We start from the raw sequence: 56952 nt of genomic DNA on the forward strand, positions 1-56952 counted from the left end.
TTGCGGTCGAAGGTGATCGGTGAGCGGTTGGCGGGCCGGGGCGGGATGGTGTCGCTGGGCCTGTCGCGGGCGGATGCGCAGGAGCGCATCGAGGCCTTTGCGGGGCGGGTGTCGGTGGCGGCGGTCAATGGTGCGTCGTCCACGGTGGTGGCGGGGGAGCCGGCCGCGCTGGAGGAGCTGGTGGCCGCCTGTGAGGCGGACGGTATCCGTGCCCGTCGGATCCCGGTGGACTATGCCTCGCACTCCCCGCAGGTGGAGTCGGTGCGGGAGGAGTTGCTGCGGGTGCTGGACGGGATCACCCCGACCGCGTCGCGGGTGCCGTTCTACTCCACGGTGGAGGCGGAGCCGGTGGACACCGCCGGGCTGGACGCCGGGTACTGGGTGCGGAACCTGCGGCAGGAGGTGCGGTTCGGGTCCGCGGTGGAGCGGTTGGTGGCGGATGGTTTCGGGTTGTTCGTGGAGTGCAGTGCTCATCCGGTGCTGGTGATGAGTGTGCAGGAGACGGCCGATCCGGGCGCGTCGGTGACCGCGGTGGGATCGCTGCGGCGCGACGACGGCGGCCCCGACCGCTTCCTGACCTCCCTCGCCGAAGCCTGGACCGCCGGCGCACGGGTCGACTGGACACCGCTGTTCCCCGGGGCACGCCCGGTGGAACTGCCCACCTACGCCTTCCAGCGCACCCGCTACTGGCTGGAGGCCCCCGAACGGGAGGCCCACCCCGCGGACGGCGCCGCCGGGCTCCCCGGCGGCGAGGTGGAGGCCCGGTTCTGGGCGGCGGTCGAACGCGCCGACCTGCCGGAGCTGGCCGACACCCTCGGGGTCGACGACGCCCCCCTGCACACCCTGGTGCCCGCCCTCGCCCGGTGGCGGCGCGACCAGCGGGAGGAAGGAATCATCGACTCCTGGCGGTACCAGACCGCGTGGCGCCCCGTGACGGCCGCCGCCGGGGTGCCGTCCGGCTCCTGGCTGCTGGTGGCCCCCGCCGGACTCGACGACGACCCGTGGATCGACGGTGCCGCCCAGGCACTGCGGGAGCGCGGCGCGGGCCTGGTCCGGCTCGACGTGGACGCCGACACCGAGGGCGCCGACCGGGACGCCCTCGCGGCCACCCTGCGCCGGGTGTGCGACGGCGTCACCGACCTCGCCGGGGTGCTGTCGCTGCTGCCGCTGGACGAGCGGACGCACAGCCACCACCCCGCCACCCCCCGCGGCTTCGGCGCCACCCGGACCCTGCTGCAGGCGCTGGGCGACGCGGAGATCACCGCGCCGCTGTGGTGCGCCACCCGGGGCGCGGTGTCGACCGGCCCGTCGGACCCGCTGACCGGCCCGGGCCAGTCCCTGGTGTGGGGGCTCGGCCGGGTGGCGGCCGAGGAGGTCCCGGAACGCTGGGGCGGCCTCGTCGACCTGCCGGCCGCGGTGGACCGGCGCTCCCGCGACCGCCTGGCGGACGTGCTCGCCGGACTGGACGAGGAGGACCAGGTGGCGGTGCGCCCCGCGGGCGTCTTCGCCAACCGGCTGGTACGCGCCGAGTGGAACGAGCCCGCCACCCCCGGCCCCTGGACACCCCGGGGCACCGTACTGATCACCGGCGGCACCGGCGCGCTCGGCGGCCACGTGGCCCGCTGGCTCGTCCGGCAGGGAGCCCGGCACCTGCTGCTGGTCAGCCGCCGCGGCCCGGACGCCCCCGGCGCCACCGAGCTGACCGCCGAACTCACCGCCCTCGGCGCCGAGGTGACCATCGCCGCCTGCGACATCTCCGAACGCGACGAGCTGGCCGCACTGCTCGCCACGGTGCCCGGCGACCGGCCGGTGGGCACCGTGGTGCACACCGCGGCCGTCCTCGACGACGCGGTGCTCGACTCGCTCACCCTCGACCAGCTCGACCGGGTGCTGCGCGTCAAGGTGCGCGGCGCCTGGAACCTGCACGAGCTGACCCGCGACCTCGACCTGTCCGCGTTCCTGCTGTTCTCCTCGTTCGCCGGCACCTTCGGCGTGCCGGGCCAGGCCAACTACGCGCCCGGCAACGCCTACCTCGACGCGCTGGCCCGGCACCGCCGCGCCCAGGGGCTCACCGCCACCTCCATCGCCTGGGGCCACTGGTCGGGCGGCGGCATCGCGTCCGGCGAGGCCGAGGCCCAGCTCCGCCGGCGGGGCGGCTCGGAGATCGAGCCGGAGACCGCGCTGCGCGCGCTGCGCCGCGTCCTCGACCACGACGAGACCTGCGTGGCGCTGGCGCTCATCGCCTGGGACGAGATCGCCGCCCGCGGGGGAGGCATCGACAACCGGCCGCGCCCGCAGCTGCGCGCCCTCACCGACGTACAGCGGCTGCTGCGCGCCGAACTCCCAAGCGCCGCCCGCCAGGGCGGCGCCGCGGCGGCCGGACCCGCCGGCTCGTTCGCCGAGGAGCTGACCGCGGCACCCGCCGCCGACCGCAGGCGGATCGTCCTGGACCTGGTGCGGGGCCACGTCGCCGCCGTGCTCGGCCACGACGGCCCGGACGCGGTGGAGCCCGGGAAGCCGTTCCGCGAACTGGGCTTCGACTCGCTCACCTCGGTGGAACTGCGCAACCGGGTGGCGGCCGGCACCGGACTGACCCTGCCCGCCACGGTGGTCTTCGACCACCCCACCCCCGCCGCGCTGGCCGACCGGCTGCGCGAACAGCTGGTCGGCGACTCCGACGCGACGGCCGGAGCGGAACCGGCGGGCCCGGCGGCCCGCAACGGCACCGAGACCGCCGGCCCGGTGCCCGACGGCGGCCCGGCCGACGCCGACGACCCGATCGTCATCGTCGGCATGGCCTGCCGGATGCCCGGCGGGGTGGAGACCCCCGAGCAACTGTGGGACCTGGTGGCGGAGGAGCGGGACGCCGTCGGACCGCTGCCCGGCGACCGCGGCTGGAACGTCGAGGCGCTGGAGGGCGCCGGCGTGGACGTGCCCGGCATGCGCTACGTCCGCCAGGGCGGTTTCCTGTCCCGGGCGGCCTCCTTCGACGCGGACTTCTTCGGCATCGGCGAGCCGGAGGCCATCGCGATGGACCCGCAGCACCGGCTGCTGCTGGAGATGTCCTGGGAGGCGTTCGAGCGCGCCGGGGTGTCCCCGCACACGCTGCGCGGCAGCCGGGTCGGCGTGTTCGCCGGCACCTTCTCGCAGGGCTACTGGACGGGTCTGCAGGAGGTCCCCGAGGAGGCCCGTTCGTTCCTCAGCGGCGGTATCTCGCCGGCCCTCGCCACCGGCCGCATCGCCTACACCTTCGGCTTCGAGGGACCGGTGCTCACCATCGACACCGGCTGCTCCTCGTCCTCGGTGGCGCTGCACCTGGCCGCCCAGGCGGTCCGGCAGGGCGAGTGCGTGATGGCCCTGGCCGGCGGCGCCTCGGTGCTGGCCAACCCGGCCGTCTCGCCCGACATGGGCGTGGGCGCCGCCCCCGACGGGCGGTGCAAGTCGTTCTCCGCGGCCGCCGACGGCACCGGCTGGGGCGAGGGCGCGGGCATGCTGCTCGTCGAGCGGCTGTCCACCGCCCGCGCCAACGGCCACCGGGTGCTCGCCGTCATCCGCGGCTCCGCGGTCAACCACAACGGCGTCAGCAACGGCCTGGGCGCACCCAACGGCTCCTCCCAGCAGCGCGTCATCCGGCAGGCGCTGGCCAACGCGGGACTGACCGCCCACCAGGTCGACGCGGTCGAGGGCCACGGCACCGGCACCCCGCTCGGCGACCCCATCGAGGCGCAGGCCCTGCTCGCCACCTACGGGGAGGGCCGGGACCCGGCACGTCCGCTCTGGCTCGGTTCGTACAAGTCGAACACCGGGCACCCGCAGGCGGCCTCCGGCGTCATCGGCGTCATCAAGACGGTGCTCGCCCTGCACCACGGCCTGCTGCCCAGGACGCTGCACTCGGAGGAGCCCTCGCCGCACATCGACCAGTCCTCCGGCACGGTGCGCCTGCTGACCGAGTCGGTGCCCTGGCCGGAGACCGGCGAACCGCGCCGGGCGGGCGTCTCCTCCTTCGGCGCGAGCGGCACCAAGGCCCACATCATCCTGGAGCAGGCGCCCGAGGCCCCGGCCCGGCCGGGCGCGGCCGAATCCGCCGCCCCGTCCGGCACGCTGGCGTTCCCGGTCTCCGGCCGGTCGGCGGAGGCCCTGCGCGCCCAGGCGGCCCGGCTGCGTGACCTGCTGGACGGCGACCCGGAGCCGGCGGTGGCGGACGTCGGCTGGTCGCTGGCCACCTCACGGGCGGTCTTCGAGCACCGTGCGGTGGTCCTGGCCGAGGGACGGCAGGGGCTCGTCGACGGCCTGACCGCGATCGCCGACGGGGTGCCGGACCGCACCGGGGCCACCGAGCCGGTGTCCCCCGCGGCGACCGACGGCGTCGTCGTCCAGGGCGTCGCCCCGGCGGCCGACGGACAGGCGGTGTTCGCCTTCCCGGCCGCCGCCCCGGGCACCGGAGCGGGCACCCCCGCGGTGCGCGAACTGTACGAGGGGTACCCGGCCTTCGCCGACGCCCTGGACGCCGTCTGCGCCCACCTGGACACCCGGCTGGAACACCCGGCGCGCGACTGGGCGCTGCACGGGGGCGCGGAGGCGTGGCCGCCCTCGCCGACGACCGCGCACGCGGCCTCGTTCGCCGTCGGCTCCGCCCTGTTCACCCTGCTGCACCGGTGGGGCGTGCCGCCGGCCGCGGTGATCGGCGCCGGCTCCGGCGTCCTGGCCGCCGCGCACGCCGCCGAGGTGCTCTCCACGGCGGACGCGGTGGAACTGCTCCTGGTCCTGGCCCGGACCGACGCGGCCGACGAGGCGGCGCTGCGCGCCTGCCTGGCGCGGACCGAGCTGCGTTCCCCGACGATCCCGGTGCTCTCCGCGGTGACCGGCGAGAACGTCACGACCGAGGCGCTCCGCGAGCCCGAGCACTGGGCGCGCGGCTGGACCGCCAAGGAACTGGCCCGGCCGGCCCGGGCCGGCCGGGGGCCGGTGCTGCTCGGCGCGTCCGGCTCCCCGGCGACGGACCGAGCCGCCGGGGCCATCCCGGTCCTGGACCCGGCGGGCAGCCGGGCCGGACTGCTCACGGCGCTGGCCCGACTGCACACGGACGGCGTGCCGGTGGACTGGCGGCAGACCCACGCGGGTACCGGCGGCAGCCTGGTGCCGCTGCCCACCTACCCGTTCCAGCGCCGCGAGTACTGGCTGCGCATGCCCGTCGAGGCGATCGTGCGCGGCGCGGTGGGCGGCTGACACCGCCACGGCCGGGCCGCTCCCGCCCCCGCTCGCGCGGTGCGGGGCGGCCCGGCCGGCGGACCGGGGACACGCCGCACCGGAGCGGGCCCGGCGGCGGGCCGGACCGTGCGGCGGCCGCCGGGCCCGACCCGGCCGCCCGACGGTCCGGCACCAGCGCCGGAAGGCCGCGGCCGGCGGATCACGACCGACGGACCACGACCGGAAGACCACGACGACCTGACAGCACACCGACGACAGCAGGTGGCGGGCACGGCGCCCACCACCACCCAGCGGAAGCGAAAGGGGTGCCACCCATGACCACGACACCACCGAACGCCCTCCTGCGCGGAGGCCCCGTTCACCTGGCGGACGAGGAGCGCACGCAGCACGTCACCGAGGAGCAGTCGTACCTGAAGCTCCTGATGGGCAACGCCTACGAACACTTCCGGGCGACCCAGGAGACGGTCACCTGGCGGGGCAGCACCCTGCGCGTCTTCGACTGGGAGCGGCGCACCTACGTGGCCGAGTGATCCGGGCCGCCCGCCCCGTCCGCACCGGGCGGGCGCCGCGGCGGCACCACACGCGCGGGCGGTGCCCCGGGGCCTCCCCCGGGGCACCGCCCGTCGCGCCGACGGCCCGGCCCGTCAGCCGGACTCCGGGCGCGCGCCCGCCGTCCCGGACTCGGCGCCGACGGCGCCCGCCTCCCGGTCCGCCCCGGAAGGCACTGCGGTTCCGTCCGCGGAGCCGCCGCCCGGCCGGCGCCGGCCCGGCCGCCACCAGGCGGCTTCGCCGAGCAGCGCCATCACCGCGGGCACCAGCACCATCCGGATCAGCGTGGCATCGATGATCACCGCGGTGGCCAGCCCAATGCCGATGATCTTGATGAGCGTCTCCGGAACGGAGACGAAGCTGAGGAAGACGCAGGCCATGATGACCGCCGCCGCCGTGATCACCCCGGCGGTGGAGGAGAGGCCGGCGATCACCGCCCGCCGCGGGTCCCCGGTCTTCCGGTACGACTCCCGGACGGCGGAGAGCAGGAAGACCTCGTAGTCCATGGAGAGGCCGAACAACACGGCGAACAGCAGCATCGGCACGGCGGACATGATGGGCACCGTCTTGTCGACGCCGATCAGTTCCAGCCCCCAGCCCCACTGGAACATCGCGGTGATGACCCCGAACGAGACGCCGATGGACAGCAGGGTCATCACGGCGGCCTTCAACGCGATCACCGGTGCCCGGAACATGCCGACCAGGAGCAGCGTGCCCGCGCCGACCACGGCGAGCACCACCCAGGGGAGCCGCTGGCCGACCACGTCCGCCATGTCGATCTGCAGCGCGGTGGAGCCGCCGACCAGCGCCTCGCCCCCGGAGCCCGCGAGGACGCCGGGCGCGATGTCGTCCCGGATCCGGTGGACGAGGTCGCTGACCTCCTTGTCCTGCGGCGCGTGCCGGGGCACGACGGTCAGCAGCGACGCCTCCCCGTCCGTGCTGCGCTTGGGCGGGGTGGCCTCGTCGACCTCCGGGTCCTTCTTCAGCGCGGCGGTCAGCTTCCCGGCCCGGTCCTCGTCGGCACCGGTGACGGTGATGACCAGCGGGGCGTTCCAGCCGGGCCCGAAGTTGTCGGCGATCAGGTCGTACGCCTGACGCTGGGTCAGGTCGGACGGCTGGATGCCGTCGTCGGGATTGCCGAGCCGCAGCGAGAACAGCGGAGCGGTGAGGGCCACCAGGACCGCGGTGGCCGAGCAGGCGTAGACGATCCGGTTGCGGTACACGTGCTCGCTCCACCGGCCGGCCCGGGTCCCGGCGCCGGTGTGCTCCGCCTCGCCGGGGGTCGCCGCCGCCCGGCGGGCCCCGCGCAGCCGGGGCAGCGGCAGCGCGTTCACCCGGTGGCCCAGCAGCCCCAGCAGGGCGGGGAGCAGGGTGAGCGCGGCGACCATCATCACGGCGACCGTGATGGCCCCGGCGATGCCCATGGCGCCGACGAACGGGATCCCGGCGAAGCTCAGTCCCAGGATGGCGACCACGACGGTGCCCCCGGCGAACACCACGGCGTGCCCGGCCACGGCGGAGGCGTGCCCGGCGGCGTCGGCCGGACTGTGGCCGTCGGCGAGATCGGCCCGGAACCGGCTCAGGATGAACAGCGCGTAGTCGATGCCCGCGCCGAGGCCGAGCATCACCGCGATGATCGGGGCGGAGGACGGGATGTCGATCACCGAGCCGACCAGCAGCACCAGCGCGGTGCCCGCGACGATGCCGATGGCGGCCACCACCAGCGGCAGCCCGGCGGCGACCAGCGAGCCGAAGGCGATGATGAGCACGATCAGCGCGGCGCCCAGGCCGACGAGTTCGGCGGCGCTGGTGGTGGGCTCGTTGCCCAGGTCGACCACCATGCCGCGGAACTCGACGTCGAGCCCGGTGGCGCGCACCGGCTCGGCGGCGTCGTCGAGCCGCTCGTAGTGCGACTTGTCGAGCTCGCCCAGCTCCTTGTCGTAGGCGACGCTCGTGGTGGCCGCCCGGCCGTTCTCACTCGGGAACGGTGGGTCCACCCCGCTGACGTCCGGTTGCTCGCGGACCTCGGCCAGCATCCGCTTGACCGCGGCGGAGCGTTCCGGGGTGTCCAGTTCGCCGTCCGGCGCGTGCCAGACGATCTGCGAGTCCACGGCCCCGAAGGAGGGGAAGTGGTCCCGTGCCTCGTCGGTGGCCTTCTGCGACTCCACCCCCGGCACCCGGAAGTCGTTCACGAACGTGCCGCCCGCCGCCTGCCCGAGAGCCAGGAGCGCTACTGCCGCCACCAGCCAGGCGGCGATCGTCCGCCAGGGCCGTAAAGCACATGTTCGACCAAGAGTTTCCAGTAGGCGTTCCATGTTTTGATAAAAGCTCAGCCCGCCGAAAACTGCAAGCGATGCAAAAATGCATGATCTGCGGGAAGTTGGGTATGCTGTTCACCATGATCGACACGACGGGCTCGCCCGCGACCGTCGCCGCGTCCCCGGCCGGGGACGACGGGCCGCGGCCGATGGGGTTGCGGGAGCGCAAGAAACTGCGCACCCGGCGCGCACTCATCGAGGCCGCCGTGCGCCTGGTGGCGGAGCGGGGGTACGAGGAGACGACCGTCGCCGAGATCGCGGCCGCGGCGGACGTCTCGACGCGTACCTTCTTCAGCTACTTCCCCGGCAAGGAGGACGTACTCTTCGCCGACAGCCAGGAGCGTGTCGACGCGCTGGTACGCGAGGTGACCGGACGCCGGCCGGGTGAGACCGTGGCCCAGCTGCTGCTGCGGGCGCTGCGGGTCTCGGTGGTGTCGCCGGACGCCACCGAGGACCTGACCGGCGAACTCCCCTCGCTGCGGGTGCGCCTCATCCTCTCCTCGCCGGCCCTCCAGGCCCGCGCCCTGCACTGGCTGTTCGAGGCCCAGCGCCAGCTGACCGGCGCGCTGCTGGCGTCCTGCGGCGACGAGATCGACGAACCGGAGGCCTCCGCCGCGGTCGGCGCGCTGGTCGGGGCACTGGTCAACACGGCGCTGATCCGCCTCGCCCGGGAGGCGACGGCCGAGGAGCTGCGGACCGCGCTCGACCGCGCGGCGAACGTGGCCCTGGGCGGCCTGGCCGGCATCGGCGGCAGGGCGGGGGCGGACGCCGCCGCCCCGCCGCCGGAGGCCGGAGACCAGACGGCCGGCACCGCGCCCTGAGGCGCCCGGCCACCCCCCGCGGGTGGCCACCTGAACCGGCGGGACCCCGCGAGCTTCCCCCGTGGCCCGGGGTCCCGCCTCATCCGGCGCCGAGCGCGGCGCGCCGGGCACCGTATGCCGCCGGACGCCGATCCGGCGTCAACGGCGGCCATCGCGCGGGGACCCACGTTCCGGTGAGGGAAAGTCACCCGGACGGGTGACGGTCGGTCGGCTCTCCCGGCACGGGCGGCGGGCACCGGCCGCCGGAACCGCTCCGCGCGGGGCCCGGCGGCCGCGCCGTACCGTCCCCGTGCTCACCCCTCGCCGGCCGGCGCTTCGGCGATGACGCGGTAGTAGTCGAGCAGCCCTTCCCGGTAGGCGGTGAGGAAGTTCCGCGACCAGGTCCCGGTGTACCCGGCGGTGGCCAGCCAGCGGTCCCAGCCGGGCCACACCCGGTCCCCGATGGACTCCGCCCGCACCCCGCGCAGCCCGGCGTCGCCCAGCGCGCCGGTGAACGCGCCGACCGGGTGGGCCACGTCCAGGCCGCTGGCGAAGCTGTCGAGCATCCGCGCCAGCCGCCCGGCCGCGCCGGGGCGGTCGTCGGGCGGGAAGAAACAGGCGACGACCAGCCGGCCGCCCGGGCGCAGCACCCGGGCCGCCTCACCGGCGAACGCCCCCAGGTCCCGGAAGTGCTGGGCGGCTTCGACGCTGTACACACCGTCGAACCACCCGTCCGCGAAGGGCATGCGTTCGGCCGCCCCCTCGCGGAACCGCAGCCGGCCGGGCCGGGCCGCCAGCAGCGCGCGGTTCCGCCGGGCCGCCCGCTCCAGTTGCTGCGGATGGATGTCCATCCCGGTGACCTCGGCGAAGCCGAACTCCTCCACCGCCAGGGCACACCCCGGCCCCAGCCCGCACCCCACCTCCAGGACCCGGGCCCCCGACCGGGCGGCGGCCGTCCGGGCCGCGTCCGCGCCGGGCGGGGTGAGCGCCGCCAGCGTGTGCCGGTAGAGCTGTTGCTGACTGTGGACCCGGTCCGCCTCGGTGAGCGGGCGGTCCAGGGCGATGCCGTCCCAGTGACCGAAGTTGATGAAGCCCCCCGCGAAGGCGGGGATGGAGCTGAGATCGGCCGGCCCGTACACCTCGCGGACCGTGGGCGGAATGGATTCGGAGGTCATCGGGGGCCTCGCCTCCTGCTGGGCGGATCCGGTGTCCGGCGGCCCGAAAGCCTAGCGGCCGTCCCACCGCCGCGCCACGGCCGCGAGGGCCGGCCGGCGGTCACCGGACGCCGGGCCGGCGCCGCCGCGGGGCGGGCGGGCCCGGCGGGGACACGGTTTTTCCGTCGCGGCGCCCGCGGCCGGCGCCGTACGGTGGTCGACGGCCCGGCGGACACGGCCCCCAGGGCGGCCGCGCGGCGCGGGCCCGCCGCCGAGAGAAAGAGACCGACCGTGATATCGCCCGAGCTGACCGTCCGTCCCGCCGTTCCCGGGGACCTGCCGGCCGTGGCCGGGATCAACACGCACTACGTGACCCACACCGTGGCCACCTTCGACGAGACCCCGCCCACCCTCGCCGACTGGGAACGGCGACTGGCGGACCTGACCGGGCAGGGACTGCCCTTCCTCGTCGCCGAACTCCGCGGCGAGGTGGCCGGATACGCCTACGCCGGGCCCTGGCGGCCCAAGCCGGCGTACCGGCACACCGTGGAGGACACGATCTACCTCGCGCCGCACCACACCGGCCGGGGGCTGGGCAGCGCCCTGCTGGCCCCTCTGGTGGAGCGGGCCGCGGCAGCCGGCCGGCGCCAGATGGTCGCGGTCATCGCCGACGCCCCCGGCAGCGACGCCTCCGCCGCGCTGCACCGCCGCTTCGGCTTCACCGAGGCGGGCCGGCTGGCCCGGGTGGGTCACAAGCACGGCCGCTGGATCGACACCGTGCTCATGCAGCGCGCCCTGGCACCGTGATCCCGGCGCCGCCCGGCGTGTCCCGGTGCCCCCGGCGCTCACCGGGTGCCGCGGCCGAGGGCGCCCGGCCGGTGCCCCGGGTCGGTGGCGGTGAGGGGGGCCGGCGCCGGCCCGGCGCGGTCGTGAGCGGCCGGGGCCGGGCCGGCCGCCCCGCTCACAGCGCGGTGAGCGGCTCGTCCCGGTAGGCCCGGTGCAGCAGTTCCACGAAGTCCGGCGCCTCGGCCAGCGGCACCTGGCCGATCCGGTGCACCGCGATGCCCGGCGTCCACGAGTTCATGACCGCGGCTCCGGCCAGCGCGGGCAGATCGGCCGGCGTGATCTCCCGCTCGCGCTGGGGGACCCCCAGCCGCTCCAGCCGGCGGCGGACGATGCCCATGGTGGTCCCGCCCAGCATCCCGGCCGTGGGCCACACCACCGCGGTGCCGTCCCAGAAGGCCAGGTTCCAGATCGTCCCCTCGCTGAGCCGGCCCCGGCGGTCCACGAAGGCGGCGTCGTCGAAGCCCTCTCCGACGGCCTGCCGGAGGAAGTACGTCTTGGCCACCTCGCCGACGTGCTTCACGGCCGGCAGCACTCGCTCGTACTCCACCGTCGCCAGCGCCAGCGGGCCGTCCGGGCCGGACGACGGCGGCCCGGTACGCACCAGCAACTCGGGCTCCACACCGTCCCCGGCGGCCGTGAACTCGCCCGCGGGGGAGTACACGGTGGCCACCAGCGAGAGGTCGGCCGGGCCCGCCTCCACCGCCGCCCGCAGCCAGTCCCGCACCCGGTCGTCCGGCAGCGCCCGCCCGAACAACTCCAGCGACGCGGACCGCAGCCGCTCCAGATGCAGATCGAGCCCCCGGACCCGGCCGCCGCGGACCTGCAGGGCGGTGAAGTGGGCGTAGCCGGCGAAGGCGAGCGGGGCCAGTTCCTCGGCGGTCGCCGCCCGGCCGTTGCGGTGTACGACAAAAGAAGTCATGCGTCTCTCCAGCGGTGTGTGAGGTGAGGCGGGAACGACGGATCCGCGGGCGGCGGGGTCGAGTCCGCCGGCCGCCCGGGCGGGGCGAGCGCCATCCGGGCCGGTGCGGGACCGGTCCGGGCGGTGGTCCGGGGGCGACCGCGGTCAGGCCGGAGCCGCCGGGGGCGTCCCCGTCGCCGGCCGGGGACATGGCACGCCCCCGGCCCCGCGGACGGGCGCGGAATGTTCGCTCATGGCCCGACGTTAAGCCTTCACACCGATGGAAAGGTCAACGTCGAATGAGGCGGGTCGGATGCTGATCGGCGAGTTGTCCCGGCGTACCGGGGTCAGCCCGAGGTTGCTGCGGTACTACGAATCCCAGGGCTTGCTGGACGTCCGGCGGGGCACCAACGGATACCGCCACTACGGCGAGGACTCGGTGGTCACCGTGCGGCAGGTGCGTGCCCTGCTGGACGCGGGGCTGTCCACCGAGGTGATCCGCGCGGTGCTGCCGTGCGCCCGGGGCGAGCTGCCGGAGTTCGACTGGTGCGTGGACGTGCGGGCCATCCTGGACCGGGAACTGGCGGCCATGGACGAGCGCATCGACGGCCTCCGGCGGAGCCGGGGCGCCCTCGCCGGCTACCTGGACGAGTCCTGACCGCGGCCGGCCGCCCGCGAGCAGGGGCCCGCGGGCGGCCGGCGCGCCGCGTCACGCCGGCCGGGGCGGGTCCTCGGCGCCGATGACGGTCCACCGGCCGACCTCCCGGTAGGACGAGTCGTGAACGGACTCCCCGACACCGGGCCGGAGTTCGTAGTGGTGCAGGTTCCCGCCCCAGTACCTCAGGATGCGGCCCAGTTCACCGGCGGCCGCCCCGCCCTCCGCCGCCTCGTCGATGTCCACTTCGAGCACGAACTTCACCGTCAGCCTCCCAGCCGGGTCACCCGGAACACGAGGACGCGGCTCCGGCCGCGCCATGTATCGAGCGTCTCATTCAAGTGCTGTTGGAGGCTTTTCGTCCGTTCTTCCCGGGTGCGCCGGTGAGATGGGGGAAGAAGTCTCAAATGGAGGCTACGGTGGGACGGGACCTTGGGCGGATCACCGGCGACCGGGACCCAGGAGGCGCCATGGGGGATCCGATGCGGGCCGCCGACGTCGCCCGCGTCGCGGGTGTCTCGGTCCAGCAGGTGCGCAACTACGCGGAGATGGGCATCCTGCCGCCGGTGGAGCGCACCCCGAGCGGCTACCGCAGCTTCACCACCGCCCACACCGAAGCGGTCCTGGTCGCCCGGGAACTGGCGGCCGCCTACGGCTGGCCGACGGCCCGCACCGTCATGCGCGCCGTCCACCGGGGAGAGCTGGAGAGCGCGCTCGCCGCGCTCGACGCCGGCCATGCCGAACTGGACCGCGGCCGGGCGGAACTGGCCACCGCGCGCGAGGCCCTGGAGGCGATCCTGGCCGCCCCGGACGCGTCCTGGGCGCCGTCCCGGGAGTGCCTGCGCATCGGCCAGGTGGCCGACGTGGTGGGCGTACGGCCGCCGGTGCTCCGCCTGTGGGAGGCGGAGGGGCTGCTGCGGCCGGACCGGGAGCCCGGCACCGGCTACCGCCGCTACCCGGACTCCGAGGTGCGGATGGCCTTCCTGGTCGCGCTGCTCCGCCGCAACGGCCACCGCCTCGCCGCCGCCCGCGTGGTGCTCGACGGGCTGCGCGCCCGGGGCAGTGCCGCGCGCCTCCGCGCCGAACTGGACAACCGAGGAAGGGAGTTGCACCGGCGCAGCCTCGCCCGGCTCGGGGCTTCCGCGGCCCTGCACCGCTACCTTCAGCGGCTCGCCGCCGCCGGATCCGGCGGAGCGGCGGGGGAGTGACGGGACGCCCGGGCGCCGTGCCGCCCCGGGGGCGGCACACGCGCGGACCCCCGGAACGCCGGAGGTCCCTCACCCGGACGGGGAGGGACCTCTCGATGGAGCGCCAGGCAGGCCTTGCACCTGCATCTCTCGTTTGGAGACGAGCATCTTGCCTTAGACGACCGACGCATCGACACCCGGCCGGTCCGGCGTGGTGTCGCGTGATCAACTCTACCCTGTCCCGGACCGTGCTGCCGACCGTCAGCCGGGCAGCACCACGGTCCGCTGGGCGGAGAAGTCGCCCCACTTGCCGTCCGGGAGCTTCGCGCGCAGCTTGACGCTGTAGCGGGTGCCCGGCCCGCCGGTGACCGTCGTGGTGTACCTCGCCTTCCCGGTCGGCGGCGCCGAGCCCCAGACGATCGTGGTGGCCATCCTGCCGTTGAGGAACAACTCGTACTCCTTCACCGGGGCCCCGGTCTCCGGCGGAGTCCAGGAGAGCTCGACCGTGCCCTTCCGCGCGGTCGCCGTCAGCTCGGCGGGTGCGGTGCCGGGGCCCGCGCCGGGGGCCGGCGCGGTGGTCAGGTCGACGGCCGCGCTGTCCGGTGAGGAGTTCTCGGCGGCGTCCCGGGCCCGGACGGTGAACGTGTAGACCGTGCCCGGCCGCAGGCCCGTGACGCGCGCGCTGGTGCGGTCGCCGCCCACACTGTGGATCCGGGAGTCCTCCTGGTAGATGTCGTACGAGGTGACGCCCACGTCGTCGGTGGACCGGCCCCAGGTCAGGGTCACCGTGCGGGTGCCGGTCACGGTGCCGCGCGGCGACGCCGGCCGGGACGGGGCCCGGCGGTCGTCCGGAGTGTCGGCGGGGGTGGTGACGGACACCGCCGCACTGGGCCCGGAGAGGTTGCCGGCGGCGTCGCGGGCGCGCACGGTGAAGGTGTACGCGGTCCGCGGCGCCAGCCGTTCGACGTCCACCATCCGGGTCGTCCCGGGCAGCGATCTGACCTTGGCGCCCCGCTGGTAGACCTCGTACCCGGCCACCTTCTCGTTGTCGGTGGCGTGCTCCCACATGACGTGCACGGACGTGGCGCTGCCGGCCTGCACGGTGACCCCGGCGGGCACCGAGGGGCTCTCGGCGTCCCGGTCCTCGCCGCCGCAGGCGGCCAGCAGACAAGCCGCCGAGGCGGCGAAGACGACGGTGGCGGGTGGACGTGGCACGGCCTTGCCTCCCCAGGCGGGAACAATGGTCCAGACCTATATCCCACAGGTCGGTGATCGCCGACAAGGGGTCGGCCCGGGTGGCCTCGGGCCCGGGCGGCCCGGCTCTCCGGCGGCCCGGCCGGGCCGCCGGGCCGGAAACAATGCGGTTGCCACCGGCCGGGACGGCGCGGTTGGGTTCGACGCATGGACGAACTGGCTCTCCTCCGGCTCTCCGGCGGCCCGGTGACCCGCCGTCGGCTCGCCCGGGACCTGGCCCGGCTCGGCCTGGGCGAGGGTGATGTGGTGATGTTCCACACCCGGATGTCCGCCCTCGGGTACGTGGCGGGCGGCTCGGAGACGGTCATCGGGGCCCTCGGCGACGTCGTCACCGAGCGGGGCACCCTGATGGTGACCTGCGGCTGGAACGACGCCCCGCCCTACGACTTCACCGACTGGCCACGGCCCTGGCAGGACGCCCTGCGGGCCGGACACCCCGCCTACGACCCCGCGCTGAGCGAGGCGGACCACAGCTTCGGCCGGCTCCCGGAGGCCCTGCGCCGCCACCCGGGCGCCGTACGCAGCCGCCACCCCGACGCCTCCTTCGCGGCCCTGGGCCCGGCCGCGCACCCGCTGATGGACGAGCACCCCTGGGACGATCCGCACGGCCCGGACAGCCCGCTGGCGCGACTGGTCGCCCTGGGCGGCCGGGTCCTCCTCCTGGGCGCCCCGCTGGACTCGCTGACCCTGCTGCACCACGCCGAGGCGCTCGCGGACGCGCCCGGCAAGCGGTACGTGGACTACGAGCAGCCGATCACGGTGGACGGCGAGCGGATCTGGCGCCGCTTCCACGACATCGACTCCCAGGACGGGGCCTTCGACTACTCGGGGGTGGTCCCGGAGGGGCAGTGGCCGTTCGAGCGGATCGCCCGGGACATGCTCGCCGCCGGGATCGGCAGGGGCGGCCGGGTGGGCGCCGCCGACAGCTTCCTGTTCGAGGCGCGGGACGTGGTGGACTTCGGGGTGGCCTGGCTGGAGGAGAATCTCGGGGGCCCGGCGGCCGATCCGGCGGGGTGAGCCGGCGCGCGGGATCCGGGCGGCGCCCCGGCCCCGTGGCCCGTCCGGCCCACCGGGCGGTCAGACGTTCGGTGTTCCCGGGGCGCCGGGGCTGCGGCATGCTGGGGCGGTGTCCGAACAACCATGCACGGCATGCGGCGGCGACCGGGTCACCGAGCACACCGAACACACCCTGGAGCTCGACGAGCACGGGAACCAGGTGCCGGTCACCCGGACCTGGACCGGGCCGTGCGGCACCTGCCACGGCAGCGGAATCATGCACTAGGAGATGACCATGCGGCCCATCCACGTCTGTCTCGGATGCGCGTGTTTCTATCTGCCGGCCCCCGCACTGCCGTTCAGCCGGGTCCACTGCGGCGCCCCGGAGTGCCGGGCCGAAGTGGAGCGGGCCCTGGCCCGGATCGGCGTGCCGGAGGAGGTCGTCGCCGCCTGGGCCCTGCGGGCGGCGGGACTGGACGGCGAGCCCCGGCGGCCGCGGCGGGGGCGGCGCGCCCGCGGCCGGCGCCCCATGACCGCGGCCGGCGGACGCAGCAAGCTCCTGTAACCGCCGGGCCGGTCCACCCGCCGGGCCGGGACCCACGCCGGGCCGGGACCCACGCCGGCTGAAGGTCGCGCGCACCGCCTCGTGCCGCTGCCGCCGGCCCCACCCGCGAACTCGTCGCGGACGGGGCCGGCGGGGCGCCCCGGGCGGTGCCGGTTCACTCCGCGCCGCGGGTTTCGGGGGTGCCGGGGATGCCTGCGATGCCGGCGACGGCGAGGAACGCGGTGGCCGCGGGCGGTCGCCCGACCGCGCTCCAGACGGCGTACTCGACCCGGGTCGGCGCGTCGGTGACCTCGATGGTGGCGACCCCGGCGAGCTGGGGCGCGTAGGCGGAGGGCAGCATGGCGACGGCGAGGCCCTGACCGACCAGCCGCGCCATGAGGGGGTCCACGGTGGTCACTTCGAAGGCGACGTCGCGGCTGAGACCGGCGGCCGAGAAGGCCAGGTCGGACTGGGCACGCCCGGCGGTACCGGCCGGCAGGTCCACGAACACCTCGGAGGAGAGCCGGCGGAGGTCGACCGCCGGTTCGCCGGTCAGCGGATGGTCCGGGGCCACCACGGCGACGAGCCGGTCACGGGCGAGTTCGCGGGCGGCGACGCCTTCCGGCCGCGCCGTGTCCGGCAGTCCGAGGAAGGCCACGTCGACGACTCGCTCCCTGACCTGTTCGACGAGGTCGTTGCTCGCGCCGACCCGCAGGTTGATGTGCACCTGCGGGTGCTGCCGGCGGAAGTCCCGCAGCGCGCCCGGGACATCGACCGCGGCGACGGTGGGGATCAGGCCCAGGACGAGCCGTCCGCGCACCTCGCCGACCGCCGCGGCGACCTCGGCGGCCGCGCGCTCGGCGGCGTCCAGGCACTGGCGGGCGGCGGGGAGGAAGGCCGCGCCGGCCGGGGTCAGCCGCACCCGGCGGCTGGTGCGCTCGAACAGTCTGGCGCCCAACTCCCGCTCCAGGCGCGCGATCTGGTGGCTGAGGGCGGACTGGACCACCAGACAGCGTTCGGCGGCCCGGGTGAAGCTGTTCGTCTCGGCGACGGCGACGACGTAGCGCATCTGCTGAAGCTCCATGGATCCATCTTCCAGCGCGATCGATGAGGTGACAAACATGTGTTGGACTCATTGATCACCACCGCCCGAGACTGCGGGCATGACAAGTCCAGCAGTACAGCGGGCCCCCGCCGGAGCGGTCGGCGGCGTCCCCGGCGGAACACTGCAGCTCACCCTCCTGACGGCGCTCGCCCCCGCCACCTGGGGCACGTTCTACGTCGTCACCACCGAACTCCTCCCGCCGGGGCACCCCCTGTTCGCCGGGCTGCTGCGCGCGCTGCCCGCCGGCCTGGTCGCGCTCGCGATCGCCCGGACCCTGCCGCGCGGCGGCTGGTGGGCGAAGGCCGCGGTGCTCGGCGTGCTCAACATCGGGCTGACCTTCCCGCTCCTGGCCATCGCGGCCGAACGCCTGCCGGGAGGCGTCGCCGCCACGCTGGCCGCGGCCCAGCCGCTCGTCGTCGCCCTGCTCGCGGTGGCGGTCCTCCGCGAGCGGCTGTCCGGCTGGCGCCTGGCCTGGGGAGGGATCGGCATGGCCGGCGTCGGCCTGGTGGTCATCGGGCCGAGCGCGGCCCTCGACCTCGCCGGGGTCGCGGCGGGCCTGGGCAGCGCCGCGTCCATGGCGCTCGGGGTGACGCTCACCAGGCGCTGGGGACGCCCCGCCGGGACCGGCCCCACGGCCTTCGCCGGGTGGCAACTCACCGCGGGCGGCCTGTTCCTGGTGCCGGTCACCTTCCTCGCCGAGGGCGCGCCACCCGCGATCGACCTGCCCGCGGCCCTCGGCTACCTGTGGCTCGGCCTGGTCGGCGGGCTGATCGCCTTCGTCCTGTGGTTCCGCGGACTCACCACGCTGCCGGTCACCTCCGTCGCGGTCCTCGTGCTGCTCTCCCCGCTGGTGGCCGCGGTCCTCGGGGTCGTGGTGCTCGACCAGACCCTGGGGCCGGTCCAGTGCCTGGGGTTCGCCCTCTCCCTGGCCGCCATCGTCGCCGGGCAGCTTCCCGTTCCCACCCGCTCACGCCGCTGAGCCGCCGGCCTCCCACCGCGCGGCGCGCGCCGCCGAAGACCGCCGCCGTCGCGCGGCCCCACCATCACCCTCCCGGAAGGATCTCGCAGTGTCGGACAAGAAGACCATCCTGGTCACGGGCGCGACCGGTGGCCAGGGCGGCGCCGTCGCCCGCGCACTGCTCGCCGGCGGCCGGCCGGTGCGGGCCCTCGTCCGCGACCCGCGCGCGCGGGCGGCCAAGGCCCTCGAGGCGCTCGGCGCGGAACTGGCCACCGGAGACCTCGACGACCCGGGGTCGCTGCACGCGGCCGCGCGGGGCGCGTACGGCGTGTTCAGCGTCCAGCCCTCCGACCCGGCCGACCCGCGCCCCGCGCAGGAGGTGCGGCGGGGCCGGAACGTCGCCGACGCGGCCGGCCGCGCGGGCGTCGCGCACCTGGTGTACAGCTCCGTCGGCGGCGCCGGACGCGGGTCCGGCGTCGCGCACTTCGAGACCAAGGCGGAGATCGAGGCGCACATCGACGCCCTCGGACTGCCGGCGACGGTGCTGCGGCCGGTGTTCTTCATGGAGAACTGGTCCTCCCTGGTGCCGGCGGCGGTGGACGGCGAGCGGGTCGGCGCGATCGCACTGGACGCGGACACCGGGCTGCAGATGATCGCGCTGACCGACATCGGCCGGATCGCCGCGGACGCGTTCGCCAGGCCGGCCGAGTCCATCGGCCGGAAGATCGAGGCGGCCGGCGACGAACTGACCGTGCGGCAGGTCGCCGAGGCGTTCACCAAGGCCGACGGCGTGCCGACGCGCTTCGAGCGGCAGCCGACCGAGGAACTGCGGGCCGGGGCCGAGGAGGTGGCGAACATGTTCGACTGGCTGAACACCCACGGATTCCGGGCCGACCTGCCCGCGCTCCGGAAGCGGTACCCGGGACTGCTCACCCTCGACGCGTGGCTCAGCCGGAACCGGCGGGGGACCGGCACCGCGGCGGCCCCGCCGGCGGCGGACCGGCGGTAGGGCCGCCGCCCCCTGGTAGGTTCGGAACGTCGCCGCGGCCCGCCCGGCGCCGCGGCGAACGGGCCGGTCCGCACGGCGCCGGCGACCCCCCGGGGCCGGACCGGTTCATCGTGGTCACCGGTGGCCCCGAGGCCGGGAAGAGCACCCTGATCGACCGCCTGCGGGAAGCCGCCCACGCCCACGCGCAGGAGGCGGGGCGGGGCATCATCCAGGACCAGCCGGCCATCGGCGGCCCCGTGCTGCCGTGGAGCGATCCGGCCCTCTTCGCCGAGCTGATGCTCTGCCGGGACCTGCGCTCACACCGCGCCGCGGCGGCGGGCGACGGGCCGGTGTTCTTCGACCGGGGGATCCCGGACGTCATCGGCTACCTGCGGCCGGAGGGCCGGCCGGTCCCCGCCCATCCGGACACCGCGGCCCGCACCTTCCGCTACCGCCGCCGGGTGCTCGTCGCGCCGCCCTGGCCGGAGATCCACCCCCGGGACACCGAACGCCGGCAGTCCTTCGCCGAAGCGGAACGCACCTGGGAGCGGCTGGTCGCCACCTACACCGAGTACGGCTACGAACCGGTCGAGCTGCTCCGGGTGCGGGTGGCGGAGCGCGTCCGGTTCGTCATCGACGAGCTGCGCGGCACCGCGCCCCGGTCCGGCACCTGACCCGACCGGACCGCCGTCCCGGTGCGGCCGGTCCGGCGCCGGACCGGCGGACGGCCAGGCAGGTGGCCGGGGACGGGGGGACGGGACGGCCGGCGGCCGGGCACGGGGGCGGCTCGCCGCGCGGTGCGTCCGCGCCCGGGGGCCCGCCCCGGCTCAGGGGAACCCGACGGCCCGGTCCACCGCCGCGACCATGACCCACCGCAGCGACCGGTCCTCGAACGGCGCGCAGGCGGTGACGCGCACCTCGATCGGGACGGGGGCGACGAGCGGGAAGTACATCGGCCGGGCCGCACCCGCGGGCGGGGTCCCGGCCGGGGCGGGGGCGTCCCACAACGCGGCGACGCCGGCCATCCCGCGCACCTGGCGCACCACCTCGTCCAGCCTGCGGTCGTCCGGCCGGCGCTGCCAGGCGAGCCGCAGCTGTTCGAGCAGCGGGACGGCCCAGCTGCGTTCCCAGTCGCGCAGCTGGTAGCGGGCTTCCGGGGAGAACGCCCAGGTCATGACGTTGGCACCGGGGCGCACCAGCCAGGGGCAGTGGCGTGCCGCGACGGCGTTGGCGGCGAGCACGTCCCAGGCCCGGCCGGTGACGAAGCTGATGCACCGCTGCTGGTGCATCAGCTCCAGCAGCGCGGGGGACGGCAGGGCGGCCGCCTCGCGCCGCGGGGGGCGGTGCCCGGTGCCGTGGTAGAGGGCCGCCGCCTGCCCGGGCGACAGTCCCAGTATCCGTACGACGCCGGCGATCATCTCCGCTCCGTAGCGGCGGTCCTCCCCCTTCTCCAGGGCGCGGTACCAGCGTTCGGAGACCCCCAGCAGCAGCGCCATGTCCAGTTGGGTCAGATAGCTGCGGTGTCCGCGGAACGGGGCGGGGCCGGGTATCAGCCCCGGGTCCCGCGACATGCGCCAGGCCCGCAGCATCCGGCCGAGGTCCTCGCGTCGAGCGTCCGCCACGTGTAAAGACCTCGCAAAGATGAGCCTGCCGACCGGTGAACCCGCGGTGCGCTTTACAGATTTTCATCCGGGTCGGCGCAGGTGGCAGCATCGCACACCGGGACCCCGACCGGAACCTTCCGGTACCGGTACCGCATCGTGCCGATCTTGGGAGGTGCCGGGCGGCCATGGTGAGAGCACCGATCCCCCCGGCGCCCGGCCGCGTGGCACCCGGCCCACGCCCCCGGCCGCGGGGTCCGGCGCGATCGGCGGGTCCGGTCGCGCGCCTCGCGCCCGCGTCCACCGCCCGCACACCCGTATGTCCGCACCCGCACCCTGACGGAGAACCCTCGATGAGCTACTTCCTGCCGGAGACCGATCCGGTACTGGCCGCCGCCCGTGGTCTGGCTCTCGCGCACCCCGGCATGATCGAGGTCAACGGCGCCCCGCTGTACCTGCGGGCGCGGAAGCCGCATCCGGACCGCAGGGTCGGCCTGGTCTCCGGCGGCGGCTCCGGCCACGAACCGCTGCACACCGGGCTCCTCGGGCGCGGCGGCCTGGACGCCGTCTGCCCCGGGGAGATCTTCGCCTCCCCGCACAACCGCCAGATCTACGAGGCGAGCGTCGCGGCCGCCGGGAGCGACGGCGTGCTGCACATCGTCAAGAACTACACCGGCGACGTGATCAACTTCCAGATCGCCGCGGAGCGGCTGCGGCACGACGGGATACCCGTCGCCACCGTGCTGGTCGACGACGACCTGGCCACCGACACCGCGGACAGCGCCACCGGCCGCCGGGGCACCGCCGCCACGATGGTGGTCGAGAAGCTCCTCGGCGCCGCCGCCGACCGGGGCGCGTCGCTGGCCGAACTGGCCGCCCTCGGCGCCGACATCGTGGCCCGGTCCCGCAGCGTCGCCGTCGCCGCCCGGGCCCAGACCTCACCCACGACGGGAGCCCCGGCCTTCACCCTGGCGCCGGGCACCCTGGACTACGGCGTCGGCATCCACGGCGAGCGCGGCACCCGCACCATCGCCCACCCGCCGGTCGACGAGCTGGTCCGGCGGATGACCGACGACCTCTTCGACGCCCTTCCGCAGGGTTCCGACGAGGTGCTCGCCGTCGTCAACGGCCTGGGCGCCACCACGAGCCTGGAACTCCACGCGATCAGCACCCTGCTGCACGAGCGCCTCGTCGCCCGCGACGTCCGGCCGGTGGTCATCGTGCCCGGCACCTACACCGCCGCCCTGGACATGGCCGGCTTCTCCCTCACCCTCACCCGGCTCGAGGAGGGCTGGGCCGAGATGTGGACCGCCCCCACCGAGACCCCGCTGGTACTGCCCCGCCTCACCCTCACCGCGGACCCCGCCCCCGCCGCACCGGCCCGGCAGACCGCGGCCCGGCGCGCCGAACGGAGCACCGCGGGCGGCCGCGCCGTCCTCGACCGGTACGCGCTCATCGTCACCCAGGTACGCGACAACCTCACCCGGCTCGACCAGCTCGTGGGCGACGGCGACTTCGGCGACAACCTCGCCGGCGGCGTCCGGCGGGCCGTGAAGCTGGCCGACGAGACCGGAGCGGAAGGCATGGCGGCCCTCGCCGAAGCCTTCCTGAACGACGTCGGGGGCACCAGCGGCCCGCTGTTCGGCCTGCTCTTCCAGCACCTGGCCGCGGTGTCCCCGGAGCAGGACCAGGCACCCTCCCGAGCCGCCCTGGCCGGGGCCACCGCGGAGGGGCTGGCCGCGGTGCAGCGGGTCGGCGGCGCGGTCCCCGGCGACTGCACCCTGGTCGACGCCCTCGCGCCCACCGCCGAGGCGCTGGCCGCCGCGGCCCACGACGAGAACGCCGAGGCCCCCTTCACCGAGGCCGCCCAGGCCGCCGTCCGCGGTGCCCTGGCCACCGCGTCCCTGCGCCCCCGGCGCGGCCGCGCCAGCTACGTCGGCGACCACGCCATCGGCGTCCCGGACCCCGGAGCGCTCGCGGTCGCCCTGCTCTTCGTCGCCCTGGCGGACATCCACGAGCCCGCGCAGGCCACCCGGCTGCCCGCACCCGGCTACATCACGCTGCACTGACCGCGCCGTCCGCGGGCAGACGGACACCACGGCACGCGGGCCCGGCTCACGGCGGGCCCCGGCCGCACGCCGCACCATGAAGGGGGCCCGGCCGCTCAGCCGGCGGACGGGCCCGCCCGCCGGGCGCCCGCCCGGCACCCGACGCACCCGAACCACCGGAAGGGACCGGCAGCCCATGCCCGAACTCGGCCTCGGCCTCGCCGCCGTCGGCAGGCCCGCGTACATCACCGGCGGACGCGCCGCGGACCTGCCCGACCGCTCTCCCGACGCGCTGCGCCGCCGCTGCCACGCCCTGCTGGACCTGGCCCGCCGGCTGGGGATCCGGCACATCGACGTGGCCCGCTCCTACGGCCGGGCCGAGGAGTTCCTCGCCGACTGGCTCCGGGCCCGCCGCCCGGTGCCCCGTGACCTGTTCATCGCCAGCAAGTGGGGCTACGCCTACACCGGGGACTGGGCCCTGACCGCCCGGGTGCACGAGGTCAAGGACCACGGCCTCACCGCCTTCCTGCGCCAGCGGGACGAGACCCGGGCGCTGCTCGGTGACGACCTGGACCTGTACCGGGTCCACTCGCTCACCCCGGACAGCCCCGCCCTCACCGACCCCGCCCTGCACCGGGCGCTGGCCGCCTTCGCCGCCCAGGGGGTCCGCATCGGCTTCTCCACCAGCGGCCCCCGGCAGGCCGACACCATCCGCGCCGCGCTGGAGATCACCGTCGACGGCCTGCCGCTGTTCACCTCCGTGCAGGCCACCTGGAACCCGCTCGACCCGTCCGCCGGGGCCGCTCTCGCCGACGCTCACCGGGCCGGCTGCCTGGTCGTCGTCAAGGAGGGCCTGGGCAACGGGCGGCTGACCGGCCAGGAGGCGCCCGGCGTGCTGCGCCGGATCGCCGGCGAACTGGGCACCGGCACCGACGCGGTCGCCCTGGCCGCCGCGTTCCACCAGCCGTGGGCGGACGTGGTCCTCTCCGGCGCCGCCACCGAAGCCCAACTGGTCTCCAACGCCGAAGCGCCCGCCGTGCGGCTGTCCGAACGCCACCTCGCCGCCCTGGGGGACCTCGCCGAACCGGCCGAGGCGTACTGGCGTACCCGGGCCGGCCGCGCCTGGACCTGACCGGCACCCCGGCCCGCTGCCCGGCGCGGGCCGGGTACGTGGACGGCCTTCAGCGCGGCCGGCCGCGCTGAAGGCGCCGGGCGAGTGGACGCCGGGCGCGTAGGTCCGGCGCACGTCCTGGGCACCGGAGCCCGCCGCCCGTCATCCGCCGCCCGCGGCGCCGGGTCAGCCGGTGACGTCCTCGGCGGTGGTGGTGCGCCCGGCCCCGACCACCTTGATCCGCTTGTGTGGGAAGCGCCGCTCGGCGTGCTCCCTGCCGGGCGAGTCCGGCGTCACGTACAGCGTCTCCACCTTGTCCTGCAGCGGCCGCAGCACCAGGTCCATGAACTCCTTGCGGTCCTCCAGGTACGGTTCCAGGACGTCCTCGCCGGCCGGGCAGACCGCCATGCAGTAGGCGGCCTTGTAGTTGGCCTTGAAACTGAGGCTCTGCCACATGGAGGCGTTCTCCGCGTCGGTCACCCGGGAGCGGAAGTCGGCTCCGTCCGCGCTGTCCGCGACGGTCTCGACCCACTCGGTGAACCCGCCCATGAACTCGCGGTAGTTGTGGGTGAAGCAGCCGACGAAGTCGAAGGCGCCGTCCTTGGCGATGGCGCCGACCGGGCAGGCGGCGACGCACAGTTTGCACTCCAGGCACGGATTGTAGTCCAGCCGCTCGCCGTAGGCGCTGACCTCGGCGTCCACCAGGAGGGTGGCCAGCAGGACGAAGTTGCCGAACTTCGGGTGGATGACGTTGCGGTGGATGCCGATGGAGCCCAGCCCGGCGGCGACCGCGACCGTCTTGTGGGACACCACCCACATGCGTCCCGGGTAGCGCTCCATCTCCATCGGGAAGGTCGCCGAGGGGTTCACCGCCCGGTGCCCGGCGTCCTGCAGGGCGCGGACGACGGTCCGTGCCGCCTCGTTGACGATCTCGCCGCTGCGGTGGAACTCCTGGTTGGCGACGCTGCGCACGGGGGAGCGGACGTTGTCGCGGTTCATCCGCACCACCAGGGAGACCAGGCTGCGGGTGCCGGGCAGCGCCGCGAGCACGTGCTCGCGTTCGCCGTCGAGGTCCGAGTGGTCGAGCGGCACCGCGGCGGCGTCGTCCGCCCCGGCCTCCAGGCAGATCCGCCGCAGCCACTCCGCGTCGATGACGGCGGGCCGGGTCGGCGGCGCCGCCCGGCGGGACAGCACGGCCCGCACCGAGGGGTGGCCGGCGATCCGGTCCGGTAGCGGTGAGGGCTTCTTGGCGGCGGACATAACCCCTCCATCAGGTAAGTTGGAAAATCCAATCTACTGCCGCGCACTATGTCACGTGCTAAGTTGGCTTACAAGACCGACTGTGGGGCGAGAGGGGAAGCCGATGGCCGCGGCAGGCCGCGAGTGTTCGATCGCCAACGCGCTCGGGGTCGTCGGCGAACGGTGGAGCCTGCTGGCCCTGCGGGAGATCGGCCTGGGCGCCCGCCGCTTCGACCAGATCACCCGCAACACCGGCGCCAGCAGGGACATCCTCGCCACCCGGTTGCGCAAGCTCGTCGACGCCGGGGTGCTGGAGAAGCAGCAGTACGAGCAGCACCCGCCGCGCTACGAGTACGTGCTCACCGAGGCCGGCCGCGCCCTGCAACCGATCCTGCTCAGCCTGATGGAGTGGGGGGACCGCTATGTCACGGCCGGCCCCCCGCCGACCGTCTGGGAACACCACTGCGGCGCGGAGCTGCACCCCAGGATCGTGTGCGACCACTGCGGCGAGACCCTGGGGACCGGACAGCCCCGCGCCATCCGGCTCGGCGCCGTCCGCTGAGCCGCGGAACCGGCGGCGCCGCGGCGGACGTCCGCGGCCCGCACCACGAACACGAGCCGGGGAGGGGCCAGATGGTGGATGTCAGCAAGGAGACGCCGGAGCGGACCGAGGAGCGGCTGCGCCGGGTCCTGGCGGCGGCCGACCTGGTCGTGCACGAGGGGGCCTGGTGCTTCGAGGAGAGCCCGGCGGCGGCGCCGCCCGCCCTGTCCTCGCGCACCCTCGCCGTGGTGCGGGACGAGGACTCGTGGAGCGCGCTGGTGCCCGCGGCGGACGGCGCCGGGGACGCCGAACGGTTCGGCGTCTTCTCCTTCCACTTCCCCGCCGGGGTCGACAACAGCGGCTTCGTCGGATGGCTGGCCACCCGGCTCAAGCGGTCCCTGGGCACCGGGGTGTTCGTGGTCTGCGGCAGCAACCGGAACCGTGGCGGGATCTACGACCACTGGGGCTGCCCGGTCGAGCTGCTGCCCGAGGCGATCGCCGCCGTCGAAGCACTGCGCCGGGAGGCCGCGGCGCCCTGACGGGTCGGCGCGGGAGGCCGCGGCGCCCTGACGGCCCGGGCGCCCCGCGGGTCCGGCGCCCGGACCGCCCCGCCCGGCGGGCGCGCCCGCGGGCCCGGTCAGACCGGCAGCAGCCGGGCCACCAGGGCGGCGAGCTGCCGGGCGTTGCGGCATTCGTGCATCTCCACCAGCGCCGCGTAGGCGAGGGCGGCGGAGTCCCCGGTCGGCCACGACGCACACGGCTCGGGGTTGAGCCAGTGCACCCGGCGGGCCCGCCCGGCGATCTCCCGCAACGCCGGCAGATTGGGGTCGCTCCGGTTCGTACGGGCGTCCCCCAGTACGAAGACGGCGGTCCGCGGGCCGAGCGTGTCCGCGTACCGCGCCCGGAACTCCCCCAGCGCGGCCCCGTAGTCGCTGTTCCCGTGCAGGCGCGTCACCGCCGCCTCGGCGAGGATGCGGGCGCTCAGGCCCGCCGGGTCGGCCGCGCCGTGCCGGAGGAGGCCGGTCACCTCGTCGACGGAGTTGACGAAGGCGAAGACCCGCACCCTGCTGAACTGGTCGTGCAGCGCCTGGGCCAGCAGCATCGTGAAGTCCGCGAAGCCGGCCACCGAACCGGACACGTCACACAGCAGCACCAGCTCCGGGCGGCCCGGCCGCCGGCGGCGGAGCACCGGCCGCATGGGCACGCCCCCGGTGGACAGCGAGCCGCGCACGGTCCGGCGCAGGTCGATCCGGCCTCTGGCGGCCCGCCTGCGCCGGGCCGCCAGCCGGGCCGCCAACTTGCGGGCGAGCGGCTGGACGGCCCGGCGCAGCTCGGCCAGTTGCGCCCGGTCGGCCTGGAGGAAGTCGACGCGGTCGGTGGTCGGCGCCAGCGCCCGCCGCGCGATCTCGTCCGCGCCCCGCCGCTCGGCGACGCGGCGCCGCGCCTCGGTCCGTACCCGCTCCCGGAACCCTTCGATGCGGCGCCGGATCTCGTCCCGCTCCAGCCGGTCGGTGAAGGACTCCCCGGCCGCGTCCGCCCGGGCCGCGGCGAGGACACGGGCCAGCAGCGTCTCCGGCCGCAGCCGGGACAGCGTCTGGTGCGCGGACCAGCCACCGGAGCCGGGCGAGCCGCCGTAGCCGCCGAGCACGTCCACCGCCTCGCCCGCCAGCCCCGCCAGGGCGGCCCGGTCGTCGGCGGCGAGCGCGGCGGCCAGGCGCTCGCGGAGCGCCGCGGTGACCGCGTCCCGGCCCGGCGGCCGGCCCGGTTCCGGTTCCGGCCGCGGCGCTCCCCGGGCGCCTTCCGGGCGGCCGGTCCCGAGCGGGAAGTACAGCTCGAAGACCGGATCGAACACCGCGCGCTGCCCCTGGTGGTGGAGGAGGGCGGCGGCCAGCCCCTCCCGCAGTCGCTCCCGGTCCGCCAGCCCGAGGACGGTCAGCGCCCGCGCCGCGTCCACGGACTCGCCGGTACCGACCCGGACGCCGTGCGCACGCAGCGCCCCGACCAGCCCGGTCAGCCGACCGGTCAGGTCAGCGGGCGGCCCGCTCACACCGCGTCCAGGTCCAGCTCGGCGGTGGCCTTGACGATGTCCTGCTGGTGCTTGAGGAGCACCCCGAGGCTCTCTCGGACGACGCTCTCCTCGAGCGTGCCGGCCCCCAGCGCGAGCAGGGTGCGGGCCCAGTCGACGGTCTCCGAGACCGACGGCGCCTTCCGCAGGTCCATCGCCCGCAGCGCACCGACCACCCGCACCACGGAGCGGGCCAGCGCCTCGTCCAGGCCCGGCACCTTCCGGATGACGATGCGCCGCTCCAGCTCCGCTTCGGGGAAGCCGATGTGCAGGAACAGGCAGCGGCGGCGCAGCGCCTCGGACAGCTCCCGGCTCGCGTTGGAGGTGAGCACCACGAACGGGCGGCGCGTCGCGCTGATCGTGCCCAGCTCCGGAACGGTGACCTGGAAGTCGCTCAGCACCTCCAGCAGCAGCCCCTCCACCTCGACGTCCGCCTTGTCGACCTCGTCCACCAGCAGCACGGCCGGACCGTCGTGGCGGATGGCGGTGAGCAGCGGACGGGGCAGCAGGAACTCCTCGCCGAAGACGTCCGTGCGCGCCTCGTCCCAGGTCTCCTCCCGGCCCGCGCTGATCCGCAGCAGCTGCTTGGCGTGGTTCCACTCGTACAGCGCCCGGGACTCGTCGATGCCCTCGTAGCACTGCAGCCGCACCAGCCGAGCCCCGGCGACCTCGGCGACCGCCTTCGCCAGCTCCGTCTTCCCGACCCCGGCCGGGCCTTCGACCAGCAGCGGCTTGCCCAGCCGGTCGGCGAGGAACACCGTGGTGGCGATCGCGGGGGAGGCGAGGTAGCCGGCGGCCGCGAGCTGCGCGGACACGTCGTCCACCGACGTGAAGTTGAACAACGGGCCCTCCGGCTCGGCGGGAAGCGATGTGCTGACCCCGGTACTTGATCAGTTCCCCGAGCCGGTCCACCACCGCAGGCACCCGGTTCGTGTCGAACGTCACGGTGGCGCGGGCGGCCGCCGCCGCCCGCCGGGTCGGCCGGGCGGCCGACCCGCGGCACCGGCGGCGCGTCCCGCCCCTCCGGCAAGTGTGACGCAGGCCATACAACCTGGCGGCGGTCCGGGGTGGTCCCCGACGCGTGCTGCACTCTCCTTCCCCAACCGCCGGCAGTGCTCTGCCGGCACCGGACACGGTCGACCTGACGGTCGTGGTGCCCGCGTACAACGAAGAGCGCCGGTTGCCCCGGACCCTCGACGCGATCTGCCGCTACCTGCGCTCCTCGCCCGGCCGGCACGCCTCCTGGGAGGTGATCGTGGTCGACGACGGTTCCACGGACGGCACCGCGGCCGCGGTCCGCGAGGCGGGCGCCGTCGAGCCGCGGGTCCGGCTCCTCGGGCCGCCCTCCGGGGCCGCGCCGGGCGCCCCCTTCGCGGGCAACCACGGCAAGGGGCACGCGGTGCGTCTGGGGGTGCTCGCCTCCCGGGGCCGCCGGGTGCTGGTGACCGACGCCGACCTGGCCACCCCGATCGAGGAACTGGCCCACCTGCACGACCGGCTCGACGCCGGCTGCGCCGCCGCGATCGGCTCCCGGGCGCGCCCCGGCGCGCGCGTCGAGGTACGCCAGCACCCGGTGCGGCAACTCCTGGGCCGGGCGGGCAACCGGGCGATCCGGGCACTCGCCGTGCCCGGGATCGGCGACACCCAGTGCGGCTTCAAACTCTTCGACGGCGACCGGGCGCGCGCGGTCTTCGGGCGCTCCCGGATCGACGGCTGGGGCATCGACGTGGAGGTCCTGCGGATGTTCCACGACGCCCGGTGGCCGATCGCCGAGGTGCCGGTGCGCTGGGCCCACCAACCCGGCTCCAAGGTGCGCCCCCTGGACTACCCCGGCGTACTGGTGGAACTGGTCCGGCTGCGGGTGGGGGGCGCCCTGCGGCGGATCCGGCCCGCGGACAAGGCCGTCCTGCTCGTTTATCTGCTGCTGTCGGTGTGGCTGTTCAAGGGGCTGTGGGCGGACCTCGACCGCCGCTACCTCGCCGACAGCGGACAGGACCAGACCCAGTGGGAGTGGTTCTTCGCGGTCACCGCCCAGCACGTCCTGGAGTTCGACGACCCGTTCTTCACCACCCTGCAGAACGCCCCGCTCGGGGTGAACCTGATGGCGAACACCGCCATGCTGGGACTGGCCGTCCCGCTCGCGCCGGTCACCGCGCTGCTCGGCCCGACGGTGACCTGGGCGCTGGTGCTGACCGGCGGTCTGGCCGGGACCGCGGCCGCCTGGTACTGGCTGCTGGTCAAGCGGTTCGTACGGTCGCGGCGGGCGGCCGCGCTCGGCGGGGCGCTGTGCGCCTTCGCGCCGCCGATGATCTCGCACGCCAACGCGCACCCCAACTTCGCGGTGCTGTTCGTGATCCCGCTGATCATCGACCGGCTGCTCAGACTGTGCACGCCGCCCCACCGCCCCGGCCGCGGCGGTGAGACGGCGGCGCCCCGCACCGTCCGGGACGGGGCGGTGCTCGGACTCCTCCTCACCTACCAGGTCTTCCTGGGCGAGGAGGCGCTGCTGCTGGCCGCGGTGGGCCTGCTGCTGTTCGCGGCGGGCCACGCCGCCGCGCGCCCGGCGGTCGCCCGCGCCGTGCTCCGCCCGCTGGCTCGCGGCCTCGCCGTCGCCGCGGCGGTCGCCTCGCTGCTCCTCGCCTACCCCCTGATCCACCAGTTCTTCGGCGCCCAGAGCTACACCGGCGTGCTGCACGGTCCGACCGGCAACCCGCCGCGCGCCGTGGTGGAGTTCGCCGGGCGCTCGCTCGCCGGCGACCCGGCGACCGCCGACGCCCTCGCCCTCAACCGCACCGAGCAGAACGCCTTCTTCGGCTGGCCGCTGGTGGTGTTCACGGCCGCGGTGGTGGTGTGGCGGTGGCGGGAGCCGAGGGTCCGGGCACTGGCCGTGGTGGCGTCCGGGGCGGTGCTGCTGTCCCTGGGGCGGACGATCCCCGTGCCCGGCACGGACGTCGTGCTGCCGGGGCCCTGGCGGCTGGTGGCCGACCTCCCGCTGTTCGAGTCGGTGATCGAGTCCCGGATGGCGATGGCGGCCGTCCCCGCGATCGGCATCCTGCTCGCCCTCGCCTGCGACCGCCTGACCGGGCCAGCCGGGCCGACCGGGCCCGCTCCCGCCGGTGAGCGGCCGGCCGGCGGCGTCCGGCCGCTCGCGGTCGCCGGGTGGGCCGCGGTCGCCGCCGCCCTCCTGCCGGTGGCGCCCACCCCGTTCGCCACCGTCGACCGGCCCCCGGTCCCGCCGTTCATCGCCGACGGCACCTGGCGCCGGTACCTGCCGGAGGGCCGCACGCTGGTCCCGGTGCCGCTGCCCGCGCCCGCCCGCGCCGAGGCCCTGCACTGGCAGACCACGGCCGACCTGGGGTTCGCCATCCCGGGCGGCTACTTCAACGGGCCCTACGGACCGGACCGGGCGGGCATCTACGGCCCGGTGCCCCGGTACACCTCCGCCCTCCTGGACGAGGTCCGGCGCACCGGACAGGTCCCCGACATCGGCCCCGCGGAGCGCCGCGCCGCCTGGCGGGACCTGCGTTACTGGCGGGCCGGAGTGGTGGTGCTGCCCCCGCAACCGGGCGTCCAGGCGCTGCGTGTCACGATGCAGCGACTGCTGGGCACGTCGGGACGGTGGATCGGCGGGGTCTGGGTGTGGCAGCTGCCCGCGCCGGAGGGGCGCGGCGCGGACGGCGGGGCGGCGGACTCGTGAGCGTCACGGCCGGCCTGGGCGTGGTCGCCGGGCCGGGCGCCCGGCCCGGGCCACGGGAGCGTACGGACCGGCTCGGACGGGGGAGAGTGAGCGGTAGGGACATGACCGGGACCGGACCGGCGGACCGGGCGGACCGGGCGGAGTCTGAACGGGCGTACACCGAGTACGTCTCCGCCCGGCTGCCCGCGCTCCGCCGGATCGCGCACCTGCTCTGCAAGGACCCGCACCGCGCCGACGACGTCGTGCAGACCACGCTCACCCGGCTCTACGTGCACTGGCGGCGCGCCCGCGCGGCCGACGACCTGGACCGCTACGTGCACACCATGCTCGTCCGGTGCTTCCTGAACGAGCAGCGGCTCGGCTGGGCGCGGGTGCGGCTGTCCGGAGCCCCGCACGAGGTCCCGGGACTGCCGCCGGCCGCGGGCGCCCCGGACGTCGAGACGCGGGCGGTGGTGCACACCGCGCTGTCCCGCATCCCGGCGCGGCAGCGCGCGGTGCTGGTCCTCCGCTTCCTGTGCGATCTGCCGGTGGCGGAGGTGGCCCGGATCCTCGACTGTTCGGAGGGGAACGTGAAGAGCCAGTCCGCCCGCGGCCTCGCCCGGCTCCGGGACCAACTCGGGGTGCGGCTGCCGGTCCCGGCCGACATGGGGGAGAGTGGCGGCCGTGCACGACGATGAGCTGGAACAGGAGGCGGCCCGGCTGCTCGGCCCGCTGCGCGGGCTCGAACCGGGGCCCGGGACGCCCGGGGTCGACGTGGACCGCGCCGTACGCCGGGGCAGGGTACGGGTCCGGGCCCGCCGCGCGGCGGTGCCCGCGGTGACGGCCCTGGTCGCGGTGGTGGCGGTGGCCCTCGCCTTCGCCCTGCACGCGGTGCCCGGCAACCGTGGCGTGCCACCCGCCGACCGGCCGCCGGCCCCGGCACCCTCCACCGGGCCGGCTCCGGGGCCGAGCGCCGCGGACACGGCCTCCGGCGGGCCGAGCCCGTCCTGGACGGCGCCCGACCCCAGCGGAAGCGGCACCACCTCGCACGGAACGCCGTCGGGCACGGCGAGCGGTCCCGCCACGCCGACGCCCGGCGGCGGCGGGCCGTTCACCTCCCCGCCGGCCGGCACCGCCTCCCCGTCGACCGGTGTCACCGCACCGCCGTCCGGGGCGACCGCGCCACCGTCCGGGGCCACCGCGCCGTCGACCGGTGTCACCGCACCGCCGACCACCGAAGATTCCGCCGCCGGCGCCACGCCCGGGTGAGCCGGCGCCACGCCCTGAGGTGCCGTCACCCCGCCGCGGGCGGGCGGCACCGCTCCTCAACCCCGGGGGCAGGCCCGGTCCAGCACGGCCGCGATGCGGTCCAGCACCGCGGGCGGCGGGGTGTAGGGCACCCGCAGATGGTGGACGAGGGTGCCGTCCGCCGCGAACGACTGCCCCGGCAGCAGGGCCAGCCCGTCGGCCCCGGCCCGCGCCACGACCGTGTCGGCCCGCGCCTCGGTCAGCCGCAGCCACAGCGCGAGACCGCCCGGCGGCACGTCGAACCGCCAGCGCCCGTCCCCGGCGAGCAGCGCGCACAGGTGGTCGCGCTGCCGCCGGAGTTCGGCCCGGCGGTGCCGCAGTACCGCCTCCTCGCCGCCGAACAGCTCGGCCGCGATCAGCTGCTGCATCGGCGCGGCGGCCAGCGGAGCGCCCAGCGGATCGTGGCGCAGGGCACCGATCAGGGCGGCCGGGCCGCGGATCCAGCCGACCCGCAGGCCGCCCCAGACCGCCTTGCTGGGGGAACCGATCAGGACCGCGCCGCGGATCCGGGGCGCCGGGCGCGGTGTGTCGCGCAGGTCCAGTCCGCGCATGGTCTCGTCCACCACCAGGGTGACCCGGTGCCGGGCCGCCAGTGCCGCGACGGCCCGCCGGGTCGCGGCCGTCATCAGCGCACCGGTCGGGTTCTGGAAGTCCGGCACCAGGTACGCCAGTCCGCCGGCCGCCGCCGTGAACGCCGTGCCGAGCTGGTCGGGGTCCCAGCCGTCGGTGCCGACCCGGCAGCCGGCCAGCCGCGCCCCGGCGCCGCGCAGCACCCGGAGCGCGTCGAAGTAGGTGGGGACCTCGACCGCCGCGGCCCGGGGGCGCAGGTGCCCGGCGAGCAGGGCCAGTGCCGCGCGTGCCCCTGCGGTGACCAGGATCTGCTCCGGCCGGGTGGGCAGGCCCTCGGCGGTGTACCGTGCGGCGAGCAGGGCCCGCAGCTCGGGCAGTCCGGCGTCCGGCTCACCCCCCTCGGCCAGCAGTGGGCCCGCTCGCTCCGCGGCCCGCAGGGTCGCCGCCAGATAGGCCGCCCCCGGCGCCGCGGGCACCGCCCGGCGCAGGTCGATGCGGCCGGTCTCACCGGTGGCCGTCAGCGGTGCGACCGGCTCGGCCGGCCGGGGTGGCAGTCGTACGGTGCTGGCGCTGCCGTGCCGGGTCCGCACCCAGCCGCCGTCGCGCAGTACCGCCAGGGCGGCCGTCACGGTGCCGCGGCTGACCCCCAGGGCGGCCGCCAGACGCCGCTCGGCGGGCAGTTCGCCGCCGGTCCGCAGCCGGCCGTCGAGCACCGCCTCCCGCAGCGCGCCGGCGAGTGACGTGAGCAGCGGCACCCCCGGCCGGCGCCACTCGCCCAACGCCCTGACCACCTGTTCGTCCCCGATCCGCACGGGTCCAGTCTTCCATGATTGGACCAGGACGACCGGGGCCGGGCGCCCTAGCGTGGGGCCCCTGACCAGTGGAACGGAGCCCGTCAATGCACCCTCGCCTCGCCACCGACCTGGCGGACCTGCCCGGTCTGCTCGACACCACGCGGCAGCACGCCGCCGCGCTGCTCGACGGCCTGGCGGACCGGCCGGTGGTCCCCGACCGGCCGGCCCCGGAAGCGGCGCCGCTGCCCGGCGACGGAGCCGGGCTGCGGGCCGCCCTGCGGCAGTTCGCCGACCGTTGGGAGCCGGGCCTGTCGGCCAGCGCCGGACCGCGCTACCTGGGGTTCGTCACCGGCGGCAGCACACCCGCCGCGCTCGCCGGGGACTGGCTGACCGCCACCTTCGACCAGAACTCCAACTCCTCGCTCGACGCCACCGGGCAGCATCTGGAGCGCGAGACGGTCGGCTGGCTGCGGGACCTGTTCGGGCTGTCGGACGCGCACCAGGGAACCTTCGTCAGCGGCGCCACGATGTCCAACACGGTCGGGCTGGCGATCGCCCGGGAGTGGCTGGGGGAGCGGCTCGGGGTCTCCCCGGCCGAGGACGGGGCCGCCGCGCTGGGACCGGTCCGGGTGCTCTCCGGGAGCCCGCACTCCAGCGTGGCCAAGGGGCTGTCGGTCCTCGGCCTGGGGCGCCGCTCCCTGGTCACGGTGGCGACCCTGCCGGGCCGGGAGGCGGTCGACGTGGCGGCCCTGGAGCAGGCCCTGCGGGAGGCGCCCGGACCCTGCGTCGTGGTCGCCAACGCCGGTACGGTCAACACCGTCGACTTCGACGACCTGCGCGCCATCGCCGCACTCCGCGAACGCCATGACTTCTGGCTGCACGTGGACGCCGCCTTCGGGGCCTTCGCCGCCCTCTCGCCGGACCACGCCGGGCTGGTCGAGGGGCTGGACCTGGCCGACTCGGTCTGCGTGGACCTGCACAAGTGGCTCAACGTGCCCTACGACAGCGCGGTCCAGTTCACCCGCCGCCGCGACCTGCAGGCCCGGGTCTTCCAGAACGCGGCGGCCTATCTCGGACCGCTGGGCGACGTCCCGGACCTGGTCCACCTCACGCCGGAGAACTCGCACCGGCTGCGGGCGCTCGCCGCCTGGTTCACCCTCGCGGCCTACGGGCGGGACGGCCACCGCGAGATCGTCGAGCGGTCCGTACGGTGCGCCCGCCTCCTGGGCGAGGCCGTGGAGCGCATGCCGGAGCTGCGGCTGCTGGCAACGGTCCGGCTCAACGTCGTCTGCTTCACGTCGGCCGAGAACCCCTCCGCGGCACGGCTCGCCGCCCTCGGCCGGGCGCTGGCGGAGGACGTCTTCCTCACCCCGACGGTGTACGCCGGGGTGCCGGCGCTGCGCGCCGCGTTCAGCAACTGGCGCACCGGGGAGGCCGACGTCCGCCGGATCGTCGCCGCGCTGGAGCGGGCCGTCGCGGCCCCCGCGCCGGCGGAGGACTGACCGGCCGGCCGGCCGCACCGGCCCGGGGCCGGGGCCGGGACCCCGACGCCGCGCTCATCGCGATGCACCGGCTCCGGACGGCGCGGGCCCGGCCGCCGGTGGACGCGCGAGGGGCCCGGCCACGACCGTGCGGTCGTGGCCGGGCCCCCGGGCCGTACTACCGCTTGAAGCCGTAGTCCATCAGCTTCTTCGCGTCCGACGTGCGGTCGGCCACCGAAGCGGAGGTCAGCACCGTGCCGATGACCGTCTTGCCGTTCCGGGTGGCGGCGAAGACCAGGCAGTACTTGGCCTCCGGGCCGGAGCCGGTCTTGACGCCGATGGCGCCCGAGTAGCTGCCGAGCAGGTTGTTGGTGTTCTTCCAGTCCATGTACCGGTAACCGCCGTTCTTGGTGGTCACCTTCTGCCGTGTCGACTTCGTCTTCACGACCGTGCGGAACGTGGAGTACTTCATCGCGCTGCTCGCGAGCTTCGTCAGGTCGCGCGGCGTGGAGTAGTTCGCGCCGTGCCCGATGCCGTCGAACGAGTCGAAGTGCGTGTTCGTCATCCCGAGGCTCTTGGCCGTCGAGTTCATCTTGCCGATGAACGACTTCACGCGGGCGGCGCGGGTGGACCCGGTGCCGAACTTGTCCGCCAGGGCGTACGCCGCGTCACAGCCGGACGGCAGCATCAGGCCGTACAGCAGCTGACGGACCGTCACCTTGTCGCCGACGATCAGGCGTGCCGAGGAGGCGTAGTTGTTGGCGACGATGTAGTCGCCGTACGCCTTCTGCACCGTGACCTTGGCGTCCAGGTTCAGGTTCGGCTGGGCCAGCACCACCCGGGCCGTCATGATCTTGGTGGTGGAACCGGTCGAGCGGCGGGTGTCCGCCGCCTTGGTGTAGAGCGTCTTGCCGGTGCCGTTGTTCATCACGTAGCCGCCCTTGGCCACGATGCTGGGCGCCGTCACCGCCGCCGCCCGGGCCGTCTCGGCCTGAGCCTTGACGGTCGGCGCCGGGGCGGCCTGCGCCGGGGCGACGAACGCCCCGGCCGCCATCACGGCCCCCGCGGTCACGGCGACCGCGGACGCGAAACGGATGCTCTTAACGCTGGTCTTCAAAATGCATACTCCCCATGACCTTGCGGCCGCAAAGAGATCGCGGCCCGCTGGTATGACATGTGAACACGGCCGATGGATGTGCGCCCGGAGCGGATTTCTCCGACCACCCGGTCCGGCCCGGGAGCAGGGCGGTCGCTCAGGCGGCGTCCGCGGCCTCCAGGAGTATCCTCAGCAGCGCGTCCGGAGCGCCGCCCATCACGTTGTGGCCCGAATCCACCGGATGCACCCGCCAGGCGGGATCCGCCAGCAGCCGCCGCCGGACCGGCTCGAACGGTGACGTGCCGGGCCACCCGGTGGCGTGGACGTAGTGCTTGTTGCGGAAGCGGTCGAGGCCGCCCTCCAGACGCACGGCCTGCATCAGGGACGCCAGTGGATGCGGGGTCGCCCGGGGGTCGAAGAACGGCTGCGGCGCGCTGGTGTAGCCGCTCTCGCCGACGCCGTTCAGGTACCAGGCGCGCTCGTTGTCGGTCACCAGCGACCAGCAGGAGTCGCCGTCCTCCGGCACCACGGCGTCGACGTAGACCAGGCCGGCCACCCGGTCCGGGACCCGGTCGGCGGCGCCGGTGAGGACCATCCCGGCGTAGCTGTGCCCGACCAGCACCGCTTCGGTGATCCCCTCGTCCACCAGCAGGTTGACCACGTCCTCGATATGGGTGTCCAGGTTGACCGACGCGGTCAGCAGGTGCTTCCGGCCGCCCACCCCGGTCAGGGTGACCGGGTACGCCTGGTGGCCGTGTCCGCGCAGTTCCCGCGCGAGCGGCTCGAAGGTCCACCCGCCGTGCCAGGCACCGGGTACGAGCACGAACGTCGTCATCACACACTCCTCGAGGTCAGGGAGGGATCATCATGTCCCGGGAGCCGGGAGCCGGGAGCCGGGAGCCGGGAGCCGGGAGCCGGGAGCCGGGAGCCGGGAGCCGGGCTGCTGGGGGCTTGGGGATGGGGGCTGGGGGCCGGGGACGGAGCCGGGTCGCGGCCGGGCCGGGCGTCAGTCGGCCACCGACAGGACGATCTTCCCCGTGGTGCGTCCGCTGTCGCCCAGTTCATGGGCCTTGGCCGCCAGCTCCAGCGGCAGCACCGTGTCGACGCGCGGACGCAGCCGGCCGGCCTCGGCCAGCGCCGCGACCTCCCGCATCCCGGCCTGGTCGGCCTCGACGACCATGAACGCGGCCCGGAGGCCGAGCGGGGCGGCCTCCCGCGCCAGCTCCGCCTCGGCCGGGGAGGCGAGGGAGACCACGATGCCGCCCGGGCGCAGTGTGCGCAGCGAGCGCGGACCGTACGCGCCGCCGATGGTGTCCAGCACCACGTCGACGTCGCCGACCGCCTCGGAGAAGTCCACCCGCGTGTAGTCGACCGCCTCGTCGGCTCCCAGCTCGCGCAGGAACCCGTGCTTGGCCGCCCGGGCGGTGCCGATGACGTGCGCGCCGCGCGCCTTGGCGATCTGGACGGCGAGGTGCCCGACCCCGCCGGCCGCGGCGTGGACCAGCACCCGCTGCCCGGGCCGGACGTCGGCGACGTCCACCAGCGCCTGCCAGGCGGTCAGCGCCGCCAGGGGCAGCGCCGCGGCCTCCAGGTGCGTCAGCCCGGCCGGCTTGCGCACCAGGTGCCGGGCGGGCGAGGTCACGTACTCCGCGTACGTGCCCGCCGGGCTCGGGTGGCGGGGCAGTCCGAACACCTCGTCACCGGGCCGGAACACGGTCACCCCCGGACCGACCGCCTCGACCACCCCGGACACGTCCCAGCCCAGCCGAACCGGCGCCGCGTCCCCGGCGAGCCCGCCGGTCGCCCGGTGCCAGGAGTCGGTCGGGTTGACCCCGGCCGCGTGCACCCGGACGAGCACCTCCGCCGGACCGGGCTCCGGTCGCTCCACCTCCACGAGCTTCAGCACCTCGGGCCCGCCGAAGGAGTCCTGGCCGACAGCGCGCATCTTCATGACGTTCCCCTTGCTCTCCTGGCCGGCCGGCCCCGAGGCGGACCGGCCTTGTGCGGACCACACTTCCGCGGCCGGCCGGGCCCGACGAGTGGCAAGGATGTCATGATGTGAAAAGATCTTGCCATGCATCGTGTCGTGGTCCTGGCCCTCGAAGGCGTCTATCCGTTCGAACTCAGCATTCCGGTACGCATCTTCGGGACCGCCACCGACGGGGCCGGCGAGCCGCTGTACGAGGTCGTCACCTGCAGCCTCGACGGCGGACCGGTCCGCACCAGCGCCGACTTCACGGTCGCGGTGGAACACGGCAGCGAACTGCTGCGGACCGCGGACACCGTGGTGATCCCGCCGTTCACCTGCGGCCCCGCGGCGGACCGGGAGTGGCTCCCGGAAGGACTGGCCGCGGCGCTGTCCCTGCTGCCGCCCGCCGCCCGCATCGTGTCGATCTGCACCGCGTCGTACGTGCTGGCCGCCGCCGGGCTGCTGGACGACCGCCCGGCGACCACGCACTGGAACGAGGCCGACCACTTCCAGCGGACGTTCCCCCGGGTGAAGGTGGACGCCAAGGTGCTGTTCATCGACGACGGCCGGGTCCTCACCGCCGCCGGGGTCGCCGCCGGGATCGACCTGTGCCTGTACATGGTGCGCCGCGACCACGGCAGCGAGGCCGCCAACCGGGTGGCGCGTTTGTGCGTGGTGCCGCCCTGGCGCGAGGGCGGTCAGGCGCAGTACATCGCGCGTCCGGTACCGGCCCCGTCGGCGGCCACCACGGCCGCGACCCGGGCCTGGGCACTGGAGCGGCTCGACCGCCCGCTGCCGCTGGCCGAACTCGCCGAGCACGCGCGGATGAGCGTCCGCACCTTCTGCCGCCGCTTCGTCGAGGAGGTGGGGATGCCTCCCGGCCAGTGGCTCCAGCAGCGCAGGGTGGACCACGCCCGGCGGCTGCTGGAGACCACCGACCTGCCGGTGGACCAGGTCGCCGCGGCGGCGGGTTTCGGCACCGCCGCCTCGCTGCGCCAGCACCTGGCCGCCGCGATCGGAGTGTCCCCCACCGCCTACCGCCACACCTTCCGGGCCGGCTCCCGCACGCCCGCCGGGCCGGTCTCCCCGGCCGGCGCGGCCGGGTAGCCGACTGCGCCGGTCCGCCGGACCACTGGATCGCCGGTCCGCCGGTCAGGGGGCCGCACCACCCCCCGCCGCCCCCGCCGCGGCGACCGGCGCCCGGTCCCGCCCGGCGAGCACATCGAGTACCGCGCGGGCCACCACGTCGTTCTGCCGGAAGGCGGGGGCGTCGGTGCGCGGCCGGGCGAAGGCGGCGACGGCCCGGCTGTTGGTGGGGGCGCCGAGAGCGATGCGGCGGGGGTGCGGCCCGCCGGCGGTGGGGTCGACGACGCGGGAGTCGTCCGGTGCCACCTCCAGCAGGCCGGAGCGGTGGACGTGGGTGGCGTCGGCGACCACCTCCTCGGTGAGCCCGCCGGCCCGGTACAGGCGGCGCAGCAGCGGGTCCTCGGTGCGGTCCAGGGAGGGCCGCGGCAGGTACGCCTCCACCAGGGCGGTGGCGGTGACGGTGTGTCCGGGCACGGTGGGGCTGGTCGCGGTGAAGGTTCCGGTGGCCTCGTCGGTGCCGACCTCCAGCCCGGCGCCGAGGAAGTGGACCACCCCGGCCCGGGACAGCGCCAGCAGCTGCCGGAGCCGGAACCCGGGCGGGCCGGAGGCGAGGAAGCTGAAGAACCCGTGCCACCAGCCGTCGATCCCCTCCGCCAGGGACCGGGCGGTGAGCCGTCCCGAGGCCACGGCGCGCGGCAGCTGGCCGTAGACGGAGAGCAGGGCGTGGAAGGCGCCGAGGTCCGCGCTGTACTCCGGGTCCTCGCGGCGCGCGACGTCCCGGGCGATGTGGTCCCGGAGGTGCTCCTGGAAGGCCTCCGGCGAACGGAAGGCCAGACCGGCCAGCGGGCGGTCCAGCGCTTCCAGGTCCAGCCGGTCCGCCGGGTCGGGCACGGCCGCCGCGACCAGCGCGGCCATGGCGTCGGAGCGCCAGTCCGCCGCGTCGAAGCGGGCGAGGAACTCCGGCCAGGCCAGGGTGGTGCGTTCCGGGTGGGCGTGGAACAGCTCGTGGTAGTGGCCGAACGCGGTCTCCTTCGCCATCAGCGGCCACAGGTCGCGGCGCAGGTCGAGCGGGCGGCCCTCGGCGAGCAGCGCGTCCACCGCGTCCGGGCCGAAGTAGCGCGGCAGCGGCGGGCGTGGTCCGCGGAGCCGGTAGCGGGTCTTGGAGTGGTAGGGCACGCCGCGCCGCGATCCGACGTGGATGACCGGCTCCCGGCCGGACGGCCGGTAGCCCAGGGTGCCGTCGGCCTCGGTGTGGTAGCTGCCGCCGCGGCCCTCGGTGAGCAGCACCACCAGGTCGACGAAGGCGAGTCCGAAGCCGCGCAGGATGACGTGCTCGCCGCCGCGCAGCCCGGACAGGTCCGCGTCCGAGGAGAACTCCGGAGGGAGGTGGAACCGGCCGTGCCGCCGGGCGAACTCCGCCAGCCGGGCGTGCCCGCCGCCCGGGCTCGCGCCCAGGTGCCCCTGGGCCAGGACGACCAGATCGGCGGTGAGCGGGGCGGCGCGGCCGGCCAGCCGCACCCGCTGCGGACCGTCGGGCGGGCCGGTGACGGCGGTGGCGGTGGTGCGGTGCCACTCGACGCTGACGGTGCGCGGGAGTTCGGTCAGCACCCGGCGGAACACCCACTCCAGATAGGCGCTCTGGGCGCGGCGGGTGGGGAAGTCGGTGGGGCGCAGGCCGCGCAGCTCGGCGAGGACCTCCGGGTCGGCGGGCGGTGGGGGCGCCTGCCGGCCGGGCGAGGCCGGTACCCCGGGGGAGTGCGGCGCCGAGCCCGGGCCGCCGGAGATCCCGGCGGCCCACTGGGCCAGCGAGGGGCCGGGGCGTACCGGGCCGTCGATGGTGGACGTCTCGTCGGTGAACATGGTGACGTCCTCCGCCATGGAGTTCATCCGCAGCAGGGGCGACTGGTCGTGCCGCCAGACCCGGCCCGGGCCGGGCGGGTGCGGATCGACCAGATGGATGTGGAGCGGCCGGTCGCCGGGCCAGAGCAGGGGCGCGTTGGCGGCGATCCGCTCCAGCAGACCGGTGCCGCGTGGGCCGGCGCCGACCACCACCAGCACGGCGGCGGGGGCGCCGGACGCGGCCGGGCCGGCGGCGGGGGCCACCGGGGCGGAGGCCGCCGGGCCCGGCACCTCCGGAGCCGCCGTCGCCCCCGCCGGTGCCGGAGTCGCGGAGGACTCCACGGCGGCGGTCACCGCTCACCGCCGAACGCGGGGCCGGCACCGGCGGTGGCGCCGCGCGGCCGGGCGCGCCCCCGCGCCACCCGCGCGCGCAGCCGCTGGAGCGGGGTGGGCGGCAGGGCGCGGGCGCTGCCGCGGGCGTAGTACCGCTCCACGTAGAACTGGCCGACGCCCAGCACCGTGGTGACGGCGACGTACCAGATGGTGGCGACCATCAGCAGCGGGATGACCTGGTAGGTCTGGTTGTAGACCAGCTGCACGGAGTAGAGCAGGTCGTGCACGGCGAGCACGCTGACGATGCTGGTGCCCTTCAACGTTCCGATCAGCATGTTCCCGGCGGTCGGCACGATGGAGCGCATGGCCTGCGGGACGACGACCCGGCGCAGCGTCCGCCACCTGCCCAGGCCCAGTGCCTGGGCCGCCTCGGTCTGGCCCGGATCCACCGACTGGACGCCGCCGCGCACCACCTCGGCCGCGTAGGCCGCCTCGTGCAGCGTCATGCCGATCACCGCGGTGAGGGTGGGGCCCAGCAGGTTCACCGTGTCCACGGTGACCAGGTCCGGGCCGCCGAACGGGATGCCGACGCCGAGGGTCGGGTAGAGCGCTCCGATGTTGAACCAGAACAGCAGCTGCACCAGCAGCGGGGTGGACCGGAAGATCCATACGTAGCCCCAACCGAGCGCCCGCAGCACCGGGTTGGCGGACAGCCGCATCACCGCCAGCAGGGTGCCGAGCAGGAAGCCGAGCACCATGACCACGCCGGTGAGCCAGAGGGTCAGCAGCAGTCCGTCGAGTACCGCGGGAGTGGTGAACCAGTCGCCGACCACGTCCCACTGGAAGGCGCGGTTGCGGATCACGGAGGTGATGACCAGCGCGAAGACGGCCAGCGCCGCCGCAGCGGCGAACCAGCGGCCGAGGTGCCGGCGCGGCACGATCGGCCAGGTGGCGTCCGGCTCGGGCGGGCCGGCGGGCGAGGTGGCGGCCGGGCCGGCGGGCGGGGCCTCGACGGCGGGGCTCGTTCCGGCGGCGGCCGGGGCGGGCGCCGGTACGGGGGTGCGGGTGAGGGCGGGGGCCGCCGCTGGGGCGGCGGTGGCATCGGGAGGCGTGGCCATCGGGCTCTCCGGGGGAGGGGCGGGCGCGGGCGGTCGACCGGCAACCGGTGGCACGCGTACGCACAGACGCCTACGGTGCGGCCGGGTGCCCCGGTGTCATCACGCGCGTCGCGTCCCTCAACGCGACCGGACGGGCCCCGCGTCAGCGGAGGCGCATCCGTCCTCGATCGTATGTGCGGCCGCCCGCGATCTGTCAAGGCGCCGCCGCTCCCCGCCACCGCGAGAGTCTGACATGCGGTCACTTTCGTCCCGGCATACGGACAGTGGTTGACGGGATCACCTGTCCGGCCGCTCAATTGCCTCCATGAATGCCCAGCAGCGTTTGGTCACCCGCGACCACATCGACTTCGGTCGAGTGTGGTCCGCCACCTGTTGCGCCTGATCCGGCAGCGGGCTGTCTGACCGGCCCCTCCCTCCCTCCCTCGGTGCCCCCGTTGCGGGCCGAGCTCTCCGCCGTCCGGCGCCGCCCGTCCCGGGCAGTCGCCCGAGTGCGGCCGACACCGCGAGCTTCGGACACACGCTGCCGCCACCCCGCCTGACGCCCCCGGTGTCATCACGCCTGCCCGCACCGCGCCCGCCCGGCCGGTCGCGTAGCCCCACGCCGCCCGCGCGCCGTTCGTCTTCCGCCGCCCGCGCGGTTCTTCTTCCGCTTGCCCGCGCCGTTCTTCCCTCACCGCCCGCGCTGTTCTTCCCCCGCCACACACCCTGTTCCTCTCCCGCCGCCCGCCCTGGGTGTGCCTCCCCCTCCTGCTCGCGCACCCCCGTACCGACGCGACCCCTGCCCGGTCGCGGCCGCGGCGCGGCGCGCCCACCCCTTCACGAAAGGTCCGTCCATGCCTGTGGAGTTCCTCGGCATCGCCGCCACCAACGACGGCTCCGAGACCGCCGCCCGCTCCGGCGCCGCGTTCGACAAGGAGTACACGCTCAAGCTGGCCCGCGCCCACGAGGACCACGACTGGGACCGCGTGCTGTTCGCGTACGGCTCCGGCTCCCCCGACCCCGCGCCGGCCGCCGCGTACATCGCCGCCAGGCTGGAGAAGCTGCACATCCTGCTGGCCCACCGGCCCAACGTCTCCTACCCCACCTTCGCGGCCAAGACCTTCGCCACCCTCGACCAGATCAGCCAGGGCCGGCTCACCGTCCACTTCATCACCGGCGGGAACGATCACGAGCAGGGACGCGAGGGCGACACCCTCACCAAGGACCAGCGCTACGCCCGCACCCGCGAGTACATCCGGATCGTCAAGAAGATCTGGACCTCGCACGAGCCGTTCGACCACGAGGGCGAGCACTACCGCTTCCACGACTTCGTCAGCGACGTCTTCCCCGTGCAGCAGCCCCGCCCGGCCGTCTCCTTCGGCGGTTCCTCCCCGGCCGCCTACCAGGCCGGGGGCGCCGAGGCGGACATCTACTGCCTGTGGGGCGAGCCCCTGGACCGCACCGCCGAACAGATCGAGCAGGTGAAGGCCGCCGCCGCGGCCGCCGGCCGGGCCGACGTCCCGCGCTTCCAGGTGGCCTTCCGGCCGATCATCGCCCCCACCGAGGAACTGGCCTGGGAGAAGGCGCACCGCACGGTCGGCGCCATCCGCGCCCGCCGGGACGGCGGGGAGCGCACCGCCCCGCGCCACCACGACCGGGCCGAGCCGGAGAACACCGGCTCCCAGCGGCTGGTCGCCATCGCCGAGGCGGGGGAGCGCTACGACCGGGCCCTGTGGACCGCGACCGCCGCCGCCACCCGCGGCGCGGGCAACTCCAACGCCCTGGTCGGCACCCCCGAGACGGTCGCCCGGGCCCTGCTGGACTACTACGACCTCGGTATCGACATCCTCTCCGCCCGCGGATACGCCCTGCTCGACGACGCGATCGACTTCGGCCGGCACGTCATCCCCATCGTCCGCGAGGAGGTCGCCAAGCGGGACGCCGAGCGGGCGGCCGCCACCCCACCGGCCCTCGCGGCGGTGCGCTGATGGCAGCCGCCACCGAGCCGTCCCCCGGGACGGACGTCGAGGTCGTCCCGGCCGCGGTGTCCGACCCGCTGGTCCGGCCGCTGCTGCGGGAACTCGGCCACGAGTACGCGACCCGCTACGGCGAGGGCGCCCACGCCGAACTCGCCCGCCACCCCGACCGGGAGTTCACCGCCGAGCACGGTGGTGTGCTGCTCCTGCTGCTGGAGCGCGGCGCGCCGGTCGCCGGCGGAGCGTTCCGCCGGTACGACGCCACCACCGCCGAACTCAAACGGATCTGGACGCACTCCGCGCACCGGCGGCGCGGCCTCGCCCGCCGGGTGGTGGCGGAACTGGAACGCGAGGCGGCCGGCCGCGGCTACCGGCGGATCTACCTGACCACCGGGCCGCGCCAGCCCGAGGCCCGCGGCCTGTACCTGGCCACCGGATACACCCCGCTGTTCGACACCGGGGCAGACCCGGAGACCATCGGCCCGCTGCCCTTCGAGAAGCACCTCGGCGTCCGCGGTGAACGCCCCGCCGCCAGCGGTGGCAACCGCCCCGTCGTCCGCGGTGAACGCCCCGCCGTCCGTGGGGACGACCGCCCCGCCGCGTGTGGGGGACGCCCCGCCGGCCCGTACCCGGCCGGGTCGGCCCCCGCCGCCTCCGCCCTCCGGGCCGGGGCGCCCACCGCCTCCGCCCCCCGGGCCGCGGCGCCCGCCGCCGGCTCCGCCACGCCCCCCGCCCGCCCCCACGCCCGCACCGGAAAGGCCCCGCAGCAGTGAAGCTCCCCAGCACCCGATCCCGTCCGCCCGCGACCGGCTCCGGCACACCGCGCCGCCGCGCCGGCCTGCGCCTCGCCGCGGCCGCCGCCGCGCTGCTGGCGCTGCCGGGGCTCACCGCCTGCGGGTCCGAGGGCACCGGCACGGCCGGGAGCGGGGCGTCGCCGGTGCCGAAGACCGACCCGGTGGCCGCCGTGCGGAAGGTCGGCTCCATCGCCGCCCTGCTGCCCGCCGACGTCCGGCGGAAGGGCACCCTGCGGGTCGGCAGCTCCACCGGTTACCCGCCCTCGGCGTTCTACCCGAGCGGCCAGGGCGGCGGCGACCCCGTCGGCCAGGACATCGACATCACCGACGCGGTGGCGAAGGTGCTCGGCATCGAGATCCAGCGCCAGGACGCGTCCTTCGAGGCCATCCTGCCCGCCCTCGGCAGCGGCAAGTACGACCTCGGAACGGGCAACTTCGGCGTCACCGCGGAACGCCTGAAGACCATCGACTTCGTCACCTACATCGACGACGGCCAGGGCTTCGCGGTGAAGACGGGCAACACCTCGCTGGGCAAGCGGGTGGACGACCTCACCCAGCTGTGCGGGCTGACCATCGGCACCGGCGCCGGAACCACCTTCGAGGCGACCCTCACCGCACGGAAGGGGGTGTGCGCCGAGGCCGGCCGGAAGCCGTACGACGTCAAGGTGTTCGCCGAGACCGGCGCCATCCTCACCTCCCTGCAGCAGGGCCGGGTCGACGTGGTGATGTCCACCATCAACGGGCTGCGCTACCAGGCGGCCCAGCCCGCGGCCAGGACCACCTTCCTCGGCGAGTACCACCGGCTCGACGTCGGCTTCGCCTTCAAGAAGGGCTCCGACCTCACCCCCGCCTTCCGGGCCGCGGTCAATCAGCTGATCAAGGACGGGACGTACGACCGGATCCTCAGGAAGTGGGGCACCACCGCCTCCGCCATCCCCGAGTCGCGGATCAATCCGCCCGAGCAGAGCTGAGCGGGAGCGCCCCGATGGGACTCACCACCGACCCCGCACCGCCCGGCCCCGCTCACCGGCGACAGGAAGGCGCGAGCCCCCACCGGAAAGCGGCGGAGAGCGGAGGGGAGGGCGGACCCGCCGCGCTGCGCGTGGTACCGGTACGGCACTACGCCCGCTGGGCGGCCGCCGCCGCGATCCTGGTCCTCACCACCCAGTTCGTGCACGGCCTGGTCACCAACCCGGTCTGGGAATGGCACGTCTTCCGCGCCTACTTCCTGTCCGACACCATCGTCGAGGCCGTGGGGGTGACCCTCCAGCTCACCGCCTACGCCACCGTCCTGGGCTTCGCCCTGGGCACCGTGCTCGCCTTCATGCGGCTGTCCCGCAGCCCCGTACTGCGGACCGTGGCCTGGAGCTACATCTGGATCTTCCGGTCGATCCCGATGATCGTGCAGCTGGTCTTCTGGTTCAACCTCGGCGCCCTCTACCGGGAACTGGGCGTCGGCATCCCCTTCGGACCGGTCTTCTGGTCGGTCGGCACCAACAGCCTCATCGGCACGATGGGCGCCGCGCTCATCGGACTGACGCTGCACCAGGCCGCGTACGCCGCGGAGATCGTCCGCGGCGGCGTCCTCTCGGTCGATCACGGACAGCTGGAGGCGGCCGCCGCGCTGGGCATCCCCCGGCCGCGGCAACTGCGGCGGATCGTCCTGCCGCAGGCGATGCGCGCGATCCTGCCCACCGCCGGGAACGAGATCATCGGCCTGCTCAAGGGCACCTCCGTGGTCTACGTGATGGCGATCGGCGAGCTGTTCTACCAGGTCCAGGTGATCTACGGGCGCAACGGCCGGGTGATTCCGCTGCTGCTGGTCGCCACCGCCTGGTACGTGCTCCTCACCACCGTCCTGTCCATCGCCCAGTACTACGTGGAACGGCGGTTCGCCCGCGGTGCCGACCGCACCCCGCCGCCCACCCCGCTGCAACGCGCCCGGCGTCTGGCCGGACACCTCTTCCGCCCGCCACCCACCACCACCCGCAACGGAGCCGCGGTGCGCCACATCCCCGATCCCCGGTCACCCTCCACCACCCTCGACCGGGGCGCGGTGCGTCCCGGCCCGCCCGACGACCAGTGGAACCGGCCGGTGCCGCCGGGCCGCCCGACCCCCGGGGAGAACCGATGAGCGAGGTGATGGTGGACCTGCGAGGCGTCCACAAGTCCTACGGCCCGCTCCAGGTGCTGCGCGGAGTCGACCTCCAGGTCCGCACCGGCGAGGTCGCGGTCGTCCTCGGCCCGTCCGGATCCGGCAAGTCCACCCTGCTGCGCACCATCAACCACCTGGAGAAGGTGAACCGTGGCTGGATCAGCATCGACGGCGAGCTGATCGGCTACCGGCGGGTCCGCGACAAGCTGTACGAGCTGAAGGAGCGCGAAGTCCTGCGGCAGCGCACCCACATCGGGTTCGTCTTCCAGAACTTCAACCTCTTCCCGCACCTGACGGTGCTGGAGAACCTGATCGAGGCCCCGGTCGCCGCGCTGCGCCGGCCCCGCAAGGAGGCCGTGGCGACCGCCGGCCGGCTGCTGGAGCGGGTCGGCCTCGCCGACCGGGCCGGCTCCTACCCCCGTCAGCTGTCCGGCGGGCAGCAGCAGCGCGTGGCCATCGCCCGGGCGCTGGCGCTGGAACCCAAGGTGCTGCTGTTCGACGAGCCGACCTCGGCGCTCGACCCGGAACTGGTCGGCGAGGTCCTGGACGTCATCAAGGACCTGGCGCGGAGCGGCACCACCATGATCGTCGTCACCCATGAGGTCGGCTTCGCCCGCGAGGTCGCCGACACCGTGGTCTTCATGGACGACGGCGTGGTGGTGGAACAGGGGCCGCCGGCATCGGTCCTGGACGCCCCGAGCCACGAACGCACCCGGGCCTTCCTCTCCAAGGTCCTGTGACCCTCGGCGCCCCGCCGCACGCCCCACGCACCGCCGCGGCCGACCGGCCCGCGCGTCCCCCCCACCGCACCCTTCCCCACCCCGGCAAGGAGAACCCCGTGTCCCTCACCCTCACCCGCCGCCACACCTGGTCCGCGCCGATACTCGCGCTGGCCTGCCTGCTGACCGCCTGCGGCAACCCCGCGGAGGACACGGCCGGGCCGGGAACCTCGGGCAAAGCGGCCGACGGCACCGGGACGAAGATCAACGTCACCGCCGACCAGCAGCGGGTGCGCACCGCCAAGGTCGACTCGATCGCCGCGGCGCTCCCGGACAGCATCCGCCGGAGAGGCACCCTGGAGATCGTCAACTCGGCCGGGAGCGAACCCCCGCTGGGCTTCTACGCGACCGACAACAAGACCCACATCGGTGTGGAGGTCGACCTCGCGTACCTGGTCGCCGACGTGCTGGGCCTGAAGGTGCACCAGAACACGGTCTCCTGGGAGAACATCTTCATCGGCCTCGACAGCGGCCGGTACGACGCCGGGCTCAGCAACATCACCGTCACCGAGGAGCGCAAGGACAAGTACGACTTCGCCACCTACCGCAAGGACGACCTGGCCTTCGAGGCGAAGAAGGGCAGCGGCTGGAAGATCACCGGGCCCGAGGACGTGGCGGGCAGGACCGTCGCCGTGGACACCGGCACCAACCAGGAGAAGATCCTGGTCGAGTGGAGCGAACGGGCCGAGGAGTCCGGCCTGGAGCCGGTGGACATCAAGTACTACCAGGACCAGACCGATACCTATCTCGCGCTGGAATCCGGCCGCATCGACCTCTACCTGGGCCCCAACCCGACCGCCGCCTACCACTCCGCGACCGCCGGGAAGACCGAGATCGTCGGCACCTCCTCCGGTGCCGGCGCCAGGCTCCAGGGACTGATCGCGGCCACCACCAAGAAGGACAACGGCCTGGTCGGACCGCTCGCCGACGCACTGAACACGGTGATCGAGAACGGCTCCTACGCCAAGGTCCTCAAGCGCTGGGGGCTGTCCGACGAGGCCGTCACCCGCTCCGAGATCAACCCGCCCGGACTGCCCAGGACCGCGTCCTGACCACCGCCGGGGGCGCGGTGCCGCACCGCCGCCGCCCCCGGCCCGTTACCGCTCCCTTCCTCCTCACGGAACGCCGAGGCCATGCCCCGCGAACTCCACCTCTCCGCCGCGCTCGACGGCGCCGGGCACCACCCCGCCGGGCCGGTGCCTCCCCCCGACGCCGCCCAACCGCCGCCCGCCGCCCACTGGATCGCCCTGGCCGCCCTCGCCGAGCGGGGCGCCCTGGACTTCGTGACCCTCCACGACTCCCTCGCACCGCCGCCCGAGGGCCACCCCGGACGGCTCGACGCGGTCGCCGTGCTCGCCCGGACAGCCCCGGCGACCAGCCGGATCGGGCTCGTCCCCACCGTCACCACCACGCACACCGAGCCCTTCCACACCTCCACCGCCATCGCCACCCTCGACTTCGTCAGCGAAGGCCGCGCCGGCTGGCTGGCCGAGGTCTCCGCCACCGAGGCGGAGGCCCGCGCCGTCGGCCGCCGCGGCCCGGCGCCGGCGGCGGCACTGTGGGCGGAGGCGTCCGACGCGGCCGAGGTGGCCGGCCGGCTGTGGGACAGCTGGGAGGACGACGCGGAGATCCGGGACGCCGCCACCGGCCGCTTCGTCGACCGCGACCGGCTGCACCACATCGACTTCCGGGGGCCGCACTTCTCGGTACGGGGCCCGTCCATCGTGCCCCGGCCGCCCCAGGGGCGCCCACCCGTCGCGGTGGTCCTCGGCCCCGAGGACCCCACCGAGCGCTGGGCGTTCGCGGCGGCACACGCCGACCTCGTGCTGCTGGACGCCCCCGACCCGCGGACCGCGCGCACCGCCCGGGACGACCTGCGGCGCCGGTCCGCCGCGGCCGGCCGCGATCCGGACCGGCTGCGCCTGCTGGTCCGCACCGCCGTCGCCCTGACCGGCCCCGCACCGGCGGCGGACGCGGGCGCCGGCCCGCGGGCATCCGGCGGGCACCCCGACCCGCCGGCGACCGGCGGCCCCGCCGGTGCCCGGGAGTACCGCACCGTCCACCACACCGGCACCGCGGCCGACCTCGCCGAACTGCTCGCCCACTGGCAGGCGGACACCGCCGCCGACGGCTTCGTCCTCGTGCCCCACCTCACCCCGGGCGGACTCGACGAGTTCGTCGACCGGGTGGTGCCGCTGCTGCAGGAGCGGGGCGCCTTCCGTGCCGAGTACGAGGGGCCCACCCTCCGCCACCACCTCGGCCTGCCCGCCCCGCGGCCGTCCCGTCCCACCGGAGGTCCCGCGTGAGGTTCCAGGTGCTGACCATCGTCGGCCACGCCCCGCACCCGCTGACCGGTGGGCTCGGCTCCGCCGCCGACCGGCTCGCCGAGGTCGTCGAGACCGGTGTCGCCGCGGAGCGCCTCGGCTTCGACGCGTACGCCGTGGGCGAGCGGCACGCCGGTCCCTTCCTGTCCTCGGCCCCCACCGTGCTGCTGGGCGCGCTGGCCGCCCGGACCAGCCGCATCCGGCTGCTCACCGGGGTGACGGTGCTGGCCATCCTGGACCCGGTCCGGGTCGCCGAGGACTACGCCACGCTCGACCAGCTCTCCCGCGGACGGCTGGAACTCGTCATCGGGAAGGGCGCCGAGACCGGCCACTTCGACCTCTTCGGCCTGGAGGAGTCACTCCAGTGGGAGTACCAGGCCGAGAACTACGCACTGCTGCGACGCCTGTGGCGCGAGGAGCGGGTGAACTGGGAAGGGAGGTTCCGCCCGCCGCTGAAGGGCGTCACCACGGTGCCCCGCCCGTACGCCGGCCGCCCGCCGCGGGTCTGGCACGGATCGGCGACCAGCCTCAACTCCCCGGAACTGGCCGCCCGCCACGGCGACCCGCTGTTCAGCGCCAACGCCGTCCAGCCCCGTGCGGCGTACGCCCGGCTCATCGCCCACTACCGGGAGCGGTTCGAGGCGTACGGGCACGACCCGCGCACCGCCCATGTGGGCGCCGGCTCCGGCGGGCTGTTCATCGCCGACACCACGCAGCAGGCGGTGACCCGGTTCCGGAACTACTACGAGGCCCGGGTCCGCCAGACCCACAAGCCGGAGCTGGAGGGGAAACCCGGCTACAACACCCCGTTCCGCACCGTGGAGGAGGCGGTCGCCGACGGCCCGCACCTCATCGGCAGCCCGCAGCAGATCATCGACAAGATCCTCGGCTACCACCAGGTGTACCGCCACGACCTCCAGTCCATCACCGTGGACAGCTCCGGACTGAGCCTGCCGGAGCAGATCGAGCAGTTGCAGCGCTTCGCCGAGGAGATCGCGCCGGCGGTCCGCGCGGCGGCCCCCACCGGTCTGTGGGACGCCGCCCCGGCGCCGGAGCGGCCCCCGCGCCACTGAACCCCGCGACCGGATCCGGTCCGTCCCGCATCCCGAACCCCGGGCGCCACGCCACACCCCGGCGCCCGCCCACCACAGCCGAAGGGTCCGCCATGGCCACCGTCCTGTCCGTCTCCGGAAGCCCGTCCGCCACCTCCCGCACCGCCCGCCTGCTGCGTCACCTGGGCACCCGGCTGGCGGCCCAGGGGCACCAGGTGATCCCGCTGGACGTCCGCACGCTGCCCGCCGAAGCCCTGCTCGGCGCCGACTTCGGCCACCCGGCCATCACCCGGGCCACCGCGCTCTTCGCGCAGGCGGACGGGGTGGTGATCGGTACACCGGTGTACAAGGCCGCCTACTCCGGGCTGCTGAAGACCCTGCTCGACCTGCTCCCGCAGTACGCGCTGGCGGGCAAGACGGTGCTGCCGCTGGCCACCGGCGGCACCACCGCCCATGTGCTCGCCATCGACTACGCGCTGCGCCCGGTGCTCAGTTCCATGGGCGCCGCGCACGTCGTCCAGGGCTGGTTCACCCTGGACAAGGACATCGAGGTCGGGCCGGACGGCGGCGTCACCATCGCCCCCGGCGCGGACAGGGCGCTCACCCAGGTCGTGGACCGGTTCTCCGACGCGCTGGGCCACGTCCCCCGGCTGGCCGCCGCCGGATGACCACCGGCCGCCGACGCCCGCGCGGCGTCCCTGACGATGGTCCCGGTGGCGGCGCTCGGGGCCGTCTCCGCCGGTGTGCTCCTCGGCGGGACCCTGAGCCCGGTGCGGTCGGTGGGAGCCGTGGTGCCGCTCGCCGGGGCGCTCCCGGCCGCCACCCGAGGGCGGTCGCCGGGCCGCCGGGAACGCCCGTCCGAGCGCTGACCGGATCGCCGTGCCGCCGACGGCGGGACGCGGGCGGGGCGGGTGCACCCCGCCCCGCCCGGTCCGCGCCGGGGCCGGCCCCGGATTACAGGGTGCGCTGCAGGCGATCGGCCATCAGCTTGATGAACCGCGGCGCGTCGCCGAGTTCGCCGCCCTCGGCGAGCAGCGCCATGCCGTGGATCAGCTCGGCCACCTCCGTCAGCGCGGCGGTGTCCTCCTGCTCGCCATGGGCCTTGCGCAGCCCGGTCACCAGCGGGTGGTTCGGGTTCAGCTCCAGGATGCGCTTCACCTGCGGCATCTCCTGCCCCATGGCGCGGAACATGTTCTCCAGCGCCGGGGTGACGTCGTAGGTGTCACCGACGACGCAGGCGGGGGAGGTGGTGAGCCGGGACGACAGCCGGACCTCCTTCACCTTCTCGCTCAGCGCCGTCGTCATCCACGAGGTCAGGTCCGCGAACTCCTTCTGCAGGCGCTCCCGCTCCGCCTCGACCTCCTTCTTCTCCTCCTCGGTGTCCAGGTCGACCTGCCCCTTGGCGATCGACTGGAACGCCTTGCCGTCGAACTCCGGTACCGAGCTGACCCACATCTCGTCGATGGGATCGGTCAGCAGCAGCACCTCGTAGCCCTTGGCCTGGAACGCCTCCATGTGCGGCGAGTTCTCGATGGTCGACCGCGACTCGCCGGTCATGTAGTAGATGTGCTGCTGCCCGTCCTTCATCCGGTCCAGGTAGCTCCGCAGCGTGACCGTCTCCTCGGCGTCCCGGGTGGAGGAGAAGGAACAGATGTCGAGGATCGCGTTGCGGTTCTCGAAGTCGTCGAGCAGGCCCTCCTTGACCGCCCGGCCGAACTGCTGCCAGAACGTGGCGTAGCGCTCGGCGTCGGCGGACATCATGTCCTTCACCGTGGCCAGCAGCTTCTTCACCAGGCGGCGGCGCATCAGCTGGATCTGCCGGTCCTGCTGGAGGGTCTCGCGGGACACGTTCAGCGACAGGTCCTGCGCGTCGACGACTCCCTTGACGAAGCGCAGGTACTCCGGCATGAGGTCTTCGCAGTCGTCCATGATGAACACGCGCTTGACGTAGAGCTGCACGCCCCGCTTGCGTTCCCGCATGAACAGGTCCGGCGGCGCCACCGACGGGATGAACAGCAGAGCCTGGTACTCGAAGGTCCCTTCCGCCTGCATGCGGACGGTTTCCAGCGGGTCGTTCCAGTCATGGCTGATGTGCTTGTAGAACTCGTGGTACTCGTCGTCGGTCACCTCCTCCCGGGACCGCGCCCACAGCGCCTTCATGGAATTGAGCGTCTCGGTCCGCGGCGCGCCGCCGTCGTCCCCGTCCGCCGTTTCCGCGGCCTCCGGGGAATCCGCCGATTCAGCCGGCGGGTCGGACTTCGGGGCTCCGGTCTCCGCGGCCGCGGTGGCCATCCTGATGGGCCAGGTGATGAAGTCGGAGTACCGCTTGACGATTTCCCGGATCTTCCCGGCGGAGGTGTAGTCGAAGAGCCGGTCCTCGGTGTCCTCCGGCTTCAGGTGCAGGGTGACCGCGGTGCCCTGCGGGGCCTCGTCGAGCGCCTCGATGGTGTACGTCCCCGCCCCGTCGGACTCCCAGCGGGTGCCGGTGGCCTCGGTCGCGTGCCGGGTCACCAGCGTGACCCGGTCGGCCACCATGAAGCCGGAGTAGAACCCCACACCGAACTGGCCGATGAGGTCCTGCGACGCCGCGGCGTCCTTCGCCTCCCGCAGTTCCTGGAGGAGCTTGGCCGTGCCGGACTTCGCGATGGTACCGATGAGGTCCACCACGTCCTCGTGCGTCATCCCGATGCCGTTGTCGCGCACGGTCAGCGTGCGCCGTTCCGGGTCGACCTCGATCCCGATGTGGAGATCGGAGGTGTCCGCCCGCAACTCCGTGCCACGGATCTTCTCCAGGCGCAGCTTGTCCAGAGCGTCGGAGGCGTTGGAGATGAGCTCCCGCAGGAAGACGTCCTTGTTCGAATAAATCGAGTGGATCATCAGCTGCAGAAGCTGACGCGCCTCGACCTGAAACTCGAACGTTTCGGCCTGTGTGCTCACATTCTTCCTTTCCTGAGGTCGTTCCAGGCGAACACGCCTCGAGTGATGACGAATTCATCAGCCGAGAGCGGCCGGATCAGTATAAAAGGCGGTGGGCGCACAGGTATTGAGAACGGCTTCAACCGCGGTCGTCCGCGCCCCGGGTGCCGGTCCGGCCGTCCGGCCGGGCCACCGGGGCGGGCGCCGCGCCGGCGACCGTGAGCAGCGTCCGCGCGAGGGCCCGGGCGCGGCGGGCCGGTCCGTCCGCGCCGAGTCCCTGCACCGAGCCGTACACCCCCTCCATGACCAGGCAGAGCTGGTCGGCGAGTTCCTCCGGGTCGCCGACCGGCAGATCGGCGGTCAGCCGGCCCAGGCGGTCGCGGACCCAGGTCTTCATGGCGACGGCGTTCCGGTGCGCGGGGTGCTCCGGCTCGGGGAACTCGGCGAGCACCATCAGGAACGGGCAGCCCCGGCAGTGCTCCGGCTGCACCTGCTCGGTGAGCGCGTCGAACACCGCGAGGACCCGGTCCAGGGGGTCCCGGCCCGCCCGGTCGACCACCGCCTCGAACCACTCGCGGTAGAGCGTGTCGGCCCGCTCGACGTAGGCGGCGATCAGGTCGTCCTTCGAGGCGAACAACCGGTAGAGGGTGGTCGGGGCGACCCCCGCTTCGGCGGCCACCCGGTCCACGCCCACGGCGCGTACGCCGTGCCAGTAGAACAGGTCGTGGGTGGTCCGGAGGATGTGCTCGCGGGTCTGAGCAGCCGTACGACGCATGTGAAGTCCCTTGTGAGGCACCGTCGGTCGGCTCTAGTCTAGCGATGTTAGGGAACGTTCCCCTACAGCATCTCGCGTGATTTCCCGAAGAGTGAGGCGGAGCAGTGGCGCAAGCGGTACGGGCACGACGGACGGCACGGAGCACCTTCCGGCGCGGTGGACCCTCCCTCCTGGGACCGGCGCTGGTGTGCGCGCTGGCCCTGCTGGCGGGCTGCTCGGACTCCCCGGACTCCCCGGACTCCACCGGGCCCGGCCGGGACGGCGCCCCGACCGGCGGGCAGCGGCCGGGCGGGGAAGCGGAGGTGACGCGGTTCGCCTCGGCGAACCCCGGCTCGGTCAACACCTACCGGATACCGGCGAAGGGCGGTGTGATCGTCGTCGACACCCTGCGCACCACGGGCGACGCCCGGCGCGCGGTGGCCGAGATCAAGCGCTCCGGCGAGCCGGTCGTCGCGGTCCTGCTCACCCACTCGCACCCGGACCACGTGGGCGGCGCGGGCGTCTTCCACGAGGCGTTCCCGAAGGCACCCCTGTACGCGTCCACCGCGACCCAGACCATGATCAGGACCGACCCGCGCGGCTTCTACCCCCTCACCCGGTCCCTGCCGGGATCCGACTTCCCCGCCCGGCTCACCCACCCCGACCGGACGTTCAAGCCGGGGGAGACGCTGGAGATCGGCGGCGTACGGCTGGAGACGGCGGAGTACGAGGAGGGCGAGTCGGACGTGGCCACCGTCTACTACGCCCCGGCGACCGGCGCGCTCTTCTCCGGCGACATCGTGGGCAACCGGGTCACCCCCGCGCTGCTGGAGGGGCACAGCTGCGGCTGGCTGGAGAACCTCGAGCGGCTCGGCACCCGCTTCCCGG

The 56952-nt window shown here is 75.1% G+C and carries 48 protein-coding genes, 1 tRNA gene and 1 pseudogene (1 of these 50 only partly in view); 31 read left to right on the top strand and 19 right to left on the bottom strand.

Features of this window, described 5'->3' with window-relative positions; translation table 11 throughout:
- Positions 1-27: 27 nt before the first annotated feature.
- Together ACH4B3_RS20820 and ACH4B3_RS20825 are read left to right on the top strand one after the other, a co-directional pair.
- The gene (locus ACH4B3_RS20820; protein WP_398464662.1) at positions 28-5226 is read left to right on the top strand and encodes an SDR family NAD(P)-dependent oxidoreductase; all 5199 of its coding nucleotides are present in this window, start codon (positions 28-30) and stop codon (positions 5224-5226) included.
- A gap of 296 nt (positions 5227-5522) precedes the next feature.
- Entirely contained in the window at positions 5523-5738 is a 216-nt protein-coding gene (locus ACH4B3_RS20825; RefSeq protein ID WP_398464664.1) for a DUF5988 family protein, read from the top strand.
- A gap of 114 nt (positions 5739-5852) precedes the next feature.
- Here ACH4B3_RS20825 and ACH4B3_RS20830 read toward each other — a convergent pair whose 3' ends face one another.
- Positions 5853-8072: an MMPL family transporter gene (locus ACH4B3_RS20830; RefSeq protein ID WP_398464665.1), complete on the bottom strand. Its 2220-nt coding sequence runs from the start codon at positions 8070-8072 to the stop codon at positions 5853-5855.
- Between the two features lie 83 nt (positions 8073-8155).
- On the opposite strand from ACH4B3_RS20830, the gene ACH4B3_RS20835 reads away from it, so the two are divergent.
- Complete coding sequence (locus ACH4B3_RS20835) at positions 8156-8896, top strand: TetR family transcriptional regulator (RefSeq protein WP_398464667.1); 741 nt, start codon at positions 8156-8158, stop codon at positions 8894-8896.
- Between the two features lie 293 nt (positions 8897-9189).
- Here ACH4B3_RS20835 and ACH4B3_RS20840 read toward each other — a convergent pair whose 3' ends face one another.
- Positions 9190-10050, bottom strand: a complete 861-nt coding sequence (locus ACH4B3_RS20840) for a class I SAM-dependent methyltransferase (protein WP_398464669.1) — start codon at positions 10048-10050, stop codon at positions 9190-9192.
- Positions 10051-10320: 270 nt separating this feature from the next.
- On the opposite strand from ACH4B3_RS20840, the gene ACH4B3_RS20845 reads away from it, so the two are divergent.
- The gene (locus tag ACH4B3_RS20845) at positions 10321-10836 is read left to right on the top strand and encodes a GNAT family N-acetyltransferase (protein ID WP_398464671.1); all 516 of its coding nucleotides are present in this window, start codon (positions 10321-10323) and stop codon (positions 10834-10836) included.
- Positions 10837-10990: 154 nt separating this feature from the next.
- Here ACH4B3_RS20845 and ACH4B3_RS20850 read toward each other — a convergent pair whose 3' ends face one another.
- A complete protein-coding gene (locus ACH4B3_RS20850; protein WP_398464673.1) occupies positions 10991-11794 on the bottom strand; it encodes an aminotransferase class IV family protein in 804 nt (267 codons plus the stop codon).
- A gap of 292 nt (positions 11795-12086) precedes the next feature.
- Between ACH4B3_RS20850 and ACH4B3_RS20855 the strand changes: the two genes are divergently transcribed.
- Positions 12087-12431 carry a MerR family transcriptional regulator gene (locus ACH4B3_RS20855; RefSeq protein WP_398464674.1) on the top strand — a complete coding sequence of 115 codons (345 nt, stop codon included), beginning with the start codon at positions 12087-12089 and terminating at the stop codon, positions 12429-12431.
- Positions 12432-12482: 51 nt separating this feature from the next.
- Here ACH4B3_RS20855 and ACH4B3_RS20860 read toward each other — a convergent pair whose 3' ends face one another.
- Positions 12483-12692 carry a hypothetical protein gene (locus ACH4B3_RS20860; protein WP_398464676.1) on the bottom strand — a complete coding sequence of 70 codons (210 nt, stop codon included), beginning with the start codon at positions 12690-12692 and terminating at the stop codon, positions 12483-12485.
- 206 nt (positions 12693-12898) lie between these two features.
- Here ACH4B3_RS20860 and ACH4B3_RS20865 point away from each other — a divergent pair, with 206 nt between their 5' ends.
- Positions 12899-13636 carry a MerR family transcriptional regulator gene (locus ACH4B3_RS20865; RefSeq protein WP_398464678.1) on the top strand — a complete coding sequence of 246 codons (738 nt, stop codon included), beginning with the start codon at positions 12899-12901 and terminating at the stop codon, positions 13634-13636.
- Positions 13637-13732: 96 nt separating this feature from the next.
- Here ACH4B3_RS20865 and ACH4B3_RS20870 read toward each other — a convergent pair.
- Together ACH4B3_RS20870 and ACH4B3_RS20875 are read right to left on the bottom strand one after the other, a co-directional pair.
- A tRNA-OTHER gene (locus ACH4B3_RS20870) sits at positions 13733-13804 on the bottom strand.
- Between the two features lie 72 nt (positions 13805-13876).
- Complete coding sequence (locus ACH4B3_RS20875; RefSeq protein WP_398464680.1) at positions 13877-14830, bottom strand: fibronectin type III domain-containing protein; 954 nt, start codon at positions 14828-14830, stop codon at positions 13877-13879.
- Between the two features lie 186 nt (positions 14831-15016).
- Between ACH4B3_RS20875 and aac(3) the strand changes: the two genes are divergently transcribed.
- The 3 genes from aac(3) to ACH4B3_RS20890 all read left to right on the top strand — a co-directional run bounded on the left by aac(3) (position 15017) and on the right by ACH4B3_RS20890 (position 16430).
- Positions 15017-15886 (top strand): aminoglycoside 3-N-acetyltransferase, encoded by an 870-nt coding sequence (gene aac(3), locus ACH4B3_RS20880; protein ID WP_398464682.1) that lies wholly within the window; start codon positions 15017-15019, stop codon positions 15884-15886.
- A 109-nt stretch (positions 15887-15995) separates the two neighbouring features.
- Entirely contained in the window at positions 15996-16151 is a 156-nt protein-coding gene (locus ACH4B3_RS20885) for a hypothetical protein (RefSeq protein WP_398464684.1), read from the top strand.
- 9 nt (positions 16152-16160) lie between these two features.
- Positions 16161-16430 carry a hypothetical protein gene (locus ACH4B3_RS20890; protein ID WP_398464686.1) on the top strand — a complete coding sequence of 90 codons (270 nt, stop codon included), beginning with the start codon at positions 16161-16163 and terminating at the stop codon, positions 16428-16430.
- A 154-nt stretch (positions 16431-16584) separates the two neighbouring features.
- On the opposite strand, the gene ACH4B3_RS20895 is transcribed toward ACH4B3_RS20890, so the two are convergent.
- Positions 16585-17493, bottom strand: a complete 909-nt coding sequence (locus ACH4B3_RS20895; RefSeq protein ID WP_398464688.1) for a LysR family transcriptional regulator — start codon at positions 17491-17493, stop codon at positions 16585-16587.
- 79 nt (positions 17494-17572) lie between these two features.
- Here ACH4B3_RS20895 and ACH4B3_RS20900 point away from each other — a divergent pair, with 79 nt between their 5' ends.
- The 3 genes from ACH4B3_RS20900 (at position 17573) to ACH4B3_RS20910 (ending at position 20134) form a co-directional block, all read left to right on the top strand.
- The gene (locus tag ACH4B3_RS20900; protein ID WP_398464690.1) at positions 17573-18493 is read left to right on the top strand and encodes an EamA family transporter; all 921 of its coding nucleotides are present in this window, start codon (positions 17573-17575) and stop codon (positions 18491-18493) included.
- 88 nt (positions 18494-18581) lie between these two features.
- Positions 18582-19481 carry an NmrA/HSCARG family protein gene (locus ACH4B3_RS20905; RefSeq protein WP_398464692.1) on the top strand — a complete coding sequence of 300 codons (900 nt, stop codon included), beginning with the start codon at positions 18582-18584 and terminating at the stop codon, positions 19479-19481.
- Between the two features lie 110 nt (positions 19482-19591).
- Positions 19592-20134 (top strand): AAA family ATPase, encoded by a 543-nt coding sequence (locus tag ACH4B3_RS20910; RefSeq protein ID WP_398464694.1) that lies wholly within the window; start codon positions 19592-19594, stop codon positions 20132-20134.
- 153 nt (positions 20135-20287) lie between these two features.
- On the opposite strand, the gene ACH4B3_RS20915 is transcribed toward ACH4B3_RS20910, so the two are convergent.
- A complete protein-coding gene (locus tag ACH4B3_RS20915) occupies positions 20288-21082 on the bottom strand; it encodes a hypothetical protein (RefSeq protein ID WP_398464696.1) in 795 nt (264 codons plus the stop codon).
- Between the two features lie 332 nt (positions 21083-21414).
- Between ACH4B3_RS20915 and ACH4B3_RS20920 the strand changes: the two genes are divergently transcribed.
- Both ACH4B3_RS20920 and ACH4B3_RS20925 read left to right on the top strand, forming a co-directional pair.
- Positions 21415-23130, top strand: a complete 1716-nt coding sequence (locus ACH4B3_RS20920) for a dihydroxyacetone kinase family protein (RefSeq protein WP_398464698.1) — start codon at positions 21415-21417, stop codon at positions 23128-23130.
- A 175-nt stretch (positions 23131-23305) separates the two neighbouring features.
- Complete coding sequence (locus ACH4B3_RS20925; protein ID WP_398464700.1) at positions 23306-24241, top strand: aldo/keto reductase; 936 nt, start codon at positions 23306-23308, stop codon at positions 24239-24241.
- 165 nt (positions 24242-24406) lie between these two features.
- On the opposite strand, the gene ACH4B3_RS20930 is transcribed toward ACH4B3_RS20925, so the two are convergent.
- Positions 24407-25480: a 4Fe-4S binding protein gene (locus ACH4B3_RS20930; protein WP_398464702.1), complete on the bottom strand. Its 1074-nt coding sequence runs from the start codon at positions 25478-25480 to the stop codon at positions 24407-24409.
- A 103-nt stretch (positions 25481-25583) separates the two neighbouring features.
- On the opposite strand from ACH4B3_RS20930, the gene ACH4B3_RS20935 reads away from it, so the two are divergent.
- Together ACH4B3_RS20935 and ACH4B3_RS20940 are read left to right on the top strand one after the other, a co-directional pair.
- On the top strand, positions 25584-26021 hold the full coding sequence (locus tag ACH4B3_RS20935) for a winged helix-turn-helix transcriptional regulator (RefSeq protein WP_398464704.1): 438 nt from the start codon (positions 25584-25586) through the stop codon (positions 26019-26021).
- A 71-nt stretch (positions 26022-26092) separates the two neighbouring features.
- Positions 26093-26539, top strand: a complete 447-nt coding sequence (locus ACH4B3_RS20940; protein ID WP_398464706.1) for a DUF6196 family protein — start codon at positions 26093-26095, stop codon at positions 26537-26539.
- Between the two features lie 98 nt (positions 26540-26637).
- Here the strand turns inward: ACH4B3_RS20940 and ACH4B3_RS20945 are convergent, their stop codons facing one another.
- Positions 26638-28047 (bottom strand): VWA domain-containing protein, encoded by a 1410-nt coding sequence (locus ACH4B3_RS20945; protein ID WP_398464708.1) that lies wholly within the window; start codon positions 28045-28047, stop codon positions 26638-26640.
- The gene (locus ACH4B3_RS20950) at positions 28044-28907 is read right to left on the bottom strand and encodes an AAA family ATPase (protein ID WP_398464710.1); all 864 of its coding nucleotides are present in this window, start codon (positions 28905-28907) and stop codon (positions 28044-28046) included. Before ACH4B3_RS20950 ends, ACH4B3_RS20945 begins: the two co-directional genes overlap by 4 nt.
- Before the next feature lie 239 nt (positions 28908-29146).
- On the opposite strand from ACH4B3_RS20950, the gene ACH4B3_RS20955 reads away from it, so the two are divergent.
- From ACH4B3_RS20955 to ACH4B3_RS20965, 3 genes are all read left to right on the top strand, one after another.
- A complete protein-coding gene (locus ACH4B3_RS20955; protein WP_398464712.1) occupies positions 29147-31762 on the top strand; it encodes a glycosyltransferase in 2616 nt (871 codons plus the stop codon).
- A 101-nt stretch (positions 31763-31863) separates the two neighbouring features.
- Complete coding sequence (locus tag ACH4B3_RS20960; RefSeq protein ID WP_398464714.1) at positions 31864-32439, top strand: SigE family RNA polymerase sigma factor; 576 nt, start codon at positions 31864-31866, stop codon at positions 32437-32439.
- A complete protein-coding gene (locus tag ACH4B3_RS20965; RefSeq protein ID WP_398464716.1) occupies positions 32426-33010 on the top strand; it encodes a hypothetical protein in 585 nt (194 codons plus the stop codon). Before ACH4B3_RS20960 ends, ACH4B3_RS20965 begins: the two co-directional genes overlap by 14 nt.
- Before the next feature lie 56 nt (positions 33011-33066).
- On the opposite strand, the gene ACH4B3_RS20970 is transcribed toward ACH4B3_RS20965, so the two are convergent.
- Positions 33067-34431 (bottom strand): PLP-dependent aminotransferase family protein, encoded by a 1365-nt coding sequence (locus ACH4B3_RS20970; RefSeq protein ID WP_398464718.1) that lies wholly within the window; start codon positions 34429-34431, stop codon positions 33067-33069.
- A gap of 86 nt (positions 34432-34517) precedes the next feature.
- Between ACH4B3_RS20970 and ACH4B3_RS20975 the strand changes: the two genes are divergently transcribed.
- Complete coding sequence (locus ACH4B3_RS20975) at positions 34518-35915, top strand: pyridoxal phosphate-dependent decarboxylase family protein (RefSeq protein WP_398464720.1); 1398 nt, start codon at positions 34518-34520, stop codon at positions 35913-35915.
- A gap of 157 nt (positions 35916-36072) precedes the next feature.
- On the opposite strand, the gene ACH4B3_RS20980 is transcribed toward ACH4B3_RS20975, so the two are convergent.
- The 3 genes from ACH4B3_RS20980 to ACH4B3_RS20990 all read right to left on the bottom strand — a co-directional run bounded on the left by ACH4B3_RS20980 (position 36073) and on the right by ACH4B3_RS20990 (position 38935).
- Positions 36073-36948 carry a D-alanyl-D-alanine carboxypeptidase family protein gene (locus ACH4B3_RS20980; RefSeq protein WP_398465019.1) on the bottom strand — a complete coding sequence of 292 codons (876 nt, stop codon included), beginning with the start codon at positions 36946-36948 and terminating at the stop codon, positions 36073-36075.
- Between the two features lie 199 nt (positions 36949-37147).
- Positions 37148-37825, bottom strand: coding sequence for an alpha/beta fold hydrolase (locus ACH4B3_RS20985; RefSeq protein WP_398464722.1), 678 nt, complete (start codon positions 37823-37825; stop codon positions 37148-37150).
- Positions 37826-37996: 171 nt separating this feature from the next.
- Complete coding sequence (locus ACH4B3_RS20990) at positions 37997-38935, bottom strand: NADP-dependent oxidoreductase (RefSeq protein ID WP_398465021.1); 939 nt, start codon at positions 38933-38935, stop codon at positions 37997-37999.
- A 129-nt stretch (positions 38936-39064) separates the two neighbouring features.
- On the opposite strand from ACH4B3_RS20990, the gene ACH4B3_RS20995 reads away from it, so the two are divergent.
- On the top strand, positions 39065-40066 hold the full coding sequence (locus tag ACH4B3_RS20995; RefSeq protein ID WP_398464724.1) for a GlxA family transcriptional regulator: 1002 nt from the start codon (positions 39065-39067) through the stop codon (positions 40064-40066).
- Positions 40067-40111: 45 nt separating this feature from the next.
- Here ACH4B3_RS20995 and ACH4B3_RS21000 read toward each other — a convergent pair whose 3' ends face one another.
- Together ACH4B3_RS21000 and ACH4B3_RS21005 are read right to left on the bottom strand one after the other, a co-directional pair.
- Positions 40112-42148 (bottom strand): FAD/NAD(P)-binding protein, encoded by a 2037-nt coding sequence (locus ACH4B3_RS21000; protein ID WP_398465023.1) that lies wholly within the window; start codon positions 42146-42148, stop codon positions 40112-40114.
- A gap of 86 nt (positions 42149-42234) precedes the next feature.
- Positions 42235-43335, bottom strand: a complete 1101-nt coding sequence (locus tag ACH4B3_RS21005; RefSeq protein ID WP_398464726.1) for an amino acid ABC transporter permease — start codon at positions 43333-43335, stop codon at positions 42235-42237.
- 833 nt (positions 43336-44168) lie between these two features.
- On the opposite strand from ACH4B3_RS21005, the gene ACH4B3_RS21010 reads away from it, so the two are divergent.
- The 9 genes and pseudogenes from ACH4B3_RS21010 (at position 44169) to ssuE (ending at position 53062) form a co-directional block, all read left to right on the top strand.
- A complete protein-coding gene (locus ACH4B3_RS21010; protein ID WP_398464727.1) occupies positions 44169-45302 on the top strand; it encodes an LLM class flavin-dependent oxidoreductase in 1134 nt (377 codons plus the stop codon).
- Positions 45302-45805: pseudogene (locus tag ACH4B3_RS21015) on the top strand (GNAT family N-acetyltransferase); the annotation flags it as partial. The gene ACH4B3_RS21010 and the pseudogene ACH4B3_RS21015, both read left to right, overlap by 1 nt.
- A 254-nt stretch (positions 45806-46059) precedes the next feature.
- Positions 46060-47055 (top strand): ABC transporter substrate-binding protein, encoded by a 996-nt coding sequence (locus ACH4B3_RS21020; RefSeq protein ID WP_398464729.1) that lies wholly within the window; start codon positions 46060-46062, stop codon positions 47053-47055.
- A gap of 14 nt (positions 47056-47069) precedes the next feature.
- Positions 47070-48218 (top strand): amino acid ABC transporter permease, encoded by a 1149-nt coding sequence (locus ACH4B3_RS21025; RefSeq protein ID WP_398464731.1) that lies wholly within the window; start codon positions 47070-47072, stop codon positions 48216-48218.
- On the top strand, positions 48215-48979 hold the full coding sequence (locus ACH4B3_RS21030) for an amino acid ABC transporter ATP-binding protein (RefSeq protein WP_398464733.1): 765 nt from the start codon (positions 48215-48217) through the stop codon (positions 48977-48979). The genes ACH4B3_RS21025 and ACH4B3_RS21030 overlap by 4 nt, the downstream gene beginning before the upstream one ends.
- Positions 48980-49077: 98 nt before the next feature.
- Positions 49078-50070 carry an ABC transporter substrate-binding protein gene (locus tag ACH4B3_RS21035; protein ID WP_398464735.1) on the top strand — a complete coding sequence of 331 codons (993 nt, stop codon included), beginning with the start codon at positions 49078-49080 and terminating at the stop codon, positions 50068-50070.
- A gap of 81 nt (positions 50071-50151) precedes the next feature.
- Entirely contained in the window at positions 50152-51324 is a 1173-nt protein-coding gene (locus tag ACH4B3_RS21040; protein WP_398464737.1) for an LLM class flavin-dependent oxidoreductase, read from the top strand.
- The gene (locus ACH4B3_RS21045; protein WP_398464739.1) at positions 51321-52415 is read left to right on the top strand and encodes an LLM class flavin-dependent oxidoreductase; all 1095 of its coding nucleotides are present in this window, start codon (positions 51321-51323) and stop codon (positions 52413-52415) included. Before ACH4B3_RS21040 ends, ACH4B3_RS21045 begins: the two co-directional genes overlap by 4 nt.
- A 92-nt stretch (positions 52416-52507) precedes the next feature.
- Positions 52508-53062: an NADPH-dependent FMN reductase gene (gene ssuE / locus ACH4B3_RS21050; protein WP_398464741.1), complete on the top strand. Its 555-nt coding sequence runs from the start codon at positions 52508-52510 to the stop codon at positions 53060-53062.
- Between the two features lie 286 nt (positions 53063-53348).
- Here ssuE and htpG read toward each other — a convergent pair whose 3' ends face one another.
- Both htpG and ACH4B3_RS21060 read right to left on the bottom strand, forming a co-directional pair.
- On the bottom strand, positions 53349-55271 hold the full coding sequence (gene htpG / locus ACH4B3_RS21055; RefSeq protein ID WP_398465025.1) for a molecular chaperone HtpG: 1923 nt from the start codon (positions 55269-55271) through the stop codon (positions 53349-53351).
- Between the two features lie 178 nt (positions 55272-55449).
- Complete coding sequence (locus ACH4B3_RS21060; protein WP_398464743.1) at positions 55450-56085, bottom strand: TetR/AcrR family transcriptional regulator; 636 nt, start codon at positions 56083-56085, stop codon at positions 55450-55452.
- A gap of 104 nt (positions 56086-56189) precedes the next feature.
- On the opposite strand from ACH4B3_RS21060, the gene ACH4B3_RS21065 reads away from it, so the two are divergent.
- A protein-coding gene (locus ACH4B3_RS21065) for an MBL fold metallo-hydrolase (protein ID WP_398464745.1) crosses the window boundary here: on the top strand, positions 56190-56952 show its 5' portion. 305 nt of this gene lie beyond the right edge of the window; the window shows 763 of its 1068 coding nt (coding positions 1-763); it begins with the start codon at positions 56190-56192; its stop codon lies beyond the right edge, outside the window.

It is taken from the genome of Streptomyces sp. NPDC018031 (assembly GCF_044327625.1).
Classification (GTDB): domain Bacteria; phylum Actinomycetota; class Actinomycetes; order Streptomycetales; family Streptomycetaceae; genus Streptomyces.

Coding starts and splice junctions, on each gene's coding strand:
- ACH4B3_RS20830 (WP_398464665.1), bottom strand. CDS start 8,072: ATGGAACGCCTACTGGAAACTCTTGGTCGAACATGTGCTTTACGGCCC.
- ACH4B3_RS20985 (WP_398464722.1), bottom strand. CDS start 37,825: ATGACGACGTTCGTGCTCGTACCCGGTGCCTGGCACGGCGGGTGGACC.
- htpG (WP_398465025.1), bottom strand. CDS start 55,271: ATGATCCACTCGATTTATTCGAACAAGGACGTCTTCCTGCGGGAGCTC.
- ACH4B3_RS21005 (WP_398464726.1), bottom strand. CDS start 43,335: ATGGCCACGCCTCCCGATGCCACCGCCGCCCCAGCGGCGGCCCCCGCC.
- ACH4B3_RS20960 (WP_398464714.1), top strand. CDS start 31,864: ATGACCGGGACCGGACCGGCGGACCGGGCGGACCGGGCGGAGTCTGAA.
- ACH4B3_RS20825 (WP_398464664.1), top strand. CDS start 5,523: ATGACCACGACACCACCGAACGCCCTCCTGCGCGGAGGCCCCGTTCAC.
- ACH4B3_RS20975 (WP_398464720.1), top strand. CDS start 34,518: ATGCACCCTCGCCTCGCCACCGACCTGGCGGACCTGCCCGGTCTGCTC.
- ACH4B3_RS21010 (WP_398464727.1), top strand. CDS start 44,169: ATGCCTGTGGAGTTCCTCGGCATCGCCGCCACCAACGACGGCTCCGAG.
- ACH4B3_RS20990 (WP_398465021.1), bottom strand. CDS start 38,935: ATGCGCGCTGTCGGCCAGGACTCCTTCGGCGGGCCCGAGGTGCTGAAG.
- ACH4B3_RS20865 (WP_398464678.1), top strand. CDS start 12,899: ATGGGGGATCCGATGCGGGCCGCCGACGTCGCCCGCGTCGCGGGTGTC.
- ACH4B3_RS21030 (WP_398464733.1), top strand. CDS start 48,215: ATGAGCGAGGTGATGGTGGACCTGCGAGGCGTCCACAAGTCCTACGGC.
- ACH4B3_RS20840 (WP_398464669.1), bottom strand. CDS start 10,050: ATGACCTCCGAATCCATTCCGCCCACGGTCCGCGAGGTGTACGGGCCG.
- ACH4B3_RS20980 (WP_398465019.1), bottom strand. CDS start 36,948: ATGGCGGCCGGGGCGTTCGTCGCCCCGGCGCAGGCCGCCCCGGCGCCG.
- ACH4B3_RS20940 (WP_398464706.1), top strand. CDS start 26,093: ATGGTGGATGTCAGCAAGGAGACGCCGGAGCGGACCGAGGAGCGGCTG.
- ACH4B3_RS21060 (WP_398464743.1), bottom strand. CDS start 56,085: ATGCGTCGTACGGCTGCTCAGACCCGCGAGCACATCCTCCGGACCACC.
- ACH4B3_RS20855 (WP_398464674.1), top strand. CDS start 12,087: ATGCTGATCGGCGAGTTGTCCCGGCGTACCGGGGTCAGCCCGAGGTTG.
- ACH4B3_RS20995 (WP_398464724.1), top strand. CDS start 39,065: ATGCATCGTGTCGTGGTCCTGGCCCTCGAAGGCGTCTATCCGTTCGAA.
- ACH4B3_RS20890 (WP_398464686.1), top strand. CDS start 16,161: ATGCGGCCCATCCACGTCTGTCTCGGATGCGCGTGTTTCTATCTGCCG.
- ACH4B3_RS21040 (WP_398464737.1), top strand. CDS start 50,152: ATGCCCCGCGAACTCCACCTCTCCGCCGCGCTCGACGGCGCCGGGCAC.
- ACH4B3_RS20935 (WP_398464704.1), top strand. CDS start 25,584: ATGGCCGCGGCAGGCCGCGAGTGTTCGATCGCCAACGCGCTCGGGGTC.
- ACH4B3_RS20925 (WP_398464700.1), top strand. CDS start 23,306: ATGCCCGAACTCGGCCTCGGCCTCGCCGCCGTCGGCAGGCCCGCGTAC.
- ACH4B3_RS21025 (WP_398464731.1), top strand. CDS start 47,070: ATGGGACTCACCACCGACCCCGCACCGCCCGGCCCCGCTCACCGGCGA.
- ACH4B3_RS20900 (WP_398464690.1), top strand. CDS start 17,573: ATGACAAGTCCAGCAGTACAGCGGGCCCCCGCCGGAGCGGTCGGCGGC.
- ACH4B3_RS20920 (WP_398464698.1), top strand. CDS start 21,415: ATGAGCTACTTCCTGCCGGAGACCGATCCGGTACTGGCCGCCGCCCGT.
- ACH4B3_RS20895 (WP_398464688.1), bottom strand. CDS start 17,493: ATGGAGCTTCAGCAGATGCGCTACGTCGTCGCCGTCGCCGAGACGAAC.
- ACH4B3_RS20850 (WP_398464673.1), bottom strand. CDS start 11,794: ATGACTTCTTTTGTCGTACACCGCAACGGCCGGGCGGCGACCGCCGAG.
- ssuE (WP_398464741.1), top strand. CDS start 52,508: ATGGCCACCGTCCTGTCCGTCTCCGGAAGCCCGTCCGCCACCTCCCGC.
- ACH4B3_RS20930 (WP_398464702.1), bottom strand. CDS start 25,480: ATGTCCGCCGCCAAGAAGCCCTCACCGCTACCGGACCGGATCGCCGGC.
- ACH4B3_RS20835 (WP_398464667.1), top strand. CDS start 8,156: ATGATCGACACGACGGGCTCGCCCGCGACCGTCGCCGCGTCCCCGGCC.